The following is a 57671-nucleotide window of genomic DNA, read 5'->3' as shown; positions in this document are numbered from 1 at the left end:
TAGTTGAGTCGTACATTACGTTCATTTTGATGTTACTTGGTAGGTTGCGCTCAAGCTGAGGCAACAGTTCAAGTACGTCTGCTGCAATGTTGATTGGGTTAGCACTTGGCGCTGCGTTGATCGCTGCAACCACAGCTTCTTGACCGTTTGCACTTGCGCGATAAACGTCGTGACTCTTCTCTAGCGTTACTTTAGCGATATCACCTAGGCGGATGACATCCCCTTCACCAGTTTTCACGACTAATGCTTCAAGTTCAGCAACGTTTGATACCTGAGTATCTGCGCTACCGTTATAAAGCACGAACTCACCCGTCGCTTGACCGGTTGCAGATTGGTAGTTGTTGGCGTTAAGAACGCTCATCACATCGGTTGCGGTCAACTTCAAAGCGCCCATTTTGGCAGGATCTAGCCATACGCGCAGTGCGTACTTCATACCACCATACAGGTCAACTTTGGACACACCGTTTACGGTGAACAACTGCGGGTTGATTACACGCTCAAGGTAGTCAGTGATCTGGCTTGAAGATAACTCGTCACTCGTAAAGCCGATGTACAGTACCGCCGTTGTCGAACCTGTCGACATGGTTACGGTTGGGTCTTCGGCTTCTTTTGGTAGCTGTGAACGTACCGAGTTGGTTTTCGCCAGAATGTCAGACAACGCCGCATTTGGGTCAGTATTCAACTTCATGTTGACAGTAATGGTCGATTTACCCAGTACCGATTGCGAAGTCATGTAATCAATATTATCGGCTTGCGCTACCGCTTGCTCCAATGGCTGAGTAATAAAGCCTTGGATCAAGTTGGCACTTGCACCGTAGTAACTGGTGGTCACGGTGACCACCGTATTCGTCATTTCAGGGTATTCACGAACCTGCATTTTGAACACCGCTTGCAAACCAAGCAATGCAATCAAAAAGCTGATCGATACCGCTAAAACTGGACGTTTTATAAAAACATCTGTAAAGCGCATGATGCCTCCAACTTAAAGCATTGGTGTTTCAGCAGGTGGGGTAGTTGCATCGCTTTCGACAATGCTTACTTTCGCATGGTTACTCAAACGGACTTGACCCGATGTCACCACTACATCACCTGGCTTCACGCCTTCTAGAATGTGTGCGATATCTTTAGAGCGTTCGCCAACTTTTACCACATGCTGCTTAACGCGTTTTTCGCCATCTTCTTCTGTTACGATGTAAACATTGTCGCCATACAGCGTAAATGTGATCGCGGTTTGAGGTAGCGTGACCTGATTTTCTAATTTAGGCAGAATGATGTTTGCACGCGCGAACATACCACTACGTAGTTTGCCGTCACTGTTAGGGATATCCGCTTGAACTTGAATCAAACCACTTTGTACGTTTACAGCTGGTTCAATCGCAGAAATAGACCCTTTGAAAGGTTGGTCTGGATAAGCGTCAACAAAGATATCCACTTCTTGATCGATATTGATACGTGAAATATCGGTTTGTGGCACGGTGAAGCGCAAGCGCATCACGCTGGTATCTTCAAGGCGAACAATGTCGGTGCCCGCCTGTAGGTACTGACCGAGGTACACGTTACGAATACCTACCACACCATCAAATGGCGCTTTGATTTCGCGTCGGTCGATGGTCGCTTTCAGGCTTTCAATGTCTGCTTTTAAGGAGAAGTAGTTTGCTTCTGCTTCGTCATACGCTTCTTTAGAAATAGAGCCTTTTTTGAATAGGCCTTGGTAGCGTTTGTATTTCGCTTCTGCCGCTGGCAACTTAGCTTGCGAGCTCTTCAAATTTGCTTTTTCGACTTCAGAATCAAGCAACACTAATGGCTGACCCGATTTAACTTGAGCACCGGAATCAAACGCGATTTTATCGATAACACCGCTGGTCTCATTTGCTACCGTCACGCCTTGGTTTGGCTCGATAAAACCAATTGCTTCGATGACTGGTACCCAATCCACCGCTTGCACTTCTGTCACGGTTACTGGGAACTCAGGTTCAGGACGGTTTGCCATGTATTCAGCGATCTTTTGTTGCTTAAATAAATTGAAACCTATCACGCTGCCGAACAAGAGAACGGCGATAAGTAACATAAAGAAAGTCCACTTTTTCATTCTATTAAGAACTCCAAGTTAGTGTTTAATAATTGCATCCCAACTGGCTTCAATAGCGGCCTCTAATGCCGTCTTATCCAGTTGATAAAATCCCAAAGCGTGTTTCCGAGCAAGTGCAACACTTGCCTCAAAACTCAATCCAGAAAGTACTTCGTTATCGAGAAGCTTGAATACTCCCTCGTCTTTGCCCTGATTGAAAAGAAGATCTACTTGGGCAAACATTTGTCTCTCAAGTTCCCGAGCTTTGCTACTATTTGAACAGGGTAAAGACTCATATTGGACTCGGTTGCTGATCGCACTTAAGTTCGAGCTCGCTAGATTCCAAATATTGAGCCACATGGTTCGATAACGCTGTTTTAAAGGCATCTCTTCACTAACACCTAGTTGCACCGCAGTAGCAACACGCTTAGCAACGTTAAGGCGTAGTTCCTCTAAAAGATGTTCTTTATCTGAGAAATAACGGTAAATCGTCCCTGCTGCGACACCTGCCTCATTGGCGAGCTTTTGCATGGAAAGCCCTTGAAAGCCAGATTCAGCAATGAGTTGTTCAGCAGCGACTAAGATTTGTTCTCGTTTATCTACAGCAGGGTTATCCTTCATAATGTCACCCTTTAGTGAATGAACGTTCATTCATTATAGCTTAAATACCCGCCATTTATGCAACAGAATATTGCACTTAATTGGTGTAAAAATTACAAGAAATCAGCATAGCTTTCACGAGGCCACCCCTTTATCATAGGCGCCACATTCATCACCCGCAGAGAATTTCTATGAAGCTGAACCCTAGTCAAGATGAAGCCGTGAAATACGTGTCTGGTCCATGCCTAGTGCTAGCTGGTGCTGGCTCGGGCAAAACTCGTGTTATTACCAATAAAATCGCTTATCTGGTTCAGCAATGTGGTTACAAAGCGCGTAACATTGCGGCGGTGACGTTTACCAACAAAGCAGCACGTGAAATGAAGGAGCGTGTAGGTCAAACGCTAGGGAAAGGTGAGTCTAAAGGTTTGATGGTATCAACATTCCACACTTTAGGATTGAACATCATCAAGCGTGAGCACAAGCATTTAGGGTTGAAAGCGGGCTTCTCACTGTTTGATGACCAAGACCAGCTAGCTCTGCTCAAAGAGCTTACTGAAAAGCAGCTTGATGGTGATAAAGATCTGCTACGTCAGCTTCTGAGTTGTATTTCCAACTGGAAAAACGACATGTTGACGCCAGAGCAAGCCAAAGCGCGTGCGCAAGGTGAACAGCAACAATTGTTTGCGTTCTGTTTTGATATGTACCAAAAGCAAATGAAAGCCTATAACGCGCTCGATTTTGATGACCTAATTTTGATGCCCGTTTTACTCTTACGTAATCATGAAGATGTTCGTCAGCGTTGGCAGAATCGTATCCGTTACCTACTGGTTGACGAGTATCAAGATACCAACACGAGTCAGTATGAGCTGGTCAAATTAATTGTCGGAGAACGTGGGCGATTGACTGTTGTAGGGGATGACGATCAGTCTATTTATTCATGGCGTGGTGCGAAACCTCAGAACCTCGTGTTGCTGGGTGAAGATTATCCGAATTTGCGTTTGATTAAGCTAGAGCAAAACTACCGTTCAACGAGTCGAATCCTGCGTGCGGCCAACATTTTGATAGCTAACAACCCTCACGTCTATGAGAAGTCCTTGTTCTCTGAAATTCCTGACGGTGAAAAACTCAAAGTGTTGTTGGCTAAAAATGAAGAGCACGAAGCAGAGCGAGTAACGGGTGAACTAATTGCGCATAAGTTCCTAAACCGTACCGAATATAAAGATTATGCGATTCTATATCGTGGTAACCACCAATCACGTTTGATTGAAAAGTCTCTGATGCAAAACCGTGTACCGTATAAAATTTCTGGCGGCACCTCGTTTTTTGCGCGCGCAGAGATTAAAGACATCATGGCGTATTTGCGCGTTTTGGTTAATCCGGATGACGACAATGCATTTTTGCGCATTGTGAACACTCCGCGACGTGAAATTGGCCCAGTAACGTTAGAGAAATTAGGCAGTTATGCCAATATGCGAGGCAAGAGCCTGTTTGAGTCGAGCTTTGAAATGGGGCTCGAACAGCACCTAACGGGACGTGGCCTAGAAAACCTGCGTCGTTTCACCCAATGGCTAGTGGCGATTGCTGATCAAGCTGAGCGTGGTGATACCGTCGAAGCGGTTCGTTCGCTAGTTCGTGATATCCATTATGAAGATTGGCTATACGAAACTTCAGCAAGTCCGAAAGCCGCTGAAATGCGAATGAAGAACGTTTCTGATCTTTATTCATGGATAGTGGCGGACCTAGAGGGTGACAACTACGATCAAGAAGAGAAAACGTTAAAAGAAGTCGTTCAACGTTTGACCTTGCGTGACATGATGGAGCGCGGTGAAGAAGATGAAGACAGTGATGCAGTACAACTGATGACCTTGCACGCATCAAAAGGCCTTGAGTTCCCATATGTATACTTAATTGGGTCCGAAGAAGGTATTTTACCGCACCAAACCAGTATTGATGAAGATAACGTGGAAGAAGAGCGTCGCCTGATGTACGTTGGTATTACTCGCGCGCAACGTGAACTGACTTTCACTATGTGCAAAGAGCGTCGGCAGTTCGGCGAGTTGATCAAACCGACTCAAAGCCGCTTTTTGGATGAGTTGCCATTTGATGACGTTGAATGGGAAGTAAACAAAAAGCCAGTATCAGCAGAAGAGCGTATGGCGAAAGGTCAAGCACACATTGCCAATATTCGAGCAATGTTTAAGAAGTAAAGTAACCTTGTTCTCACTGACTAAAAACAAAAAGGCTTGCCAACTGGCAAGCCTTTTTCGTTGATGTCTTTACTTATAGACCTTCAATCATGTGGTCAATTGCTGCGATGATTTCATCGTCAGAACAGTCCATACAGGTTCCTTTGGCTGGCATCGCATTGAAGCCTTCTAATGCGTGCTTCACTAACGTATCTTTGCCTTGTGCAATACGTGGTGCCCAATCATCGGCATTACCTGTTTTAGGTGCGCCGTTTACACCAGATGCGTGACAAGCAATACAAAAAGTACCATAAACTGTGGCGCCATCACGTGGACCGGTTGGTTCTTCTTTCACTGGCTCAGAACCTGCTAGATAAACATCACCGACAGGTTGGATGCGTTCTGCGATCGCATCGTATTCAGTTTGGCTGATGTCAGAAGCTAAAGCTGCCGTAGAAAACGTTAAGGCAGCGAACAAAACGCTAATCATTTGTCGAGACATATCCATTAAACCCACTTCACATTCCCGAGGTAAGTGACTTACCTATTTATATAGTTAGAGTATTAATGCCGAGCAGAGAAATCATTAAATTCCACTGAATGGCATAGAATGATTAGACAACTTGGTTGCAGCTGTTAAATCAATGTAAATAATGGGTGATTATATCCCGATAACTTGTTGCAATAAACAACAAGTTATCCATGACAGGGCGTGAATCACATCAAAAATCCACTTTAACGGAAGATAACTGTCGAAAAAGAGACCAAACGATAAAAAAAGTAAAAAAAGTACTAGACGGCATAGTGTGATATCCGTATTATTCCACTCCGCCGATAGGGCATGCGCCCGTAGCTCAGTTGGATAGAGCGTTGGCCTCCGGAGCCAAAGGTCGAAGGTTCGAATCCTTTCGGGCGTACCATTGCCTCGGAGGATACATCGGTAAAAATCAGTGGTGGCTATAGCTCAGTTGGTAGAGCCCCGGATTGTGATTCCGGTTGTCGCGAGTTCAAGTCTCGTTAGCCACCCCATTCTTTCTTTTTTAGATTGAATGCGGTAGCATTGCTCCCAATCTTGATTCAATCAAGATAAAACATCGTCGGTGAATAGCGCAGCTTGGTAGCGCATCTGGTTTGGGACCAGAGGGTCGGGGGTTCGAATCCCTCTTCACCGACCACTATTTAGTTTATGGCTCGAATAGAGCGGTAAACAGCAAAAATTGATGGTGGCTATAGCTCAGTTGGTAGAGCCCTGGATTGTGATTCCGGTGGTCGCGAGTTCGAATCTCGTTAGCCACCCCATTAATTAAGGTGACTTCTTAGTTGAAGTGTCCTGTCTGATTTGAGAAAATCAGCAAATACAGTTCGGTGAATAGCGCAGCTTGGTAGCGCATCTGGTTTGGGACCAGAGGGTCGGGGGTTCGAATCCCTCTTCACCGACCACTATTAGAAAGCCTGCTTTTTAGCAGGCTTTCGTCGTTTTAGAGTTTATGATCTCGCTTGGACTGTATTAGTCGGTAATGTATCAATGGATTTGAACCCAAGTGGGGTTCGCCTGAAGTTAGAATTCGGCTCTTCACCGACCGCTATTTAGAGCCTCAGTCGAAAGACTGGGGCTTTTTTGCATCTCTCCTGAAAAGAATCGGCATTCCATTTCAATTTTTCCCAAAAGTGTACAGCTCTAGGGGCTTTTGACCACCTATGATCTAAATGCTTTTCGAGCTGACAAAATAAACCCCAGAGCAGTGTCTGGGGGTTTGTAGTTTTCTAATCCGCTGCTTTTATTGGGCGAGTGTTTTAAGGATTTCTTTTACTTCTACCGTTTTTTGGATTTCAAAACTTGGCGTTATATCCGTTGAGTTACTTGCGCCTGTCGCATTCACCCACACACTCAAAATGCCCATATTGTTAGCGCCAGCAATGTCAGCAGGTAAAGAGTCGCCCACGTGTAGAGCCTCTTCTGGTTTTACTTCGACCAAGTCGAGCGCTTTTTGGAAAATACTTGTAGCAGGTTTCTCTTCTGGCTCTTCTCCTCCCACAATAATATGGTCCACCCAGTTGCTCATTTGTGTCGCGTTTAATTTAGGGTGTTGAGAAAAAATCGGGCCGTTAGTGATCACGACGAGTTTGTAATGTTGACGAAGGTCGCTGAGCATTTCTTTTACACCAGGGAAGAAAGTGAACGCGCCCATACGTGCAGAGTCAAAGTAGTCTTGAGCTTGTTGAGCCTCTTTTGCAGTGATGCTGACGCCTTGCTCCGCCAAGATGTTTTGGATCAGGCCACAACGGAAAGCATTTTCATCGGGTAGCAGAGCCACAAGGTGAGGGAACTCAGCATTCAGCTTTTTGTATACACCCTGCAAGTAGCGCTGCAAAAACGCTTTTGGCTCGGTAACTTGTGGGTAGGTCTTATGAATCCAAGTTGTAAACGCTTGTCCTGCAACTTTATCGGCTTGTGACGTTGCACATAAAGTCTCGTCCATATCAAAAAAAATCGCTTTAAGCACAGGAGCTCCTTTTATTTACGGCTTGGCTTTGACACTGTTCATCTATTATCCCACTCTCAATTGTGTCGTAAAGGGTTAAAATCGGCGAGTTTTCTTATGACGTACGAATGAGGATAGCGGTACTTTCCTTTGCTTAGTCAATAAACCGCTTAAGTGGCGCATAATCTGCGTTGGAGCAGGATTTGTGTGGTTTTGCTGTTTTGTTCACGTTTTGACCGATCCTTTCTCTTCCTAAGTTTGGCTTTTTGTATTTGCCGACTATTTTATTAATAGTTTTTTATGTTGAAAAAACACTTTTTGCATATGATATTGTTTGTTAAATGTTAATAAATGCACATGAATAATATGGTTAATGATCTTGTTTAGCTCATGTTTACTTTTAGAGCATTTTTCTAGTTTTATTGGTGCATGACGCACAAAAATAGTGTGATATGAAAATGGTTAAATACTTGTTAATGCATTTTTATTCGCTAATTGTGCGTTTATTTAATGTTTTTTCGGCGGAATATACTTTAATTGTTGCTTTTTTGTGTGATTTTTGCCAAATTATTTCCGCATTAAGATTTCAGAGTATTATTCTGAATTTGAACGGATTCATTCAGGTGATGAATGGTGCCTTTGGCATGATTCGATACCACAGACAAGGCAGTAGAGGTCTGAAATGTCACTATTAGAAGTGAAAAACCTTCGTATTGAATACCCATCCCGACACGGCGTTCACGCTGCCGTGAAGTCACTTTCTTTTCATATTGAACGTGGTGAAATCGTGGGTGTTGTTGGCGAATCAGGTGCGGGTAAATCCACCGTTGGTAACGCCGTTATTGATTTGCTTAGCCCTCCAGGTCGCGTTGCTAGCGGTGATGTATTCTTGGATGGAGAAAAAATTTCTGGCCTATCACCAGAAGCGATGCGTAAGGTTCGCGGCTCGAAAATAGGTTTTATTTTCCAAGATCCGATGACCTCGCTCAATCCACTTTTTACTGTTGAGCAACAGCTGAAAGAGACGATCCACGCTAACATGAAGGTCTCTGATGAAGAGGCGTATCAGCGCGCGCTTTCTCTTATGCAGCAGGTTGGTATTCCTCAACCAGAAAACCGCTTAAAGCAGTACCCGCACCAATTCTCTGGTGGTATGCGTCAGCGTGTTGTCATTGCCATTGCTTTGGCTGGTGAGCCTGATCTCATCATTGCGGACGAACCAACTACGGCGTTAGACGTTTCTATCCAAGACCAAATCCTCAACTTGATCCGCGAGCTGTGTATCAAGAACAATGTCGGCTGTATGTTGGTTACTCACGATATGGGTGTCGTCTCCAACGTCACCGATCGCGTGGCGGTAATGTATCGTGGTGACTTGGTGGAGTTTGGACCAACAGCCAAAGTATTGGGCGATCCTGATCATTCTTATACTCGCAGTCTAATTTCAGCGGTACCACGTTCAGACAGAAAGCTAGATCGTTTCCCGTTAGTAAGCTATATCGAAGAAGCGGCGGAAATGGAGCCACTCGATATCAAGAACCACTGGTTAGGACAAAGCCAAGATGAGCGTGAGTACACTGGCCCGCTTTTGGACGTGAAGAACGTCAATCTTCGCTTTGTGACCAAAGACTCTTTGTTCGAGAGCCGCCGAGAATACGTGCAAGCATCTAATAATGTGAGCTTTGAAGTGCACGAAGGCGAAACCTTTGGTTTGGTGGGCGAGTCTGGTTCAGGTAAATCGACCATTGCACGTGTGATTGCTGGTTTATACCAACCTAACTCTGGTCAGGTGAAATTCGAGGGCATTGACCTGACCGCTTTAACCTCTGAGAAAGAGCGCCGCCCGATGCGTCGTCAAATGCAGATGGTGTTCCAAAACCCATATACTTCAATGAACCCTCGTATGAAGGTATTCGATATTATTGCTGAGCCAATCCGTTTCCATAAATTGACGAAAAACGAGTCGGAAACTCGCCAAATCGTGAATGACCTATTGGATCATGTTGGTTTGGGTCGAATGGCTGGGCTTAAGTACCCTCATGAATTCTCCGGTGGTCAGCGTCAGCGTATTTCTATTGCGCGTGCGTTGGCGACTCGTCCTCGACTTTTGATTTGTGATGAACCGACCTCAGCACTGGACGTATCGGTACAGGCACAAATTCTAAACTTGCTGAAAGATCTGCAAAGTGAGCTGAACTTGACTATGTTGTTTATCAGCCACGATTTACCTGTTATTCGTCAGATGTGTGACCGAGTAGGTGTGATGCAAATGGGTACACTTTTAGAAGTGGCACCAACAGAACAGTTATTCACGGCACCTCAACACGAATACAGCAAAAAATTGATTTCTCTGATGCCGGAGTTTACTGGCTTGCGAGAAGAGATCGAAACGGCATAAACCAAGCAATTCGCTTGGCTAACCTTTAGTCATAACAAAGACGCAAACACAACAACAAGGGATCCGTATCCCCGCATGAAGGAGTTATGCAAATGAAAACCATGAAAAGCAAATTAGCAGTGGCGCTAATGGCTGCGGGCCTAAGCTTTAACGCAATGGCAGCAGATATCAAAGTTGGCTATGCAGCTGACCCAGTATCGCTTGACCCACATGAGCAGCTATCAGGTGGCACACTGCAAATGTCACACATGGTATTTGATCCGTTGGTTCGCTTTACTCAAAAAATGGATTTCGAGCCTCGCCTAGCGGAAAGCTGGGAACGTATTAACGATACGACTGTTCGTTTCAAACTGCGTGAAGGTGTGAAATTCCATTCTGGCAATACTCTAACGGCTGACGACGTCGTGTGGACGTTCCAGCGTTTACAAAGCTCTCCTGACTTTAAAAACATCTTCGACCCGTACGAAAAAATCGTCAAAGTTGACGACAACACGTTCGATCTTGTAACTAAAGGTCCTTACCCACTAGTGTTGCAAACCGCAACGTACATTTTCCCAATGGACAGCAAGTTCTACACTGGCAAAACTGCGGACGGCAAAGACAAGTCTGAGTTAGTGAAGCACGGTAACTCATTTGCATCGACTAACGTATCTGGCACGGGTCCATTCATTGTGACTTCACGTGAACAGGGCGTAAAAGTGGAATTTGAACGCTTTAAAGATTACTGGGACAAAGAGTCGAAAGGTAATGTTGATAAGCTAACACTTGTGCCAATCAAAGAAGACGCAACTCGTGTAGCAGCGCTGCTTTCTGGCGGTGTAGACATGATTCACCCTGTAGCGCCAAACGACCACAAACGCGTTGAAGATGCTGACGGCATCGACCTCGTCACGCTGCCTGGTACTCGTATCATCACGTTCCAACTAAACCAAAACAGCAACGAAGCATTGAAAGACGTTCGCGTTCGCCAAGCGATTGTTCACGCAATCAATAACGAAGGTATCGTGAAGAAAATCATGAAAGGCTTCGCAACGGCTGCTGGTCAGCAAAGCCCGGCAGGTTACGTAGGTCACGATGACAAGCTAGTACCTCGCTACGATTTGAAGAAAGCGAAAGAACTGATGAAAGAAGCGGGTTACGAAAACGGCCTGACGCTAACGATGATCGCACCAAACAACCGTTACGTGAACGATGCGAAAGTAGCACAAGCGGCGGCGGCAATGTTGTCTAAGATCGGTATCAAGGTTGATCTGAAGACCATGCCAAAAGCGCAGTACTGGCCTGAGTTCGACAAGTGTGCGGCAGACATGCTGATGATCGGTTGGCACTCAGATACAGAAGACTCAGCGAACTTCAACGAGTTCCTAACTATGACTCGTAACGAAGAAACCGGTCGTGGTCAGTACAACTGTGGTTACTACTCAAACCCAGAAATGGACAAAGTGGTTGAAGCTGCGAACGTAGAGACGGACCCTGCGAAACGTGCAGAAATGCTGAAGGGCGTAGAAGCGACACTATACAACGACGCAGCATTCGTACCGCTACACTGGCAAAGTGAAGCATGGGGCGCGAAGTCTAACGTGAAAGCGGCAGATATCGTTAACCCAATGGTAATGCCTTACTTCGGTGACCTAGTGGTTGAATAATCACGGTTAGTCTACTTTGAGGAGGGATGGATTTCCCTCCTCAACTTAAAGCACTCGACTCAATTTTGTTTCAGTCGGATTGAGTTGGTTATTTAGACTGAATTTTCTCTCTAATTTAGAGATCTATGGATAGTTAAGGGGCAAGGAATGTTTTCGTTTCTGGTCAAGCGCCTGTTTCAGGCACTGATAGTGATGTTTGTGATCAGTTTGGTGGCGTTTGCCATTCAGGACAACCTGGGTGATCCGCTGCGTGAGCTTGTAGGTCAGTCGGTTTCGGAATCGGAGCGTCAAGCGCTACGCGACGACTTAGGCCTGAACGATCCCTTTATCACAAAGTATACGCGCTTTGTGGGTAATGCACTGCAAGGTGATTTGGGTACCTCATATTTTTTCAAGCGACCTGCGGTTGAGGTGATTCTCGACAAGCTGGTGGCTACATTAGAGCTCGTGTTTGGCGCGACGCTTATCATCATTGTTTTCTCTATTCCGCTTGGGGTGTACTCTGCGATTCATCCTAAGAGTGTTTTTACCAAATTTGTCATGGCGATGAGCAGTGTCGGTATCTCGATTCCGGTGTTCTTAACCGCAATCATGCTGATGTATGTCTTCTCCATAGAACTCGGTTGGCTGCCTTCCTACGGGCGGGGCGAGACCGCTAATGTGCTCGGTTGGGAATCTGGCTTCTTTACCATTGATGGTATCAAGCACCTCATCCTACCTTGTATTGCGCTAGCGTCTATCATGTTGCCGTTGTTCATCCGCTTGGTGCGTTCAGAAATGCTGGAAGTTCTGAGTTCGGAATACATTAAGTTCGCCAAAGCAAAAGGTTTGAACTTACAAAAGATTTATTACCAACATGCACTTAAGAACACCATGCTACCAGTATTGACAGTAGGTGGTGTGCAGATTGGTACCATGGTGGCCTACACCATTCTTACTGAAACCGTGTTCCAATGGCCGGGCACTGGCTTCCTTTTCCTAGAGGCAATCAACCGTGTAGATACACCGCTGATCACTGCCTACGTTATCTTTGTTGGTCTGATCTTCGTGGTAACCAATACCATCGTTGACTTGCTGTACGGCATCATCAACCCAACTGTGAACCTAACTGGAAAAGGAGCTTAATCATGAGCCAATCAAATTTAACACCAGCTCCTGCTCCATCAGCGTGGCAGCGTTTCAAAGAGTCAGATTTTCTGTATTACTTCAAACGCGACAAAGTGGCGATGGCGAGTTTTACCGTCTTTATGATGTTCTTAGTATTGGCATTGGCTGCACCGATTCTTGCGCCAACAGACCCGTACGATCTGACGTCTATCGACATCATGGATTCTGAGTTGCCACCTTCGTGGATGGAAGATGGCGATGAACGCTTTGTGTTGGGTACTGACGAGCAAGGTCGCGATATTTTATCGACCATTCTTTACGGCTCTCGTCTGTCTCTAACCATCGGCTTCCTGGCGGTTGGTCTTCAGTTGGTACTGGGTATCATCATTGGTTTGTCGGCGGGTTATTTCGGCGGCCGTATCGATAGCTTCTTGATGCGTTTTGCAGACGTACAGTTGTCGTTCTCGACCATGATGGTGGCGATCATCGTGTCAGCTATCTTCAAAGCCAGTTTTGGCAGTGATTTTTACAGCCAATATGCGGTGGTCATGCTGGTGGTGATCATCGGTGTGGCAGAATGGCCGCAATACGCACGGACTATTCGTGCCTCGGTATTGGCAGAGAAGAAGAAAGAATACGTCGAAGCGGCGCGTGTGATGGGCTTTAAAGCTCCGCGAATCATGTTCCGTCACATTCTGCCAAACTGTCTATCGCCAATCTTGGTTATCTCGACGGTACAGGTAGCGAACGCAATCATGTCGGAAGCGGCGCTGTCATTCCTAGGTTTGGGTCTGCCAGTCGATCAGCCGTCACTGGGTGCGCTAATCAGCATCGGCTTTAACTACATCTTCTCTGGTGCATGGTGGATTACTGCTTTCCCAGGCATCGTGCTCGTAACATTGGTTTTGGTTATCAACCTGTTGGGAGACTGGCTACGTGATGTATTCAACCCGAAACTGTACAAAGGATAAGAATTTTCCCACCAAGCGTTGTAAATTCGCTTAATTCCTTCCTAAACTGAGAGCCGGATGCAAATTCCGGCTCTTTTTTTGCTAGTTATTCTTTGTTCACATTTTTTTGGCGCTTTTCCGCCATGATGACCTTACCCACTAATTTAGAGTGAAGTGTATGGATATGAAGAAGGCCCAACGCCCATCTAACGTCTTCCAAGCAAGCCTGGCTTTGGGTTTGTTGCTAGTATGCGCCCAGTTTTCTAATCCAGTTGAGGCGGAGGAGTTCCTTTGCCAAGCCACTCAAGCCAGCGAGAAAGAATTACCGATGCTTGAGAAAACGTGCCCAATTGGTAACGGAGTATGGGGAAAGAAAGTGCCGCAAGGAGGCAACTACCTCTACTGGATTCAATGCGGATTACTACCAAAGCCAATGTCACTCGCGAAAGCAAAGCCGCTTTACAGCAAGATTACGACCGACGTGTGGATGAAGCCTGAATCCAAAGGTTATCGCTGTTTGATTGGGCCTTACAAAGATCTGTCTGATGCGAGGGGAGATTTGCGAGGAGTCAAAACCTTGTCGAATTACAAAGAGGCGTTCATCCGCGTGGTTGGAAAAGAGAATAAACAGTCTACGACACTATCTAAACCCGCTGTGCCGTCGAAATCAGCCGCATCTTCGGTTAAGCCAACACCGACGGTGACCCCGAAACCCGCGCCAGTTCCTGCTGTGCGAGCTGATACCGACGCCTTTAAAGCGCGGGCAGAGAAGCCAGATACCAAGGCAAAAAGTTCGCGTGATAGCTCTTCGTCTAAGCCTGTTGCTAAGACCAAAGCGAAGCCAATTGTCACTGGAAATGATGACATTGAAGTTCGGTTGAGAACTTCAGTACAGGGCAAAACGTACGTGGTCCCATATTTACTCGATCACCATAATCAGTTTTACATGGAACATGGTAAGCCGTGGAACCGCCTCAACTACGAAAACTCGCACAAAGTATGTCAGCAACTGGGTATGAGCTTAGCCAACCCAGCAGAGTTTAAAGCGCTGAGGGCGTCTGGGGTGATGGAAAAAAATCAATGGCCACTGCAACTGCCGTATTGGGGCAAAGATAAGAAAGGTTTGTTCGCCGATCGTGAGCCCAATCAGCTCACCGGGACCTCATTATTGAACGTGGTGTGCGTGAAATAACGACTCAGATATTGTGGTCAAAATATAGAAGAAAGCCCCGAGTTCGGGGCTTTTTTGCGGTCTCAAATATTATCGCTATTTGAGTGGCGTTTCTTTGTGACAGTTAGAGCAGATATACACTTCTTTGATGCCGACCAATCGTTCCCAAAATGTTCTGCGTCTTCTACGCAAATGCACGCTATCACAGCAAGGGTTAACGATGGTTGCTTTAGTCATCATCACCAGGCTCCAAAATCGGTAGTGAACTCGCGATGCTTGTCATGGCTTCTTTGCTGTTAGAGTACAGACCATATTCCGGTGCGGATTCATGACCGTTTTGTTCTTTACTCCAACGAATACCAATATAAAAGTCACCAAAATCGCGGTTGATGTAACGATGACGAGTTTTGTAATCTGACTCTGAGCCTGTTTCTTCTAGAATCAGCAGTTCACGGTCTTCATCATTCTGGATTTCCCAATTACCTGGAGTTTGGAATCCTGTTGGCATGAACGAAGTGTAGTTGTAAGTATCAGTGTCGTATTCGTACGCACCTGACGAGTATTTCAGGACTGTGTCGTCGCCTGTGCCATTACTTTCTACCATCAAGTCATGCTCTACCGTGCCTTGTTTGATGTGTTCTGCAACCGAAAGTGATTCTGCGAATGGGGTATTGCTTGAGTCCATCCAGAACAGCTCATCATCTGAGATTTTAACGATCATTTGAGTGCCGTTATGCTCGGTTTTGTGCTGGTACAACATTTCATACTCGTCGCCGTAGCTGTTGTATAGCTTGCCGTCTTTCAACTCAACGTCGTTACAGTCTTTATTGTTGTATTCTGTGTAACCAGTTTGTTGGTCCAGATCGGCAAGAATGGCGTAAGCATCGTGTTCCCATGTGTCTTTTAGGAAGTCACTGATGTTCGCTTTGTACTCTTGACTCATCTCATCGTGGTTTGAACCCCAGCAGAATAGTAGGCCTTCAGAATCTTGCATCAACATGGCGTAGCCGATTTCACCATCTTTCTGTGCAAAGCTACCCATTTTCCATTCTTGACCGTTGAAGTGCTCGTGAGTGAAGCCCAAAGTCGGTACTACTGGTGGTGGCGTGACGCCTTCGATAACCGTTGGCATGCTGAGCGCAATTTGTACCGCGGTATGACCATCTGTTGCGCTAATCGCAAGTGTTGCTCCAGCTTCACCTGCTTTTGTTGGTGTGCCTTTAATGGTGATAATTGCATTACCATCCTCAGATACTGTTAGACCTTCAATGTCCACATAGTCCGCTGAGTAGTCGGTGATATGACCGTCTTTATCTTGGAACAAGCTAGAAATATCGAGCGTTTGTTCAAACACTTCACCTTGTTGTAGGTACCAACCATCAACGATGGACTGCAGATGCGCTTGTTCTGTTTCTACAACCATTGGTGGTAAGTTTGCCGATTCGATTTCGAACTTAAATACGGTGCTTACCGTACCCAAAACCTTACCTGACGAATCAATGTCTTGCGCCGTTAGAACAATCTCAAAATCACCAGCTTTCTCTACGATTGCAGTTGGTTGTAGAACAATCAGGTTGCCAGTTTGCACAACTTCAATGCCTGTGCCTGCAAAGTTGTGCGTCAGTTTGGTTGTCACAAGGTTTTGGTCTTTGTCTGCAAATAGACCTTCAATGTCTAGCTCTAAGCCATCAAAGTCCACGCCTTGTACGATTTTTGGTAGTTTTTCTAGCTTATCTTTAGCTGCCTTTTCGACGATTTTGTTTACGGTTAGCTTGTTATTAACTGCCGTTTCAGGTGCTAAGGTGTCGCTGTCTGGGGTCGCGTCAGTGATGATTGGACGTAGATTTGGGTCATTGATGTTTTCGCCAGATGCAACAAGACGTTCCACTTCTTGGTTTGCCGCTTGAGCAAACTCCGTGGCTTTTTTCTCGTAGTTCGTTGGGTTTTGTGCTTTCGAGTCGGTCAGAATCTGAGCGGTTTTATGTAGTTCGGCGTTTTTTGTCGCACCTTCAACAAAATCACTGTACAGATCAATTGGTGCTTCTTCTGAGCCTCCTAGCGCTTGGTTTACTTTCGCTTTCGCGTCTTCTTCACTAATGGCTGGATCTTTTGCCATTTCAATCGCAACAAGGTCCGTGATAGGTGAAATCACGTTTGACGATGTTGGTGCACGGAATACGATTTCGTGCGCCATAGCTTGGCCTGGATGATCCATATCAACCGTGTATTTGCCAGCGTACTCTTTCGCATCCAAGGCGATGAGCTGTTTCTGCTTTGAACCGTTTGGTGTGATGGTCTGTAGCGCTAGAGTGCTTTCTGGTTTTGCATCCAATTTCAGTTGACCTTTCTCATCGGTCAGACCAAGGAATGTTTCTTGAGTGTCCCATTGGCCGTTGTTGTTCGTATCTTCAAAAACAACGGCATGCTTGAAGTAGCCGTCAAAACCTGTGATCACAACGCCGTCGTTAGCACTGTTTGAACCACCATCTGAACCGCCACAGCCTGTAAGAGCGATAGCCACTGACGCTGCTAGTAAACTCACCTTATTCATTATTTATTTGTCCTTGTTTCGTTTCCGAATGAGAAAGTCGCTTTTTTTATTATTTTTTTCTTTATATCTCACTAGTGAGATATAAGAGAGTGGTGTCTTTTTAATGACTATTGAGCTTAGGTTCAAGACACGAAAATCCGCACAAAACCCGTAAAATTTATTTCTATTTTTTGTCTATGATGGAAAATTTATAATTTGATCACGGTTCCAGTTTTATTTTGGGAATGATTGTTTTGTTAATATAACCACCGGTAAAAAAGGTTTATTGGGTGTCTCTAAGGACAGGGGCGTGATAAATCATGTTGATCTTAAATTCCTCAACGCGATCAGCAAATTGAGGGTGAGGTTTAAGCACATAACTGTAGACTTCGCCTGGAATGAATATGTCGTAATCTGTGTATTCAAGGTTGTAAAACATAAATGTTCGTTGCCAGTAATTATCTGGCCAGTCAGCACAATGTATTGGTGTCACGTTGTCAAAATCCATTGAGCTAGAGATAATATCGGCAAACTCTCCTCGCCCAGCTACGATAGAGCTGTACCAGTAAAATAAATAATCATGACAAAAGAGGTCATGTTGATTTGATTTCATATTGAGATCAGAGTCCAGTTTGTGCACTGGTTCGTTACCCTGAACACTTCTATCAAATATGTAGTTGCTAGCAGTCCCGTTTATGTAACCTCCTCCTGAAATTGGGAAGAGGTAGTCAAACGACGTTCCTTGATATTCGTACTCGCCAGTGTGGACATTGATGCGCTTTTCCATCGATTGCTTGTTCTTTTGCATGGTGTAGCTTTCGAATTGTTTACCATCAAACACGGTGATGAAGTAGTTCCGAGTATCTTCATGAACCTGAGATGGGTATTCTTTTTTGATGGTCCAAATTTGGCGTACACCTTGGACATAAACGATCAACGAGTCATCACTGATTTTGTACTTGCCCACTTTTTTCAAGTCTCCCTTTTCAGGACACTGGCGTTTGTTGTGTGAGGCGGCATAACTTACTTCGCCCCCCTCAAACTGAAAGGCCTCGCAATACACCACTTCATACGCGTACGCGATACCGGCAAGATTTTGTGTCGTCTCTAGGCGATAAACTACATCGCCAACTAACGGATGTTCTGTGTCATTTTGATCGGGTGTGATAACGGGTAACTCAAAGCGCGTTGTGACCCATGCATGATCGCTATTACCGTGATAATCATCGCGCGCTGCTACCGCCAAATATGTGGTGGTTTTTATTTCCTCAGGCGCTCCTTGCACCATCATTTGTCCTTGGTTGAGGACTCTTAACCCATTGGCGTTTTCAAGCCAAATCTGAGTGGTGAGGAGATCGCCATCTGGGTCTTCAAAAAGCTGGTTAAGGTTGAGCGAATAACTCACCGGAGAGTTTTGTTTCAGCTCCCAAGCATAAATAATGGTTTGTAGCTGCTGTTCCACAGTGAGGTTGATGATGGGTTTATTATTCTCTGATGGGTCCTCTTGTGGTCGGCTGTTCTTATCACCCAATGCTGACTCGTAAAACGTGTTGTCTTCTGTGGTATGAAATGGATTCGTAACAGGGCCTGGTTGTCCTAAAAGGGCGGAGTTAAATGCGTCATCTCCCGCTTTTTTATGAGTGCGATCCAACGCAGAACCTGTCAACGCTTGCTTTACTTCAACTAAAGATGTGCGCTCATATTGACGATGTGCTTGCTGGGTTGACTTGTCGGCGTTGTCTGACGAGTCTTCCACAGATGCCAAATTGTGTTTGTTTGAAATGAAGTAAATACCGAACAAACCGACGCATACTGCGCCGATTATCCAAAGCTTTTTGTTCATGATTACGTGTGCGCCATTCGTGATTGTAGCCAACTGCGAGAGAATTTGAGGTCTTTCTCTATCAGGCTTGCGCTGCATTCGAGTAGCTCACTGATTTCTTGGTTTTTCATGCCCATTAAATACTTGAGTTTGAGTGCGCTCGATTGGCGTGGATAGCGGCTACTGAAACTATCCAGAGCTTTATCCATGATAATCAATTGCTCGAAACGATCTTCTTCATCTCTCATCAATGTAATGTGTTGACGCTTTTGTGCTTGGTGCGAGCGTGCGTTGTCGATCAAAATTTGACGCATCACTTTGGCGGCCATCAAAAAGAAATCGCGCTTTGTTTCAATTTCACTCATGTCGCAGTTGGACATTTTCAGGTAAGCATCATGAATTAATGCCGTGGTGCTGTTGACGCTGTCTGCCAGTACTTTGTTGTCGGTGCCGTACTTTTCTGCATTTCGTTCACGCTCATGTTGGGCGATCTTACGCAACTGTAAATAAGCAAACTGATAGAGCTCGCTCTCAGCTCGTTTATCACCAGATTGCCATTGTTGAATGATTTGTGTCAGTGCTACTGCTGTTGCCATGGTTATACATCCTCGCTCACTTTGACAAATTCAGAAATGGTGTGGGTTTCAATGCGATCGGAACCGTCTTGGTTGCGCAGAACATTTTGTTGATAGCGATATAAAATGCCTTGCTCCCAAGTTGCACCAGCTGGCAAGTATTCCCAGGTGGTGTAATTGATTTCGGATGGGGTTGTTGACCAACGTACCATGACGTTCATTTGCGCGAGTTCGGCTTTGGGATCGCTATTGTTGACCCACCACATGTCGGCAAATTCGCGGGTAACATCTTGGGTGTACAGGCTTGTATCGGTTGGGCAGGTGTCCGTATTTTGCGGCAGTCGCATGACTTGTTGGTGGCGCATCAATAGGCACGATTGTGTCATGGACTGTTGGTGGTATTCGGTTTGCTGCCACACGCCGAGGTAGTCAATGTCGTGTTCGCTAGTATTGGGATACGTAAACCAGAGCATTTCTGTGCGGTTATTGTGTTGGATGTTTTTTTTACGCCCGAGACCTTGTACTTTTTCCATCAATAACTCGGTGCTCGGATCAAAATTGAGGGCAACGGAGCGGTACTTCCAGTCGCCTTCATCATCGAAGTCTTCGAGAGAGAAGCCATTCAAGTCGTTGCGGGTGCACCCTGTGATTGAACAACCAACGATATTAAACCAATCCGCAAACTTGCTTATCGGTTCGACGACATCTTCCGTGATAGGGCGCTTCATCGAGAGGAAGCAGCCTTGAAAATGATCGCCAATGCTTGGGTGTTCAATCAATGAGTCTTTGGTGATGGTGAATCGAGTTTCACCAATAGGAGGACGATATTTGGGATGATGCTGATAGCGTAGATCGTAAGCACAAGCGCGGCCTTGCCAATCCTTCTTTTTGATGACGATGTTTTTGAACGTCATGTCGCGAGGTTCAAAAATGATCTCATCAGAGGAAAAATTTTTTTCAATGTACTGCTGGCTTTCGTTTAGGTGCTCAATCGCCTCATTGACAGATACCCAATCGAGATTGAGGTAGCGTTTAGCGTCATCCAGGTAATTGAGATCAAGGCCTTTGAGCTGGCTTTGAAAGTGAGGATCAGACAGCACACGGTTTGCTAGGACAATTTCCTCACGATTCTCAGGCGTGCTGTCGAGAGAAAGCAGCAGACGCGTCATATTGATGCTGCGGCTAGGTTTGGTTGTCGCCATCGTCGGCGTCAGCACTTCTTGGCTTGATAAGGTCGTCAGCAGATAACCTTTATCATCGTTACCAAGGAAGAAGCTAATTACATCACCGGGTTGGTAATGAAATGCTCCTTGCTGAGTGACGCCAGTGATATTGGAACTGGTTTTGTAATACAGGCCAGTCACTGGGGCGTCGATAAAGTAGCCTTGCTTCAAGGTTGAAGCTGGTGGGTGTGAAGTGGCAGCTGAAACGTCTGCTGCCAACGTGGACGTAGCCGTCAATGCAGACAGCCAAAATACCACTGAACGTGTATACATCTTGTTTTAAGCCTTATTGGTTGGTGCTGTCCTTAGACGCACAATTTGGCTGACAACTCATTGGTGTAGTTAGGTGCTTCTCTGGCACCGGTGTCATCATCGCCAACAACATTTTTTGTTTTATATGTTTGGGGATATCTGGGTTAGAGAGTATCCGCCTTCGTGTTAACTCCATCATGGAGTTCACTGAGAGATGTTCGACATTTTGCCCCTTCGCGTGGAAGATGAGGCGAGTCATTTCGTACATCATATCTTCTGCAATCTTCTTCTCTTGTTGCAGTTGGATATTCTTTTGCATCATGGCGCTGCCAAATAGCACACCTGATAGCACGATGATGCCTGACAATGCAGAAGCAAGAGGGCGCCGTTGCACCAAGCGAAAGGCGCTATACAAAGGCCAGTGTTTTTTCTGCTCGATAGGGCGACGTTCGATAATTCGCTCGATATCAATGCGTAGCGCTCGTACATCTGAGTATCGCACTTGAGTGGCAGGACGCGTTGCGCGTCTTATCACCCAGTAAACATCAGACCAAATTGTTGGTGATGGAAACATCAAAGCGAGAATTTTGCCCAAGGAGTACACGTCGCTTTGCTCTGTTAGAACCAGTCCTGCTTGCTGCTCTGGGCTAGCAAAATTTTGGCTAAACGCAATCAGCGCTGAGGGTGAGTCTTCTCGGTTAGAGTGCGCTTTTTGAGTCAAGTTGAAGTCAAGCAGTTTGGGACGCTTGCTACGATCAATCAGTATATTTTCTGGTTTTAGATCGGCATGCAAAACCTGGTGCTGATGGGCGTGCTCCATCGCCTGACAGATCTGCTTAAACAGCAGCAGCTTCTCCGTTTTTTCTAGCTTATTTTCAGATAGGTACTCATCCAAAGTTTGACCAAACACCCGCTCCATCACGATGTAAACCGAATCTTGATGGAGACCGCCGTCAAACACTTTCGCGATGTAAGGATGGTTTAGACGCGCGAGAAGTTGAGCTTCATCGAAGAGTGCGCGTTGCCCTAACACATTGCTCAAATTGCTTTGAATAAACTTGATAGCCAGATCTTGCTCGAACGTTTCATCTGCACGTAGAGCTGCGTATACGACACCCATGCCACCACGCCCCAACTCATGAGTTAGGCGGTACTTACTGATGATTTCTCCGCTTAGATCGACGTCTTGGTTCGTTGCCTGATGAGCACCAAAATAAAGTAACTGCGTTAGTTGTTCTTCCGGTGTCTCGTTGGCTAAAAGAGGAACGAGTTGTCGATACAGCTCAGGTTGACTTCGTTGCAATGCTTGGAGGTATTGCTGCTTTTGGGAGTCGTCCAGATCAAGCAGGTGGTAGTAAATCTGGGTTTCGCTAGAGCCTAACTGCACTGTGACTAATGTCTTATTCTTTTAGGTACGGCATTTTATAAGAACTTTGATATAAATGTCATTTATTTATTCGGTTTTGATTCACAATCCATGAAACGCAATTTGATGGCTAATGGAGTAATAACGTCATGATTTTGCGAATTATTTTCACTGAGCTTGTCGGCAGAGAGTCTATTCGTCATAATGTTACTTGTAACATTACTGATAAATCACATATTTATGGCTCAACAGAATAAGAAAACTCGTACGACATTGCAGGATGTCGCAGACCAGGTTGGCGTCACGAAGATGACCGTTTCACGCTATATGCGTAACCCTGAATCGGTGGCAGAAAAGACTCGGGCCAAGATTGCGACTGCGATTGAAGAGATGGGTTACATCGAAAACCGTGCACCGGCGATGTTGTCAAAGTCCTCCAGTAAAGCCATTGGTATTTTACTGCCGTCTTTGTCCAACCAAATTTTTGCTTCCTTTGTTCAGGGCATAGAGATGGTGACCAAAGCCAATGGCTATGAGACGCTTTTAGCGCATTTTAGCTACGATGAGCTTGAAGAAGAGCGCAAGATCGCGTCATTACTCTCTTATCAAGTCGATGGGCTTATTCTAACTGAAAGCCATCACACGCCGCGTACATTACAGATGATCAAAAATGCGGGCATTCCGGTGGTCGAAACCATGGAACTGCCATCGGAGCCGATTGATATGGCGGTTGGACTCGATCATGAAGATGCGTCGTACACCGTGGTTAAGCAGATGCTAGATACGGGGAAGCGTACAATCGTCTATTTTGGCGCGCGTCTGGATACGCGAACCAAATTGCGGATGCAAGGTTACGATCGCGCGATGACAGAAGCAGGGCTAGAACCCAAACATGTATTAACTGGTGATCATTCTAGTTTTTCTTTAGCGCATGATTTGCTCGAACGCGCACTGGAAACGCACCCAACGCTCGATGGGGTGTTCTGTACCAACGATGACATCGCAATTGGCACCATGCTGAGTGCGCAGCAACGTGGCATTCAAGTTCCACAGAAATTGGCAGTGGCGGGCTATAACGCGCTGGATATCGGTCAAACCATCAGCCCGAAACTGACCAGCGTTGATACACCGCGTTTCCAAATTGGTGTAAAGAGCGCAGAGCTATTAATTGCGCGCCTGAAAGGCGAAACGCAAGAAGAAAAAGTCTTCGATATGGGGTATCAGATCACGTCGGGAGAGAGTGTTTAACTAATTGTTAACTGCTCTTTGTATTCGCTCATCAATGGTATTGGTAGGTTAGGGTATGGCACATCAGCTGGATGCATTGGATCTCAACTTAATGCGTTTATTAAAAGCCGTGGTGGAAAACCGCAGCATCAAGCTGGCCGCAATGCAGCTTGGCATTTCTCAACCGAGCGCCAGCCGCGGCGTGATGAAGTTGAAGCAAGTGTTTGATGACCCGCTTTTTGTGCGTAAAGCACATGGGGTAGAGCCATCACCCATGGCGATTCGTCTCGCCGCCGAGTTCGACAATATGGTTGCACCACTGGAAAAAGTGGTGCAAGAATTTGAAGTGTTCGACCCACTGCAATACCAAGGGCAGATTGCGATTGTAACTGACCCTTATTTGATGGATGAACAAGGGCAGCGACTGCTCACTGGCTGTCATCGAGCCTTTCCCAAAGCGCACTTTGCTTTTTCCAGCTGGAATACTTACTCGCACGATGAAATGTTAGAAGGCGAGCACGATTACTGCATTCTTGACCAAGAGACCGAGCTGTCGAAAGACATTTACATGCGCCCGTTATTCGTTGAAAAACGAGTGGTTTTGGCGCGCAAAAACCACCCAACGTTGTCGAAAGTCAGCAATGATTGGGACACGGTGTCCAAACTACCACTCGTCTCTTTGCCTGCGCCTGCGTCATATAAACCGCTTTGTACCGTGGAGTCCGAGTATCGACGCATGGGTTATGAGCCAGTAGTGTTACTGAAGTCCTATAATTTGCGTTTGGCTTGCCAAATGTTGCAAGAAACCGACGCGATTATGTATGCCAGTCAAAGCTCGGCATTGTTGATGCCAGAACTCGCCTCTTACGCAATGCCACCCGTTAATCGTGAGTTTAGCCAGTTTGTTGTCTCTGGCGGTTTCCTTCAAACCAACCGCAACCATCCTTTGCACAGACACCTACATAAAGTGGTGCGACAAACCCTCAATACGCCGCTGATTTTTACGCAGTGACGTCACCTGATGGCATCCGCTGAATGAGAGAGCAGATGCTTTAACCTTATCAATATTGTGTGATTACATAGACAACTTACTTCTTAAGATATTCAAAAATGAATATCTCAATTACCTGTCTCTTTTTCCTACCCAGCGCTAACCTTATCTCAAATAGTCAGGAGAAGTGGCTCATTTTTATCTTTTAACTTTTTGAATGTCGATACAGGTACGCGGCATTCACCATTCTCCGTTATGCATTTTTTTAATTTCTGATGGAGGATTAATCATGCTAGTTGCACGTCTATTTTTATTGCTCGCCATCGTTGCCGAAGTGGCTGGCACCAGCACTATGTCTCTTATCGGACAAGGGCACGGGTGGTGGGGCTACATCGTAATGTATGTGCTGATCGCAATCTCTTACTACTTTCTCGCGTTTGCCGCGAAGAAAATATCTATCGGTGTGGCATACGCTGTCTGGGAAGGGTTGGGTATCTCGTTGATCACCGTGGTGTCGATCATCGCCTTTGATGCCAACTTAAACCATCAAGAGTTGTTTGGTTTGATGTTAGCCGTTGTTGGCATTGTGTGTGTGACCTTAGGGGAATCACATGGTCAACCTAACGCCAAGAAAAATGCCGATAAACCGGCAAAAGAACGTTCATTTTCTACTAGTACAAGGTGCGAATCATGAGTCAATTTTTTACGATGTCATTTGGATTTGTCGTGATGGCTGCCTTGGTCGATATCATGGCCAATATGGCGCTGACACGCTCAAAAGGTTTTAAATATAAAGGCTGGGGCATTGCGGCGATTGTGTTGGTACTGACAGCATTCACGCTGTTGGCACAAGCGGTGAAAGAGATCGACTTAGCCATTGCTTATGCCTCTTGGGGTGCGATCGGTATCTTGGGTACCGCAGTGGGTGGAGCCTTGCTGTTTAAGCAGAAACTCAAGCCAATCGGCTGGTTTGGTATCTTTGTGGTGATTGCTGCGGTCGTGGTGATGAAGACCGCTTGATATAATTTACTGAATGCTAGATATCGTCATTCTGAGCAGCAAGAGACGAGCGTGATTCAGGATCTACCAACAAAAAGTGCTGTAGCAGAGGTGTTTTCTCTGGATTCACAGCACGTTGAGAGTAGATTCCTGATCTCGCTTAGGCTCGTCGGAATGACGGATTCATTCGTTTTTAGAAAGAACAGAGGCCAATCCTAAAGTTCGTCATTTTGAACAGCGAGGGACGAGCGTGATTCAGGCTCTACCAACAAAAAAGTGCTGTGGCAGAGGAGTTTTCTCTGGCTTCACAACACGTTGATAGTAGATTCCTGATCTCGCTTAGGCTCGTCGGAATGACGGATTCATTCGTTTTTTAGAAAGAACAGAGGCCAATCCTAAAGTTCGTCATTCTGAACAGCGAGGGACGAGCGTGATTCAGAATCTACCAACAAAAAGTGCTGTGGCAGAGGAGTTTTCTCTGGCTTCACAGCACGTTGATAGTAGATTCCTGATCTCGCCTAGGCTCGTCGGAATGACGGATTCACTTTTTTAGAAAGAGCAGTGACCAATCCTAAAGCTTGCCATTCTGGACAGCGAGGGACGAGCGTGATTCAGAATCTACAAACAAAAAGTGCTGTGGTAGAGGGGGTTTCTCTGGCTTCACAGCACGTTGATAGTGGATTCCTGAGCTCGCCTAGGCTCGTCGGAATGACGGACTCATTCATTTTTAAAAAGAACCGAGGCCAACTCCAAAGCTTGCCATTCTGAATAGCGAGGGACGAGTGTGATTCAGAATCTACCAACACAAAAGTGTTTCGGCAAAGGGGGTTTTCTCTGGCTTCACAGCACGTTGATATTAAATTCCTGATCTTGCTTGGGCTCTTCGGAGCGACGGATTCATTCGTTTTTAGAAAGAACTGAGGCCAATTCCAACGCTCGTCATTCTGAACAGCGAGGGACGGGCGTGATTTAGAATCTACCAACAAAAAGTGCTGTGGCAGAGGTGTTTTCTCTGGCTTCACAGCTCGTTGATATTAGATTCCCGATCTCGCTTAGGCTCGTCGGAATGACGGATTCATTCGTTTTTAGAAAGAGCGGTGGCCAATCCCAAAGCTCGTCATTCTGAACAGCGAAGGACGAGCAAGAGTCAGAATCTACCAACAAAAAGTGCTGTGGCAGAGGAGTTTTCTCTGGCTTCACAGCACGTTGATATTAAATTCCTGATCTTGCTTGGGCTCGTCGGAGCGACGGATTCATTCGTTTTTTAGAAAGAACCGAGGCCAATCCCAACGCTCGTCATTCTGAACTGCGAGGGACGGTCGTGATTCAGAATCTACCAACAAAAAGTGCTGTAGCAGAGGGGTTTTCTCTGGCTTCACAGCACGTTGATATTAGATTCCTGATCTCGCCTAGGCTCGTCGGAATGACGAGGTCTTTCTTCTCGCCTTAAACAATAAAGCTTGCGCCTTCTTCTGCACTCGATACGTTTTGGCGGATCACGCTAAACAAGCCTCGTCCCCAAGTTTGTTGGGTCGATTCGGTATCGAAATGAATCAACTCGCGACCAGTGGTATCGCTTAAGTTGTTCAGTTCGCCCGTTTGGCAATCCAGATGAATCAAATCACCGTTGCGCACCAAACCAATCGCGCCACCACGAATGGCTTCTGGAGAAACGTGAATCGCAGACGGAATTTTACCGGATGCACCAGATAAACGACCGTCCGTCACTAGCGCGACTTTAAAGCCCGCTTTCTGCACGTTGCCGAGGATTGGCATCAGTTTATGCAGTTCAGGCATGCCGTTTGCCGCTGGGCCGTTGTGTGTGACCACAACGATGCAGTCTTTGTTCAGCTCGCCACGTTTGTATGCGGCTTCCACTTCGTGTTGGCATTGGAATACGATCGCTGGTGCCACAATCACGCGTTGCTCTTCTTTCACCGCAGACACTTTCACCACGGCTTTGCCTAAGTTGCCAGTCAATACGCGAGTGCCGCCAGTATTTTGGAATGTGGCGTCTGGTTTGGCGATCACGTCACCGTCTTGGCTGCCTTGGCACGATGTCCAGGTCAGTTGGCCATCGACAAGGCTCGGTAGCGTCATTTGGTCTTCAAATTCACCAAACACGGGTTTCACATCGCGATGCAAAAGCTCGGATTGGTTCAAGCGGTGCAATAACGCTGGCACGCCCCCCGCGTCTTGGAACGCGTTCATATCGGCTGGGCCGTTCGGGTAAACGCGCGCTAATAAAGGAACCACATCCGACAGATCGCTGATGTCTTGCCAGGTGAGCAAGATGCCAGCAGCACGCGCCACGGCGATCATATGAATGGTGTGATTGGTGCTGCCGCCAGATGCAAGTAGAGCGATGATGCCGTTGACCAAGCTCTTTTCTGTGACCACCTCGGCCAGCGGACGGAAGTGTGCAGAACCCGCCGTCATTGAGGCGATTTTCAGAGCCGCGTGATTGGTTAACGCTTTACGCAGTTGGGTATGGGGATGAATGAATGCCGAACCTGGCAGCATCAAGCCCATGGCTTCGAACACCAACTGGTTGGTGTTGGCGGTGCCGTAAAACGTGCATGTACCCGCAGAGTGGTAAGCGCGACACTCCATATCCAGCAGAGCGTCTTTGCCGACTTCACCCGCTGCGTATTTTTGGCGCACGTCGACTTTCTCTTCGTTGCTGATGCCTGTTGCCATCAGACCCGCTGGTACAAACGCAGTCGGCAGGTGCGCGTAAGACAGCGCGCCCATCAGTTGCCCCGGGGCGATTTTGTCACAGATGCCAAGCAGTAATGTGGCATCAAAGACATTGTGGCTCAAAGACAACGCCGTTGATTGCGCAATTAAGTCACGCGAAAACAGCGACATATCCATGCCGGCTTGACCTTGAGTCACCCCATCGCACATCGCTGGCACACAACCTGCGACTTGCGCTGTATGTCCGTAGTCCGCCAGCACTTGTTTGATTTGCGCTGGGTAGTCTTGGTACGGCTGGTGGGCGCTCAACATGTCGTTGTAGGCGCTGATCAGCGCGACATTGGCATGAGTAAAATCGAGAATATTTTTCTTTTCAGAAGAGCAAGATGCGGCGACTGCATGAGCTAAGTTACCACAAGATAAACCAACACGGCCTTTGCCAGCTTCGGCTTGCACTTCGGTGCGAGCAAGAAACGCAGCGCGCGCTTCACGGCTGCGCTCGGTCAAACGTTGTGTGACCTCAAGAACAATAGAGTGAGTCATTACGCCACCTCGATCGCTTGCATTTTGATTAGCTCAGTAGCAGAGCGTTCCACCACGTCGCTGATGTCTCCGTCGATACTGACGATCAGAGTTTGAGGCTCGTTGTCTGGGCGCTCTAGTGTCTCGAATTGGCTCTTCACCATGTTTTCTTTCATGAAGTGGCCTTTGCGCATACGCATGCGATTAAGGATCAACTCCATATCGCCATCAAGGAACAAGAAGGTCACGTTGTTGTTACCTTCGCGGATCTGATCGCGGTAAATCTTTTTCAGTGCTGAACAGACAATAATGCCGTGTTCGTTTTTGCTTTCTAGGCTGTACGCCGCATCACGAATGCGTTCTAGCCATGGCTTGCGATCATCATCGTTCAGAGGCTGGCCCGATGCCATTTTCTGAATGTTCGCTCGTGGATGAAGATCATCACCATCAATGAATTTACGCCCTAGCTTTTTCGCTAGATGCTCACCAATTGTGCTTTTACCACTAGCACAAACGCCCATAACGATGACACTACTACCAGCCATAACTTATCCTCATAACCAAATTTGCGCGTGATCTCAATTTTTGAATTCACTTTAAAATATGGGTTTATCTTATTCATGTTATCGGTAACATGTTACCGGTAACTGAAATAAATGTGAACCATAACACAAACAATAATTCTTAAAGGTGAACCTATGGAGCAATTAACCCTAGCCCCAGATCCTACGTTCCTACTGACGATTGCAGGCCTTGCCATTGCAGCGTTACTCGTTCTGATCATTAAACTGAAAGTCCATGCTTTTGCTTCCCTTACTATGGTGAGTTTAGGCACAGCAATCGCCACTGGCGTTCCTTCTGAGAAAGTCGTATCGACCATGATGGGCGGCTTCGGCGGCACACTGGCTTCCGTGGCATTGCTGGTTGGTCTTGGTGCGATGATCGGTAAAATTCTTGAAGTGACTGGCGGTGCGAAAGTGCTGGCAGACACTTTGATTGGTCGCTTTGGTAAAGAGCGCGCACCATTTGCTTTGGGCGTCGCTTCATTACTGTTTGGCTTCCCAATCTTCTTCGATGCTGGCCTTGTAGTGATGATGCCAATCATCCTAAGTGTGGCGGCTCGTTTTGGTGGCTCACCAATTAAATACGCGTTGCCTGCAGCTGGTGCTTTTGCGGTTATGCACGCGTTTGTTCCACCACACCCAGGTCCGGTTGCAGCGGCAGAATTCCTTGGCGCAAACATCGGTCTGCTATTGGTGGTGGGTATTCTGGTTGCCATTCCAACTTGGTACCTTGGCGCTTATCTATTTGGTTTGTACGCGGGCAAAAAATTCGATATCCCACTATCTAAAGCCTTCTTTAATGGCGAAGCGATGGTGGATGAGCGCAACGCACCAAAATTTGGCACGGTTATGACCATCCTTGTGCTGCCAGTCCTGCTAATCTGTTTGGATACGGTATTGAACACACTGGCGGTTGCAGGTTTGATTGATGGCAAAACGGCACTGGTTGAGTTCCTACGTATGCTAGGTAAAACCCCAGTCGCGTTGCTGATTACTTTGATTGTCTGTCTGGCTGTGTTTGCCAAAGACTACGGCATGGCAAAACTAGAAAAATTGTGTGGTGAGTCATTGGCTCCAATCTGTGGCGTTATCCTTGTAACGGGTGCAGGTGGCATGTTTGGTGGCGTACTGCGCTCAAGCGGCATCGGTGATGCACTGGCTGACGTTCTTACAGACACAGGTATGCCTGTGATTGTGGCGGCGTTTGTGATTTCAACCTGTCTGCGTGTTGCTCAAGGCTCGGCAACGGTAGCGCTAACCACTACGGCGGCTCTTATCGCGCCAGTTGTGGCTGCATCAACAGGTTTGAGTGAACTAGACCTTTGCTTTATCGTAATCGCGATTGCGGGTGGCGCAACGGTACTGTCTCACTTCAATGACTCTGGTTTCTGGTTGGTATCTCGTCTCCTTGAGATGGATGAGAAAACCACGTTAAAAACTTGGACGGTAATGGAAACGTTACTTGGCGGTATCGCGTTTATTATCGTCGCAACATTAAGCTTTATTCTTTAGAGGTTCCCCATGACAACACTTGAACAACGATTAAGAGAAATCAAAATCGTCCCAGTTATCGCAATCAACGACGTAGCACACGCTCTGCCACTGGCAAAAGTGTTGGTAGAAAACGGTTTACCATGTGCGGAAGTGACATTCCGCACCGAAGCTGCGGCGGAGTCGATTCGCATCATGCGTGAAGCGTACCCAGAATTGTTGATTGGCGCGGGCACCGTTTTGACCACAGAACAAGTGGATATCGCCATCGAAGCGGGCGTGGACTTTATCGTTAGCCCAGGCTTCAACCCAACCACAGTGAAATACTGTCAGCAACGTGGCGTGACTATCGTACCGGGTGTAAACAACCCAAGCTTGGTTGAGCAAGCGATGGAAATGGGCTTGCGTACGTTGAAGTTCTTCCCTGCTGAGCCATCAGGCGGCGTAAACATGCTGAAAGCACTGACGGCGGTTTACCCAGTGGAATTCATGCCAACAGGTGGCGTAAGCCCATCCAACGTGGAAGATTACCTAGCGCTGAAATCGGTTGTAGCTTGTGGCGGTACTTGGATGGTGCCAACCGCAATGATGGACAACGGCGATTGGGAAGGCATTGCTGAATTGGTTCGTGCAGTTAAGTAAAACGCACAAACGGCTCCGAAATACCCCAGAACGTTAGAAAACGTGACACAAAAAAGGGTCATCAAGTTACTTGATGACCCTTTTGCTTTTGGGAATGAAACAGCTTTAGAAGTGATGCTTCATAAAGCGCTTAATAAAGCGAATGAAATCGGCTTCGGCTAGCTTCGCGCACTTCAATGTTTGGGCGTGAGACAGTTCTACATCACCCAAACCTTCTGCCATGTTGGTGATCGCACACACTGCCAATACGGGTAAGCCGCAATGCGCCGCAGAAATCACTTCTGGCACGACCGACATGCCCACTACATCACCACCGATGATTTGCATCATGCGGATTTCGGCTGCGGTCTCAAAGTTGGGGCCTGTGTAAGAGACAAACACACCTTCATTCAGGTGAATGCCATTGGCTTTGCCGACTTCAAACGCTTCTGCGCGCAGGTCTTTGTCGTACGCATTGGCGAGGCTGAAGAACCTCGGGCCGTACTCTTCATCATTCGGACCGATCATTGGCGATTCAGGCATGGTGTTGATGTGGTCATGAAATACCACCAGAGAACCGACATCAATACGCTCAGGGCGAAGGGAGCCTGCCGCGTTGGTGACGAGCAGAAACTCACAGCCCAGCTTTTTAAAGGTGCGCACGGGCGTGGTCATGACCTTCATTGAGCCGTGTTCGTAGTAGTGACCGCGACCTTTCATGCACACTACGTCTACGCCGCCCATGGTACCAAGTACCAACTCACCAGAGTGGCCTTGCACGGTGCTAACCGGAAAGCCTTCGAGCTCTTCGTATGGAATGACCACTTTGTCTTGTAGTTCGTCTGCCAATACGCCTAAGCCAGAGCCTAAAATAAACGCCGCTTTAGGTTGGAAGTTTGGTTTGCGTTCGCGAATGGTTTGTAGCGCGCCGATTACTGGATCGTGATTCATGTTAGTCACCTTCTGGTTGTGTGTTGATTCCATTGTGTGACTTTCTGCGCTGGTTATCTTTGCTTTATTCGCTACTATCATCCTTAAAAAGAGGATGATGAAATTCGCTAGGACTCAATGCATGAAGTCAGAACCATTTGAGCGCGTGACGCTGAAGATGCTGCGTTACTTTTACGAGGTCGCACAAACCAAGCATTTCACTAAGGCGGCCGAGAACCTTAATATCACCAATTCGCCGTTGAGCAATCGCATCAAAGAGTTGGAAGAGGTGCTTAACGTCAAACTGTTTGAGCGTGATTCAAGAAACGTCATGCTAACGGAGGCCGGACGATTGTTGGAGTCCAAATGCCAACTGATTTTTCAGACCTTGGATGTCTCACTCAATCAAGTGCAGCAAGTGGGTTTGAACCAGAGAAATATCTTGCGAGTTGGTGTGGTAAGTAGTGCATTTTGGGGCGGATTTGATCGTTTGTTACAGCGCTTCCATGCTGAGCATAGCACTTATCACGCCGACATTTTTGACCTTAACCCAGAGACGCAAAAGAAGCATCTGAGTGAGAAGAAAATCGACGTGGGCATTGTACGTTTTGCCGATGCACTCAACATTTATCCGTATCAGTCGGTGTCTTTGGGCAAAGATGTGTTTGTGGTGGCGGTGTCGGAGCAACATGAGTTAGCCAGCAAATCTTTGCTGCGGCTCCAAGATTTAAAGGCGTGTGAGTTTGCGTTTATGAGTTTGGCGAATTCTGCCTCGGCAAACTTCATCATCAATGCCTGTCTGCAAGAAGGCTTTTCCCCCCATATTGGCAAACAAGTGGTGGAGCCAAGCACCTTGATGGCGTATGTGGCAAACAGCAATACCGTGACGTTGGTGCCGTCGACGTTTTCTCAGCATCATTGGCATGGGATTCGTTTTATCAAGCTGAAAGAGTCACTGCGTGCAGACTTGTGTCTGATTCATGATGGTAAGCAGGAGAGTGCTATTAAAGCCGAGTTTATTCGCACGTTATTGGAGAATGCGAGTTAAGCATGGGCAAACAAAAAAGGTCATCCTAAGATGACCTTTTCAAATGATTCGCTGAAATCAGCAATGCGATTAGCGCGCAATTAACGCATCGTTACGAACTCTTCTGAGCCCGTCGGGTGGATAGCCACAACAGAGTCGAAGTCTGCTTTGGTTGCGCCCATCTTCATTGCTACGCCGAAGCCTTGGATCATTTCATCTACCGTGAAACCGATGCCGTGTAGACCAACAACCGTTTCTTCTTCACCCGCACATACAAGCTTCATCTTACATGGTTGACGGTGCTTAGTAACGGCGGTGTACATCGCAGTAAAGCCAGATGTGTAAACTTTGATGTTGTCTTTGCCGTACTTCTCTTCTGCTTCTTGCGTTGTAAGACCGATAGTGCCGATTGGTGGGTGGCTAAATACCACAGTTGGTACCAAATCGTAGTCCATCTTCGCGTTTGGTTTGTTGTTGAACAAACGCTCAGAAAGTTGACGACCCGCTTTCACTGCTACTGGTGTTAGTTCGATACCGCCTTCCATGATGTCACCCACACAGTAGATGCCTTTCACGTTAGTTTCTTGGTATTCGTCTACCTTGATGTAGCCTTTTTCGTTCGTTGCCACACCGGTTGACGCTAGGTTGATTGCGTCTGTCGCTGGGTGACGACCGATTGCCCAAATCAGTTGGTCAACGTTTTGGCTTTCACCGTTTTCTAGGTGCAGAGTTAGGCTGCCATCGGCTTCTTTTACCACTTCTTTTGGTACAGAGTGGGTGTGCAGTTTTGGACCTTCTGCGTCCATCACTTCAACCAATGTATCGATGATCATTGGATCGAAGCTACGCAGTGGTGACTCTTTACGTACGAACAGGTGCGTTTCTGTACCTAGCGCGTGCAGTACGCCAGCAATTTCAACTGCGATGTAGCCAGCGCCCACAACCGCAACGCGTTTTGGTTGCTCTGCTAGGTCGAAGAAGCCGTTTGAGTCGATGCCGTATTCAGCGCCTGGAATGTTTGGAATAGTAGGACGACCACCAACCGCGATCAGGATGTGATCTGCTGTGTAGTGTTCACCGTTTACTTCGACAGTTTTTTCGTCAACAAACTTAGCAAAGCCTTTAATCACGTTTACTTTATTGTTGCCTAGAACGCGATCGTAAGATTGGTGAATACGACCGATGTATGCCTGACGGCTCTCAACCAGTTTGCTCCAGTCGAAACCTTTCACGTCGACATCAAAACCGTAATCTTCTGCGTACAGGTTCATCGCTTCTGCGATTTGCGCGCCATGCCACATCACTTTTTTCGGTACACAACCTACGTTTACACAGGTACCGCCAAGGTCTTGAGCTTCGATTAGCGCAACTTTCGCGCCGTACATCGCCGCACGGTTTGCAGATGCGATGCCGCCACTGCCGCCACCGATACAGATATAGTCAAAATGAGTCGCCATTACTTTCTCCAAGAGCTTATAAATTTTATCTGGTACATAGATAGATTGGGATGACCTTGTCCGAACTCAATGCCACCGTTATCCCACTATCATAAATCGAATTCGACTAATTCCTAAATGGGAAAAAGCGACAATACTTATGACAAATAGCGATGAGAGGCACAAAAAGAAGAATAAGCACGATTGGAGGGAGAAGGTGAGAGCATAAAAAAGCGCAACGAGAATATCGTTGCGCTTGAAGATAGCAGTACTGAAGTGCTTACTCTGGCACAATCCAGTCCACTTTCCAGTGGCCAGTTGCTGGTGCGATCGCGTCTTGCAGGAATGGCAGAATCTCTTTCATCTGGCTTTCCAGTTTCCATGGCGGGTTAATCACAATCATGCCGGATGCCGTCATGCCGCGCTCGTTGGTATCTGGTGCAACACCTAACTCGATTTGCAGAATTTTACGAATGCCCAGTGCTTCCAAGCCTTCGATCATATCTTCGATGTCATGGCGGTTTACCACTGGGTACCAAATCGCGTAGATACCGGTTGCCCAACGTTTATGGCTCTGATGAATCGCTCGTACCACATCGCGGTACTCTTTCGCGAGTTCGTATGGTGGGTCAATCAGCACCAAACCACGACGCTCTTGTGGCGGTAGGCTTGCTTTGAGGCGTTGGAATCCGTCTTCTTTGAAGATGCTCACTTGGCGATCACGATGGAATTCTTGCTCTAACAATGGGTGATCGGCCGGGTGCAACTCGGTCAGCACCATGCGATCTTGTGGGCGGATTTGCGCGCGCGCCACACGTGGTGAGCCTGGGTAGTAACGCAGCTTCTCGCCGTTGTTGAGCACTTTAATGGCATCGATGTAGCTTTTGATGTCTTCAGGAATGCTTGGGTTATCCCAAATACGTGCGATGCCTTGTTTGTATTCGCCCGTTTTTTCAGACCATTCGTGAGTCAGATCGTAACGGCCCACACCCGAGTGGGTATCGTGATAAACGAATGGCTTATCTTTTTGTTTCAGCGCATCAAGAATGAGGCTTTGAACGATGTGTTTGACCACGTCGGCATGGTTGCCAGCGTGGAAGCTGTGGCGGTAACTTAACAAATTAAACTCTCGAAACACTCTTTGTCTGAGTGTGGTCTGTGATTTTCACTCTATGGCGGTATTATACTCAAGTAACTTAAAGATGTAGAACTTCCAATCAAATCTGTTCCTCTGATAAGGGGACGCTATTGAAATTTCTTTAAGTCACCCACACTTACTATTGGTAATCGAATTGAACTAGGTGAGTTTCTCGCACTCAAAAGGGTGTGAAATCTCATTTAGGTATAACAAGACTCAAGGACAGAGTAGCGCTGGTTGACTATAAGATGGTCATCGCGGCATAGAGAAAGGGAACGGAGCTCCCCCAATCCATGTTGCTGGCTCGTCTGTACATTGAGTTGGCCTATCTACACAAAATAGACAGGCAATCACAGAGTCAAAACACAAAAGGAATTATTCATGTCTAATCCTCTTCTGACGTTTACGGACCTACCTCCGTTTTCTCAAATTAAACCAGAACACATCAAGCCTGCCGTTGAGCAAGCGATTGCTGACTGCCGAGCAAAAATCGATGAAGTTCTACAAGACAACGCTCACCCAACTTGGGACAGTGTGATTGCGCCAATTGAAGAAGCGGATGATCGCTTAAGCCGCATCTGGTCGCCAGTGGGTCACATGAACTCGGTAGTGAACAGCGAAGAGCTACGTGAAGCTTACGAAAGTTGCCTACCAATTTTGTCAGAGTACGGCACTTGGGTTGGTCAGCACAAAGGGTTGTACGAAGCGTACAAAACCATCAAAGCGAGCGAAGAATTTGCAACGTTAACTCGTGCCCAGCAGAAAACCATCACTGATGCACTGCGTGATTTCGAGTTATCAGGCATTGGTTTGCCATCCGATGAGCAGCACCGTTACGGCGAGATCAGCAAACGTATGTCTGAGCTGAGCTCTAAATTCTCTAACAATGTGCTGGATGCCACCATGGGTTGGACCAAGCACATCACAGACGAGAAAGACCTAGCAGGTATGCCAGAATCGGCGCTGGCAGCAGCGAAAGCTGCCGCAGAAGCAAAAGAGTTAGATGGTTACCTCATTACGCTAGATATCCCATCTTACTTACCTGTTATGACGTACTGCGATAACCAAGAGTTGCGTAAAGAAGTGTACGAAGCGTACGTGACGCGCGCTTCTGATCGAGGTCCAAACGCAGGCAAATGGGATAATTCAGAAATCATTACTGAGCAGCTAAAACTGCGCCATGAAATTTCACGTATGCTAGGTTTCAATACTTACAGTGAAAAGTCGTTAGCAACAAAGATGGCTGAAACGCCGGATCAAGTGCTGGGCTTCCTGAATGACCTAGCGACACGAGCGAAACCGCAAGGTGAACGTGAAGTCGAAGAGTTACGTCAGTTTGCGAAAAGTGAGTTTGGTGTTGAAGAGCTGAACGTTTGGGATATCGCTTACTACAGCGAGAAACAAAAGCAGCACCTGTTCCAAATTTCGGATGAAGAACTGCGCCCATACTTCCCAGAGTCAAAAGTCGTGAGCGGTCTGTTTGAAGTGCTAAACCGCGTGTTTGGCATGACCGTTACTGAGCGCGAAGGCGTAGACACTTGGCATGAGTCCGTGCGCTTTTTCGATATCTTTGATGCTGAAGGCACACTCCGTGGCAGCTTCTACCTAGATCTCTACGCTCGTGAACACAAACGTGGCGGCGCGTGGATGGATGATTGTCGTGGTCGTCGCGTTACGCTATCTGGCGAGCTGCAAACGCCGGTTGCGTATCTAACGTGTAACTTCAACCGTCCAGTGGGCGACAAACCAGCACTGTTCACGCACGATGAAGTCGTGACGTTATTCCATGAGTTTGGTCATGGAATCCACCACATGTTGACGCAAGTTGATACAGGTGCTGTTTCAGGTATTAATGGCGTGCCTTGGGATGCGGTTGAGCTACCAAGTCAGTTCCTAGAAAACTGGTGTTGGGAAGAGGACGCGCTGGCGTTCATTTCTGGTCACTATGAGACAGGTGAGCCGCTACCGAAAGCGATGCTAGACAAAATGCTCGCAGCGAAAAACTTCCAATCTGCGATGGGTATTTTGCGTCAGCTAGAATTCGGCTTGTTCGACTTCACGCTTCACACTGAATATGACCCAGAAGTGGGTGCGCGTGTACTGGAAACTTTGGCGAAAGTGAAAGAGAAAGTCGCGGTAGTTCCTGCGGTTGAGTGGGCGCGTTTCTCACACAGCTTCGGCCATATTTTTGCTGGTGGCTACAGTGCGGGTTACTACAGCTACCTATGGGCTGAAGTGCTGTCGTCAGACGCGTATTCTCGCTTTGAAGAAGAAGGCATCTTCAACAAAGAGACGGGTCTAAGCTTCCTGAACAACATCCTAGAAATGGGGGGCAGTGAAGAGCCAATGGAGCTGTTTAAGCGCTTCCGTGGCCGCGAGCCACAAATCGATGCACTGTTGCGCCATTCGGGTATTGCGGCGTAAATTGAGCAAAAAACATCAAGGCCAACCGTTCGGTTGGCCTTTTTTATAAAAAATTTTACGGATTTACGTTGCGGTTGATCGGGTTCTGCAACGATATCAATGTCTCCGTGGACTGAACCTCATCAATGGCTTGCAGCTTGTCGATCAGTACAAATTGCAGCTCTTCAATCGATTTGCACATCAATTTGACGAATATGTTATACGCGCCCGTGGTGTAGTAAGCTTCAACGACTTCGTCGAGCGCGTTGAGTTTTTCTAACGCGGAGTGGTAATCACGAGCTGCATTGAGGTTAATACCAATAAAGCAGCACACATCGTAGCCAAGCTTTTTAGTATTGATGATCACCTCCGTTCCTTCGATGATGTCCGCCGACTTCATCTTCTCGATACGCACATGGATAGTGGCAGGGCTGACATCGAACTGCTTTGCCATTTCTGCGTAGGGCGTTCTGGCGTCAGCCATCAGTGTTTTTAATATTGCGCGGTCAAGGTCGTCGAGTTTCGGCAGGCTCGCATTCATACTATGATTTCCGTTAGGGATAGAGTTTTACCTCCCTTTTATACTCATAGCGGATAGGATTCACAAGGTTTGGCAGGAGTAACTGCGGGTTAACTCCGAGCTATGGAGATAATGTGCAGCGTTTTCTGGTTATTGCCGCGCTATGTTGGAGCGCGTTTGCTACGGCCTCAGATCCGAAGGTGTTGGTCGTGCACTCCTATCATCAGGGTTTTTTCTGGACGGACTCCATACAGCGAGGCATCGAGCAACAGCTGGGCGATCGAGCGCTGGACATGCGTGTGCTCTATCTAGACTCGAAACGTAACCAGAGTGAGCAGTTTTTTGCACAACTAAAATCCTTATATCTTACGAAATTACGCAAAGAGCGATTCGATGCCATTTTAGTGAGCGATAACAATGCACTTGAACTCATGCAGCGTTTAGCCCCAATCATCAAAGACACCCCAGTTATATTTAACGGCATTAATAACTACCATCCTTCTTTACATCGTTCTCTGAATGCAACCGGAGTCATGGAAGATGTCGATTTGGAAGCGAATCTCGCTCTTATTGAGCGCTTACATCCGAACTACACACAAGTTCTCATCGTCAGTGACCACTCGGTGACCGGTGAGGTGTTGCGTTATCAAATCGACAATTTTGTCCTCAAGTTCCCGCAATATCGAGACAAAATCGTACAACTTGTCCCAGACAGCATCATCGATCTAAAACAACAAGTCGCAAAACTGAGTTCCGATAAAGTCGTCTTGTTCTGGACCTATTACCGAGATAAACAAGGTATGGTTGGCAGCGAGCGTGACTGGGTTGGTGTCAACAAAGTCTCAAACGCGCCGCTGTTTATGGTGCATGACATTGGTTTGGGTCATGGCGCAGTTGGAGGGGTTATTCAAAGTGGTTATCGGCATGGTATTGAGAGCGCAGAGATGCTTGAGTTCGTTTTGGATAATCCTGATCAGCCTCTGCCTGCGGTGAAAAAAAGTGATTCTGAAATAAAGCTCGATTACCAAGCGGTAGCGCGTTGGGGATTGGGGGCTGAACAAGAGGTTTCTGCGGTATTTTTTAATAAGCCAATGAAGCTTTCTGAACGTTTTGCCAAGGAAATTCGCCTGTTTGGTAGCCTGTTTGTGGTGATGTCGGTGGTCATTTTGCTGATGGGTTATTATTTACAGCGGATGCGTCGAAGTGAGAGCGCTGCGCGAGAAAGCCAGGCTATTCTAGAATCGATTTTCGATCAGAGCATGCAGTATATGGGCATTTTGGATGCCAACGGTGTGCTTAAATCGGGCAACGATCACCTTCAATCCTTACTTTATCACCAAGGACTGCGCTTAGACCGACCACTTTGGTTTCACCCCAACTGGAGTGAAAAAGCACAAGCGTTGCTTGAGGAGTATTTCCACGCGCCTCACCATCAAGTGTCGACGTTTGAAGCTGAAATTTGGAGTAAAGAACACGGCGCATTGGTGTTAGAAGTTTCGCTCAAGCCTTTTTCTCAGCAAGTAGGGAATCATAAGCAATACTTGTTTGAAGCGCGCGATATTACCAGTCGTAAATTGATGGAGGACAAGCTCTACCAACGTGAGTCAACCCTACGCAACTATTACGAGCAGCAGCCCGTGATGATGGTGACGCTTGATAGTAATAACCGAATTCAAGAAGTGAATCGATTTGCTCAACTACTTCTTGGCTACAAACCGATGGACATGCTCGGACATCGCCTGAGGGAGTTCTATTTTGATGACAAAGTGCTGTTCCCTCGCCAAGTGTTATTGCAACCCAACCAGCAAGTGCATGGTGTTTGGCGACGTGAAGTCGAGTATCGTCATGCAAATGGTCATCGTGTTTGGGTGCGCGAGAATATTCGTCCGCTGAGTGAATCTGAGCAACTGCTGATTGTGGGCGAAGATATTACCGAAACCAAACTGCTCTCCGAGAAATTGGAATACCAAGCTCGCTATGACTTACTGACGGGGACTTACAACAGAAACCATTTTGAACTAGAGCTTAAGACCGCACTGTGCGAAGTGGACAGCCATCGTCGAGTCCACGCCATGTTGTACCTCGACTTAGATCAACTAAAAGTCCTCAATGATACGGTTGGGCATGATGCAGGTGATGCGGCGATTCAATTCTGCGCAAGTATGCTGGAAGGCGTTCTGCCGTACAATTCCATCTTGGCTCGAATGGGAGGCGATGAGTTTGCGGTGTTACTCAAAGACTGTGACGAATATGGCGCCATCAATATTGCCAAACTGATCATCTCGACACTAAGCGAACACCTCTTTATTTGGGAAGACACACGCCTGTTCATCAGTTGCTCAATTGGTATCCGTATCATCGATCATACCGCTGATACGCCACAAATGGTGCACGCTCAAGCAGACTCTGCTTGTCACGCCGCTAAAGAGCAAGGCCGTAACCGCTATAATCTATTCAGCTTAGATAACGAAGAGTTGCAGCGTCGTCAGATGGAAATGCAGAGCGTCAATTTGGTGCATGAGGCATTGTCGAATCAACGTTTAGAACTGTTTGCTCAACCGATAAAAAGCTTACAAAAGCACGAGACTCAAATGTATTTTGAGATTTTGGTGCGTATTCGCAATGGGTACGGTGATTATGTTTCTCCTGCGCTGTTTATTCCTGCTTCCGAGCGCTACAACATTGCCCATTGGATTGATAAGCAGGTTATTACTCAAACGCTAGAGTGGTTTGAACAGCGTCCTGAGGTGATTGAACAGCTTGGTCGCTGTTCGATAAACCTTTCAGGTCAATCTATGGGGAATCAAGAGTTTATTGACTTCTTATTGGAGCGATTGGAAAGTTCGACTCTGCCGTGTGAAAAAATCTGCTTAGAAATCACCGAGACAGCGGCGATGAGCAATCTGGATCAAGCCATTGAGCTGTTTACCAAGCTAAAGTCTTTGGGTTGCATGATTGCATTGGATGATTTCGGATCTGGATTGTCTTCATTTGGTTACTTAAAGAAACTTCCTGTCGATATCGTGAAAATTGATGGTCTTTTCGTGCAAGATATCAACGTAAATGAAATGGACCGCGTGATGGTTCGTTCAATCAATGACTTGGCGAAACAGCTCGGCAAAGTGACGGTGGCGGAGTTTGTCGAAAATGACCAGGTCATGCAGCATTTGATAGACCTCGGTGTGGACTACGGCCAAGGCTACGGTATTGGCCATCCTAAGCCGCTTTCTGAGCTAGTGGAGCAACTGACGGCTGTATAACCTCTGCGTAGCAAGCTCAACCTAGCATTAATAGGTAACTTAGGTATACACTCAGCGCCAGTTACCTCGATTTTTATTGGAGCCTCCTTTTGCAACTGCAATTGATCTGTGAAAACCCGTCTCAACAATCTCATCTTGATGAACTCGCTGCGCGTTGGCAGCTTTCTCACACTGACGATAGCGATTTTGCTTTGGTGCTAACCACCGAGCGTTTGGAGCTACGTAAAGTGGATGAGTCAAAGCTGGGTGCAATCTTTGTGGATTTGATTGGTGGTGCGGTAGGTCATCGTCGCAAGTTCGGTGGTGGTAAAGGCCAAGCAATTGCGAAAGCTGCGGGGTTGAACAAAGGGGCAACGCCAACCGTGTTAGACGGCACGGCAGGTCTTGGTCGTGATGCGTTTGTGCTCGCCTCGCTAGGTTGTAAAGTGCAGATGGTCGAGCGTCATCCAGTCGTAGCGGCTTTGTTAGATGATGGCTTGGATCGAGCGAAACAAGACCCAGAAATCGGCACCTGGGTATCTGAGCGCATGTCGCTAATCCATGCTTCTAGCCATGATGCGCTGGAACAATTGGCGCAAGATAAAGACTTTGTCCAGCCAGATGTAGTGTATCTTGACCCGATGTATCCGCACCCAGAAAATAAAAAGAAGTCGGCGCTCGTGAAAAAAGAAATGCGCGTTTTCCAATCGTTGGTTGGCGCCGATTTGGACGCCGATGGCTTACTAGAACCAGCCATGGCGTTAGCCACAAAGCGTGTAGTAGTTAAACGCCCAGACTATGCTAACTGGCTGAACGAGAAAAAACCGACCATGGCGATTGAAACGAAAAAAAATCGCTTCGATGTCTACGTTAAAGCATCGATGGCATAACTTCCTGACGGCTCAACTTTTCTTGTCACAGTACGGTGTGTCGTGCTGTGACTCAGCCTCTCTTTCCTCGTCTCTATTGATAGTTTTCTCTTGCTAATTCCCTTCCCTGATTGTATATCTAACTAAGAATTATTATTATTTCACTTGTTGTGATGCGGTCGATAACTGGGAAGCTGGAGTAGTAGAATGGCTAAACGTTTATGTAAAATGAGTCGCAAACAGATCGCGGCAGAACTGGGTGATATCCATCGTTTAGTTGTCGCACCAAAATTCGTTTGTCGTTCTTGCGCACGATCTTCATCGGCCAAAGATACCCTTTGTAAGCCAGCCGCAATTCCTCCACAAAAATGCCAAGACAAGCCATTGAGTGAGCAACAAGCATGTGGCTTATTGGTTGAAGCTCTGCCATCACAAGCGATTCCAGTGACCACTAAACAAAGCAACGAAAAAGCCGCGATTGTGAAGCGTGTTGTTGAGCGCGTGAAAGAGAAAAAACAAGCCGAAAAATCTCCGGAGCCAGTAAGAGCCGACGCAGCAGTATGGTTTGATTTAGCGGATAAAAAATCGCTCAAGAAAGCGAAAAAAGCACTGAAAAAGCACTATAAGCAGCAAAAGAAGTTGCTAAAAGTGGCGAAAAAACAACAAAAGTTACTTAAGCGTCAGCGTAAACTGGAAGCGCGTAATGCGAAACTAGAAGTGTTGCTGCCAACGCCACCTAATGCTTTGATGAACGCAATCTCACAAGCCAAAGTGCATTAATCAAATAAAAAAACGCTCTCCAGTCGGAGAGCGTTTTTTATTGTCGAAATGTTTATAGGATTAGCTGCGTTACTTATTGGCGTAGCTCATCTCTACGCGCTTTTTCACCCAGGTTTCGTTAATCCATAGGGATAGCATGATGATCGCACCGCCAATGGCGAGTCGCATGACATCAACATCGCGGTTCCAAATCACAATGTTTACAATCAAGCCCGCCGGAACCAATGCATTGTTCATTACTGCCAGTGCACCTGCGTTCACCATAGTCGCGCCTTTGTTCCAAGCAAAGTAACCAAAACCAGAAGCAATCAACCCAAGGTATGTCAGAATGCCCCATTGTGTTGCAGTGGTAGGTAGTTTGTCGAGGTTACCCATGAGCGCGAAAGCCACGGTTGCTACACAAAGTGCACCTAAGTAGAAGTAGCCAAACACGGTGTGTTGTGGCAAATCGACGGGTTCACTCTCCATGATATATTTGTAGCCCACCTGACCGATGGCAAAGCAGAGGTTTGCTCCTTGTACGACCAAAAAGCCCAGTAGGAAATCTTCATTAATGCCTACAAATTTAATCCAGGCGGCACCAAATACAGCTATTGCTGCGGTAACTAAGTACCAAGGTGAAAAGCGACCTTTCAAGAAGTCATAGATTAGCGTGACGTAAATGGGTGTGAATACGGTGAACAGCAATACTTCTGGCACGGAAAGGAGCAAAAAAGATTGGTAGTAGAAGCAATACATCAAACCGAGCTGGAAGCCACCGACAGTCATCAGTTTCGCGATTAGGGATTTGCTAACGCCACGGAATTTCAAAAAGGGAATGAAAACCAAACTCGCCAGTGCCACGCGCATGAACACCGAGAACCAAGAATCAACCTGACCAGCGAGGTAAACGCCGATCAGGCTAAATGAGAATGCCCAAAGTAGGGTAACTGCGGATAGATAAGCCATGGATGAGAATCTTTATCAACAACAAATGTGCCCGCAGTCTAACCAAGTTTTATCGTTGCGCCAATCAGTCTTTTAGCGGTACGACCAGCATATCGACTGGTGAGCAGTTAATCAGCTGTCGAGTCGAAGATAGAATCTTGCTCCAGAAATCTTGGTGATGACCACAAACCACCAAATCAATGCTGTAGTCTTGAATGGTATCGCACAGCTCATTACTCAAATCGCCACTACCGACTAAAGTATGGGCAATTGGGTATTGCGCATATTCTGCGAAGTTTGCCAATTGTGTGCGCGATGCTTCCATTGCTTGATGTTGCGCTTCTGCCATATTGATATCGATAAGCCCGGTGTAGAGTTCTGCGTAGTTCACGTCGATGTGAATAAAAGAGACTTTCGCATCCAGAGGTTTAGCCAGTGATACGGCTTTCTTAATCAACACTTTACTGTCGTCTGAAAGGTCGACTGCCACAAGTATGTGTTTGTAACTCATATTGCTATCTCCTTGTAAGGTCATAGTTTTAGATTAGCACCAACCCCAAAAAAAATTTGCTGAAGTGATCTCATATCGGTGCCGTAGGTACAAAGTCTTGTCTCAGTAATCATGTTATAGTGGCGTTATACCCAAGTGACTTTGATATGCTGAAATAAGCGTAGTGTTACTGACTAGAGTTGAAGTGAAACTTCGCCGTGTCTGCCAGACCAAGCTATTCTCGCAGCGTCATTTATTTCGAGGTTACTTGGGTATATTGCATGCACAATAATAGGAGTTAACATGCTGTCTCAAACTATGGTCGAACAATTGAATGAGCAAATTAACCTAGAATTTTTCTCATCCAATCTATACTTACAAATGAGTGCTTGGTGTGAAGACAAAGGTTTTGAAGGTGCGGCTGAATTTTTACGCGCTCACGCCGTAGAAGAAATGGAGCACATGCAACGCCTATTCACTTACGTGAGTGAAACTGGCTCAATGCCAATCTTAGGCGCTATTGATGCGCCAAAGCATGACTTTGCGAGCCTAGGTGACGTTTTTCGCGAGACATTTGAACATGAGCAAATGATCACGGAAAAAATCAACAAACTGGCGCACGTTGCATTTACTAGCCAAGACTACTCAACGTTTAACTTCCTACAGTGGTACGTGTCAGAACAGCACGAAGAAGAGAAGTTGTTTAAAGGGATTTTAGATAAGATCGAACTGGTAGGTGAAGACGGTAAAGCGTTGTTCTTCATCGACAAAGATCTAGCACAAATGGCGAAAGAAGGTTCATCTTCAATCATGGATGCTCCAGCTGCGTAAACGCGTTTTGGGACGTTGTAAGTAGCGGGTAAAGACGAAGTGTTGATCGTCTTTTTCTCTTGAGCATTGTTGAAGATGTAGGGAGGAAAAGATGATCAGTGGAGACACAATCTTATTTGCGCTAATGGTGGTAACTGGAGTTAATATGGTCCGGTATCTCACCGCTCTTCGTTCTCTAATTTATATCATGCGTGAAGCGCATCCGCTGTTATATCAGCAAGTTGATGGTAATGGTTTTTTTACCACTCATGGAAATGTCACCAAGCAGGTGAGGTTGTATCACTACATTAAAAGTAAAGAATATCATCATCACCACGATGAAATTTTTACTGGTAAGTGTGAAAGAGTGCGTGAACTGTTTGTTCTATCGACCGCGTTGCTCGGCGTGACGCTACTTGCAGCCTTCATTCTCTAAGAGTCAATAATCTAGATAGTTGTTCTGTCTGAGATTTTGCGGACATACAGAGCGCTTAGAGTTTAAGCGCTTTTCCCTTTCGGTATTTGTCGGTAGAATGTCGCGCCTAGAAAGCAAGGATGTGCAATGTGCACATCCTTTTTTATTTTGATTCGATACCAATCAGTCTAAGAGCTACCGATGAGTAAGAAATTTGATGTTGTTGTAATTGGCGCAGGCGCAGCAGGTTTAATGTGTGCTGCAGAAGCAGGCAAGCGAGGCCGCCGTGTTTTGGTGCTCGATCATGCTAAAAAGCCAGGACGTAAAATCCTTATCTCGGGCGGTGGTCGTTGTAACTTCACTAACTACGACGTTTCAGCTAATCACTATTTGTGTCAAAACCCGCACTTTGTTAAGTCGGCGCTTTCCCAATACACTAACTGGGATTTCATCTCGATGGTGTGTAAACATGGCATTGAGTTCGAAGAGCGTGATCACGGCCAGTTGTTTTGTGTTGATGCATTTACGGCCAAAGATATCGTGAAGATGTTGTTAGCTGAGTGTGACATGCCGAACATCGAGCAGCGTTACCAATGCGATGTTCATTCGATTGAAAAAATTGATGAAGGCTTTCGTTTGCATGCTGGCACTGAGATTGTCGAATGTAAGTCTTTAGTTATCGCAACAGGTGGCTTGTCGATGCCAAAACTGGGGGCGACACCATTTGGTTATAAAGTCGCGGAACAATTTGGTCTTCGAGTTATCCCAACCACGGCAGGGCTTGTACCATTTACTCTGCATAAAGAAGACAAAGAAGACTTTGCTGAGTTATCTGGTATCGCGGTACCTGCGGAAATTACGGCTGAAGATGGCACCATGTTCAAAGAAGCCCTGTTGTTCACACATCGTGGGTTATCTGGTCCAGCAGTGTTACAGATTTCTTCATTTTGGCGGGCCGGACAAAAGGTGTTGATCAATCTTGTGCCAAACGATGATGTTGCTGAGTTATTAGAACGCAGTCGTGAGAAGCATCCAAATCAGTCACTCAAGAATACGCTTGCCAAAGTGCTGCCTAAGCGTCTGGTTGAAGTCTTAATTGAACGTAAAGAGTTAGTCGATAAACCGCTAAAACAGTTCAATCAAAAGGAGCTTGCGGCGATTGTGGAGCGTCTAGAGCATTGGGATATCGCCCCGAATGGCACTGAAGGCTACCGAACTGCGGAAGTGACACTCGGCGGTGTCGATACTGATCACTTATCCTCGAAAACCATGGAATGCAAAGACATTAAAGGGCTTTATTTTATTGGTGAAGTGATGGATGTGACTGGTTGGCTAGGGGGCTACAATTTTCAGTGGTGCTGGTCGAGCGGCTTTGTTGCGGGGCAGTGGGTTTAATCAAACACCAAACGCAGCCTAACTGCATAAAAGATAAGATACAAAAAGAGCACTGAATAAAAGTCAGTGCTCTTTTTGTATTCCCATAGCGAGTTACTCGTCTTGATACTTTTCGAGTTTGTTATAGAGCGTTTTCACGCTAATGCCTAACTCCTGCGCTGATTCCGTTTTATTGCCTTGATTCTCTTCAAGGGTATTGAGAATGGCGGCTTTTTCTAGCTCTTCTAGCGAAACGCCCGCCGGAACAAGGTCTTCGATGCTGGTGCCTGTTTCCAATGGTGGTGTGTCGAAGATAAGGTGTTCATCTCGGATGGTGTCATCAGCCAAAATAAATGCACGCTCGATCGTGTGTTTGAGCTCACGGACATTACCTGGCCAGTCGTGTGCAGCGATTTTTTGGATCGCAGAGTCAAGAATCGTTTTGGTTTTTGCCTCATTGGCGTTGCGGTGCGCAATAAAGTGCTTGGCCAGACCTACGATATCACCGCCTCGTTCTCGCAGTGGCGGTATCGTTAATGGGAAATGCGATAAGCGGAAAAACAGATCTTCACGCAGGAACTGCTCCTCAATGGCGATTTTAGGATCACGGTTTGTAGCAGCAATGATGCGAGTATTAGCGATATGAACTGTATTACTGCCAACTGGGCGATACTCTCCGGTTTCTAGCACCCGCAATAGCTTCACTTGATGCTCGATAGGCATCTCGGTGATTTCATCTAAAAATAGCGTGCCGCCCTCTGCCTGCTTAAATACACCTTGGTGAGTTTTATTTGCTCCGGTAAAAGCGCCTTTCTCATGGCCAAACAGTTCACTATCAACCAATTCAGGGCTAATGGCACCACAGTTAATCGCTATAAAGGGCTGTTGTTTACGCTCACTCGCTAAGTGGATGGTCTGCGCCACCAGTTCTTTGCCTGATCCACTTTCACCGACAATAAGGACGTTGGCTTCTGTTTTAGCAACGCGCCTGATCATACGATAGAGCTGATGCATCGGAGAGGAAGAGCCGACCAAAAGACCAAATTGGTCAAGATCGCTGGTGGACACTTTACGCCCTTGATCTTGTTTGTGTTGATAGTACTGGCTGACTTCGCTCAGGGTGTCCGTCAGAATGGCAATATCAACGGGCTTTCTGTAGTGAAAAATAGCACCCAAGTTCATCAGCTTATCCAAGTTCTCGTTTGGAGCGCCTGAGCTAATGATGATCAAGTCCATATCGTAGATGTCTTCGATATTAGAAAGACGTTGATAATCTGCACTAGTAAAGTGGGCGACTTCAACAATCGCAACTTCCGGTTTGAGTTGTAGGAAATCTTCAATCCATTGGTCTGCGGCATCGATGTCATGCAGACGAAATTTGTTCAGTTCCTGGCAAGAAGCGATGGCATTTTTAAGTGATGGATCTTGTATTCTTAGAAACAGGCTTGGCATCGACATAGAAATGTCCTCTTTACTATGACAGAAACAATGTACGTGGATTATTCTCACTTCACAAGACAAAATATTGTCAGCATAGATTTAAGGATTTGTTCGGTATTTTTATGTTGTTAGCCCCTTTTTGATATATATCGGTGAGAGCCATCAGTAGATATTTCCTTTTGTTCAGATTTTTATTTTTAAAATAATAATTTTGCTATTAATTGATCCTGGAGAAATAGCCTTTCTGTTTTATCAGGTTATTTCTGCACAAGTGGCGGAGGCTTTATCACCGATTAAAAATTACATTTTTTACGTGTAAATAATTCATGCTTATACTTTATTGCTCATCTCATTTTTACCTCTTTCCTTTATTAGTCACTTAAAAACAATGAGTTATAAAGTTGGCACATGGTTTGCTCCTAGGGAAGTGCAACGTCAATAAAGGAGAATTACCATGAATAACATCGCAGCTAAAATTGTACTTACGTCAGTTCTTGCTACTTCATCTACAGCAGTCTTAGCGAGTGATAAATGGGAAAAAGAATCCATGGACGCTTGGCTAGATGGTAAAGCTGAAACCACACTACTGCTAAACAGCAATCTCAACTCTTTTGATATCAATACCGATGTAGAGAATCAGGTCGTTACCCTTTCTGGTTCGGTAAACAATGATCTTGAAAAATCACTTGCCGAAGAGCTTGTTACTGGTCTTGATGGTGTGAAAAAAGTAAACAACGAATTGTCAGTAGTGAATGAAGGCAAGAAAGAAACTGATTCAGAAGCTTTAGCTACACTGACCGATTCTAAAATCACGACTATAGTTAAAACGCGCCTACTAATGGATACCAATGTGAGTGGTACGGATATTGATGTAACGACAGAACGCAAAACGGTAACGTTGGCAGGTAAAGTTAATTCAGATGCGGAGCATGATCTTGCAATTTCAATTGCAAATAACACCAATGACGTAAATAAGGTGATTGATAAGCTAGAAGTGGTTCAATAATAGCGAGCCGAGTGATTTAACCCACTTTTATTAGGAGGTAACACTATGGTTCGTTGGATGTTTATTTTTCTGGCACTGGCACTAATTTCTGCACTATTAGGCTTTACCGGTATTGCAGGAGCTGCTGCCTCTATCGCGCAAGTGATATTTTACCTATTCCTATTGTCATTAATTGTATCAATAGTGATTGTTCTGCTGGGAAGAAAAAACGTAAATAGATAGGAGATTCCATGCGACTTACGTCATTTATTTACCGTATCGCCGCAGTATTCGGTTTGGTGTTTGCGTTGGCAGCTTGTAGTGAAGAAGGGCCAATGGAACAGGCCGGCAAAAAGATAGATGAAGCCGCCGAAGAAACCCAAAATGCGATTGAAGATGAATGTGAAAACATTAAAGAAAACCTAAACGCTGAAGACCAAGATTGTTAGCCGAATCAGGTTAGGTTTTTTACGCATAGCTATGTAAGAGAGGGGCGGTCAATCACCGCCCTTCCTTTTGTCCCAATTGTTTACAATCAGATAAGGAGTCAAAGATGAAAAACATATTTGATGTACTGAAAGAGAGTCATGAAAAGCAGCGCCTTTTACTCGATGCTCTGATGGAAACGTCTGGAGATTCCCCCGCTCGTGAAGAGTTTTACCACAACCTTAAAGAGGAACTCGAACAGCACGCAGCGGCAGAAGAGCGATTTTTCTACGCGCCTTTAATAGATAGCGATAAGACCATTGATCTCACTCGCCATGGCATCGCAGAGCATCATGAAATTGATAAAGTGATTGCACAGCTTGATGCAACCGATATGAGCTCGCCAGCGTGGCTCAACCTAATGAAAACCTTGCGTCACAAAGTGTTGCACCATCTTGAGGAAGAAGAGCAGCGTTTCTTCCAGTTAGCCGGTAAGGTAATGACCGATAAGCAGAAAATGAAACTAGCGGATGGTTATGTTGAAGAGATGGCAAGCTAGGTAGAGTGTTGGACCTTTTCGTGCCATTTCGGCACGGGAAGGCACTCAATCAAGGCGTTTACTCAAGTTCATGTATCCAAGCTCAATCCCCCGCGTATTCTAACTTCCACTAAAAAGTGCACTCGTTGAAGGCAAGGAGAGCGAATGTTTATCATCAAATATTATATTCTTGGCGCTCTGATCAGTTTATTGGCCGCTATCTATACGCCTCAAATTATCGTTAGTTTGCTGTTCTTGTGGATATCTCTTTCTTTAGCGTTGGTCAGCGTAGCCTACGTATTCGACATTCCCTCTATTTTTAGAAAAAACCAAGATGGCAAGATTGTCAGATGGATTCGCTGGGCATTCATCCCATTTTTATTGGGGGCTAGAGCGTATAACGCCTGGGAAAGACGGCGTGATACTGTACCTCCAATCCAAAAAGTCAGCGACAATTTATACCTATCTCGCCGTTTGTTTCAGAGTGACTTAGATTTTCTCGAATCCAATGAGATCTCTTGTATTGTCGATGTCACCGCAGAATTTGCAGGCCTTGAAAGCGCGATGACCGACAAGCAGTTTCATTACCTTTCGATTCCGGTACTCGACCACAAAGCTCCAACGCTAGAGCGCCTGCGCCATGCGATTAACTGGATTGATACTCAAATCTCGTGCTCGCGGGCCGTGGTTGTGCATTGTGCGTTAGGGCGTGGTCGTTCAGTGTTTGTTGTGGCGGCGTATTTACTGAGCAAAGACCCGTCACTGACGGTTGAATCCGTGATGAAAAAAATCAATGACGTACGTAGTACCGCGAGATTGAATAAATTACAGATTAGGACGTTACGAGCGATCAGTGAAAAAGGCGTACTGGGGCTGGATCAATCCACTTGGATGGTGGTTAACCCTGTTGCAGGTGGCGGCAAATGGGAGGAAAACGAACAGCACTTGATTCGTGAGCTAACCAAAAAATATCGCTTGAGTATTCATCAAACCACCACAAACCTCAGCGCCGAGCAGCTAACACAACAGGCAAAAGAAAGTGGAGCTAAGCAAATCATCGTAGCTGGTGGCGATGGCACAGTAACAGAGGTGGCTAGCCAATTGGTGGATACCGACCTAAAACTCGGTATTGTTCCGCTCGGAACTGCCAATGCGTTATGTCATGTGCTCTATGGCGTTGGCGCCAAATTCTCACCGGTCGAAAAAGCGTGTGAAGCGTTGCTTGGCGGACACTGCCAACGTATTGATACTGCGGAATGTAATCAGCGGCTTATTTTGTTGGTCTTAGGCATTGGGCTAGAACAGAAAATGATCGAGCACGCTCAGCGAGAAGAGAAAAATGTTTTTGGACAACTCGCTTACCTCACCGGCTTTTTTAATGCTGTAGTGGCGGAAGAAACGCAAGCTTTAACCGTTTCGTTAGACGCTCCAACTGAAGATGGAAAATACGACAATAATACACAAACGCTTGAAGTCCATAGTTTTGTCGTTGCGAATATCGCTCCATTTAGTACGTTGCTTGCCCAAGGTGGTGATGCGCCGCAGCCTGATGATGGCAAGCTGCATATCACATATTTAGATAACACCGAGTCTTTAGGCGGACGTCTTATCGCATTGTCGGATCTGACATTAACGAGCGTAGGCGCACAGGAAGAATCGACACATTTTCAATACGCGACGGCTCAGAGCGTCACTATTTCTGCGAATAAACCGATTGAGTATGTGATTGATGGTGAACTGTATTCTGATGAGCAACTGGCAATCAAGCTGCGTCCAAAGTCATTGAACGTATTTGTTCCAAGCCAGAGACGTAAATCAGCTTCGCTTTAACACAGATAATCCGCGGATAACGCGCCATTTGCTTCGTATTCTACATGGCGCTTTTTCTGTGTTGTTTGATGATTTGGTGTGCGTCGTAAAAAGGCTATCAAGGTCGCTGCGTAGTAGATGCAGCGGCTTTTTTCTATCTGCACCTTTTACTAGGTTGATTGGGGATGTGGTTTAAACAAAGTGAAAGAAAGAAGGGCGAGTATAATTACTCACCCTGAGGTAAGTGCTTTTCAATTTCATCGTTTTCAACTTGTAAAGCAGCTAACCAATAAGAAACAAGTGCGGTTAAGTTGGTGTCGTCAATGGCTCTAAGCAGGGCTTTTAAATCATCTAACAGTAATTTATTCATAAAATGCATTTCTTTGTAATTGCCTAACTCGGCAACGCCGTATTCGGTGGCATTTTCTGCAATGAATTGTTCACCATCTTGATCGAAGAACAGCTTCGCCATCTTTTTGATCATCACTTTTTCTATTTTCACGAATCGATATGCCGCTCTTGCGAGTGTCATATGTGATTGCGGGTTAACGAGAGGCAAACACGTTTGGCGATGGTGTGTCATTTTTACGAGTAGCTCCCTTACTCGATTGTTATCCAATGTCATAGTGACCTCTTTATTTATGACTATTGTCGTGGGACATTTCTCGTGATGGTTATGTTAATGCGCCTGTGGGCTTGTCAGAAATGGCCAAAGCAAGTTGGCCATTTCTTTGATCAATACCGAGCTTTATTGCAAAGGCGACCACCAAGTTTTAGCTAATAAGGCTGATGCTGCTGAGTTTTTCTTTGCAGCTTTTTATATCGCTACGAACTTTCAGCAGAACCGAGTTATCCGCCTGCTCTGGGTGGGAAGTAATCAAATTCTCAATCTCTTTGAGTACCTTGCTTTCGACACCTTCAAGCTGTTCTAAATACATAGACTCTTTGTCAGAGGACACTTCCTTCATCACGTCGCTGTAGACCTCACGCGCCTTGATGGTGTAGGAAACCGGAGTGTCGTCGGCAGATTCTTCATTGTTACTTGCTAGAGAGTAGGGAGTGAGCTCAATGACTGCACGCTCACGTACTCTGAGCAGTTCTACCAACACATTATTCAAAGAAGTGTTGTCGATGTTCTCGATGGCCTTGTTGTAAATTTCATTTCCGCTTTCGATAAGCTCAATGATTGAGGCGATGTTTTCATTTTTCATATGCCACTCCTTATTTACTGGTGATAGGGGTGTTTGAGCGTATGGAATACAAACACGATGTTTCGTCTTCAGTTGCAGGTTGTATGCCAATGAACTTTAAGTCTTATTAATCAGTGATTTAATATCTTGTTTTGCAATAACTTGCTAACAGTCGGTAAGGCGCTAAGAAAAAATTACAAGAATGGCGGGGAAAGCTTGGAAAGAATTACACGTACAGATACGGTTTTTTATCGAAACAAAAATAAAATAAATAAAAAACAATAACTTAAAATTCTGGCATGGATATGGCTTTGTAGGGAGTAAGTGAGGTCAAACATTGTTTCACTTGATTCACTATTCAACTCATTAATGGAGGCTAGTTATGGCTACTACAAAAGAAAGCACAGTAAAACCTCAAGAGCAGTTAGAAGAAGCATATCACTTAGCGGAACAAGCCACGACGGAAGCCGTTGGCGCGATGAAAGATCAAGCCAAAGAGAAGCTGGATGTCGGTGCACAGCAAGTTCAGCAGGCGACTAAGTCGGCAGAAAATGTAATCAAGGAGCGCCCATTGCTGAGCATAGGCTGTGCCTTCCTTGCTGGTTGGGCGGTTTCGAAGCTGATCAAATAATAGTGGTCACCAAGGATTAAGCCACACAACAGAAAGGCGAGGCTTCACATGAATAACTCAGGGCAAGTTACCAATCAGCAATCAGGCTCGGCGGCTTCAGACAGCGGCCGAGCCCCTGACGGGGCAGAAGAACAGGATATCCAACAAACCATTAATGGTTTGAGCAGCATTCTTGCACAATTGGACCAACTGACGAAATCGCTAAAAGCATGGTCAGGTTCAACGTTGGATTTGTTCCTCTTGGAAATGAAAGTTAACGTGTCCGCAGTGCGTCAGATTTTGCTGTGTACCGTTGTTTTTACCCTATTGTCGGTATTGTTCGTATTCAGTTTGTGCCTTGCCTCTGGGGTGGTGGCTTATCAGTTAACTGCCAACGTGTATGTTGCCGTGGGTGTCTTTATCACATCATTAGGCGTGGCATTATTTGCTTTAGCCTGGTGGCAGAAGCGTTTAGTTGGATTTCTTGGATTCAAAAATACGACAGAACAATTACAGGAGGGGTGGGATGCGCTCGTTACAAAAGCTCAATCGAGCCATGCGGATCAAGCGGATGGAAGGTAAAGCGTCTCTAGAGCAATGCTGTTTGTCGATGGAAATGTTCACGTTTACCACCAAGAAGTTTGTGAGAGAAAACCCTTGGACGACATTAGGCATTAGTGCTGTCGTTGCCGTTACCGCAGCAAAAGCAGGTCGATTGTCTCGACTGACTTCTTCTATTTCGTCAATGGGGCTATTGGTTAGCAGCGTGTCTGATATTACCGATTCGCTCACAAAGCCGGTCGCGGCAGCTTCTCTGGATGAGTCAGGTGCGGAGCAAAATGGAAATGCAGCAACACAAGTAAGCAACGCTGCGACGACAGAGGGCGAACCACTCTAATAGCGGATTTCACCGCAAAATTTTCTTACCGATTCTGAGCTTATTATGACAGCGAAATTGAACATTCCTGCCAACACTGCGATTGGTGCAACGCTTCTCGTCCTGTTACTCGTCCCAGGGCTGTATTTTGCCAAGCCAATATTGTTACCTATTGTGCTTAGCACCTTTATTTCTCTGCTGTGCAGTCCTTTCATTAATTATCTTGAAGACAAAGGCTTACCACGTGCTATTACCGTCGTGTTGACACTGTCATTCCTCGTTGGCGCTTCAATTATTGGTCTTGTCGCCATGTCGGAGCCCGCCAAGCAATGGTGGTCTGAGCTGCCCAGTATCGTGAAAAATGTGTCGCAAGAAGTGAGTGAAGTGACTAAAGCTTCGGCTGATCACCTTAATACTCCATTGAATATCGCCAACGATATGAGTATGGATGAGGTCGGGAACAACACCGTATTTTCTTTGGTAAAAACGCTCGCGACCACTACGCCGACGATTTTGACACAAGCGATGATCGTGCTGTTTATGGTTTACTTTATGCTCAATCATGGACGAAGCTTATTTCGAAAGTCAGTGTCTTACCTACATGGGTTCGCCAAACAGCGCCAAGCGATTGAGTTGGTCAAAGCGCTACAGAAAGACCTATCTCGATACATTGGCACCATCACTTTAGTGAATGCGGGGCTGGGGTTGAGTGTTGGGGCCGTGTTTTTTGTTCTAGGCCTTGAAGATCCATTTCTATGGGGCGCATTTGCAGGCGTGATGAATTTTGCGCCGTACCTCGGCCCTGTCATATCCATGGTGAGCTTTGGCTTTGTTGCTTATCTTCAGTTGGAGTCGGTCAGTTTTATGCTGACGGTGGTGTCTATCTATTTACTGCTCAATTTGATTGAAAGTCAGTTTGTTACACCAACACTATTGGGGAAAAGGTTTAACTTAAACCCGTTAGTGATTTTTGTTTGGCTTGTTTTTTGGGGCTGGCTTTGGGGCGGAATGGGACTATTGATCGGTGTGCCGTTGCTGGTTTGTATCAATATTTTGGTCGATCGTCTAGAGCTATGCCAATCAACCCAAAATCAAGCAAAACAAATCACCTCCGCGGACGTGGCACCGCGAGAGTGACTTGAGGGTCAAGCTGGTTCAACGAAACAGTTTTTCAGCGCTCACTGGCTGACTAAACAAATATCCCTGACCATAAATACAGCCTTTTTCGAATAAATAATCGGCTTGTTCCCGAGTTTCTATCCCTTCCGCGACGACTTTCAACGACAGCGTTTTTCCCATGGCAATAATGGCATTCACAATCGCGTTGCTGTCGCTATTACTTGGGACATCACTGACAAATGAGCGGTCAATTTTCAGTTTGTTGATTGGCAAACCTTTCAAGTAAGACAAAGACGAATAGCCAGTTCCAAAGTCATCCAGAGAAATCTCAATACCCAGTTCTCGTAATTGATTTAACGATGCAATGGCTTGTTGAGGGTCGATCAGTAAAAAGCTCTCTGTGATCTCCAAATCTAACCGTTGGGCAGGGTATCCGGTGTTATCGAGGATAGTACTTAATCGCTGAATGAAATTTGACTGCTGAAGCTGCAACGCAGAAACATTGACGGCGATTTTGCCAAACTCGATGCCTTGGTCCAGCCAAGCATTACCTTGCAAACAAGCTTGTTGTAACACCCACTCACCAATGCTTTGAATCAGCCCTGTTTTTTCTGCAATTGGAATAAAGTCTGCTGGTGGTACAAGGCCAAACTCTGGATGCTGCCAGCGTAATAAAGCTTCCACGCCGACAATCGTATTTTGTTCCAAGTTGTATTGCGGTTGGAACTCTAACCGGAGTTGTTGTTTTTCTATTGCTTGATGCAAAGCGGATTGAATGCGTACATGGGATACGGATTTATCGGTCAAATCCGGTGAGTAAAACGCGTA

General features: G+C 46.2%; 51 protein-coding genes and 5 tRNA genes (2 of these 56 running past the window's edge). 34 read left to right on the top strand and 22 right to left on the bottom strand.

Annotated features, from left to right (window positions below; genetic code table 11):
• The 3 genes in view from vmeD to KI742_RS18910 are tightly spaced (at most 18 nt apart) and all read right to left on the bottom strand, a layout consistent with a single transcriptional unit that may run on beyond the window.
• Nucleotides 1–970: the 5' end (the start) of a multidrug efflux RND transporter permease subunit VmeD gene (gene vmeD, locus KI742_RS18920; protein ID WP_005379100.1), read on the bottom strand. The gene continues 2153 nt to the left of window position 1, outside the view; the window shows 970 of its 3123 coding nt (coding positions 1–970); its start codon is at nucleotides 968–970; its stop codon lies off the left edge, out of view.
• Nucleotides 971–982: 12 nt separating this feature from the next.
• Nucleotides 983–2089: a multidrug efflux RND transporter periplasmic adaptor subunit VmeC gene (gene vmeC, locus KI742_RS18915; RefSeq protein ID WP_158173543.1), complete on the bottom strand. Its 1107-nt coding sequence runs from the start codon at nucleotides 2087–2089 to the stop codon at nucleotides 983–985.
• Nucleotides 2090–2107: 18 nt separating this feature from the next.
• Complete coding sequence (locus KI742_RS18910) at nucleotides 2108–2689, bottom strand: TetR/AcrR family transcriptional regulator (protein ID WP_005384254.1); 582 nt, start codon at nucleotides 2687–2689, stop codon at nucleotides 2108–2110.
• Nucleotides 2690–2859: 170 nt separating this feature from the next.
• Between KI742_RS18910 and rep the strand changes: the two genes are divergently transcribed.
• On the top strand, nucleotides 2860–4875 hold the full coding sequence (gene rep / locus KI742_RS18905; RefSeq protein WP_285385022.1) for a DNA helicase Rep: 2016 nt from the start codon (nucleotides 2860–2862) through the stop codon (nucleotides 4873–4875).
• A gap of 73 nt (nucleotides 4876–4948) precedes the next feature.
• Here rep and KI742_RS18900 read toward each other — a convergent pair whose 3' ends face one another.
• Complete coding sequence (locus KI742_RS18900) at nucleotides 4949–5362, bottom strand: cytochrome c5 family protein (RefSeq protein ID WP_005384252.1); 414 nt, start codon at nucleotides 5360–5362, stop codon at nucleotides 4949–4951.
• Nucleotides 5363–5697: 335 nt separating this feature from the next.
• Here KI742_RS18900 and KI742_RS18895 point away from each other — a divergent pair.
• The 5 genes from KI742_RS18895 (at nucleotide 5698) to KI742_RS18875 (ending at nucleotide 6294) form a co-directional block, all read left to right on the top strand.
• Nucleotides 5698–5774 (top strand) — tRNA-Arg (locus KI742_RS18895).
• Between the two features lie 33 nt (nucleotides 5775–5807).
• A tRNA-His gene (locus tag KI742_RS18890) sits at nucleotides 5808–5883 on the top strand.
• A 69-nt stretch (nucleotides 5884–5952) separates the two neighbouring features.
• A tRNA-Pro gene (locus tag KI742_RS18885) sits at nucleotides 5953–6029 on the top strand.
• Between the two features lie 48 nt (nucleotides 6030–6077).
• A tRNA-His gene (locus KI742_RS18880) sits at nucleotides 6078–6153 on the top strand.
• A gap of 64 nt (nucleotides 6154–6217) precedes the next feature.
• Nucleotides 6218–6294 (top strand) — tRNA-Pro (locus tag KI742_RS18875).
• Nucleotides 6295–6632: 338 nt separating this feature from the next.
• Here KI742_RS18875 and KI742_RS18870 read toward each other — a convergent pair.
• On the bottom strand, nucleotides 6633–7358 hold the full coding sequence (locus KI742_RS18870; RefSeq protein ID WP_033907401.1) for an HAD family hydrolase: 726 nt from the start codon (nucleotides 7356–7358) through the stop codon (nucleotides 6633–6635).
• 661 nt (nucleotides 7359–8019) lie between these two features.
• On the opposite strand from KI742_RS18870, the gene KI742_RS18865 reads away from it, so the two are divergent.
• From KI742_RS18865 to KI742_RS18845, 5 genes are all read left to right on the top strand, one after another.
• Nucleotides 8020–9735 carry an ABC transporter ATP-binding protein gene (locus tag KI742_RS18865; protein ID WP_005379108.1) on the top strand — a complete coding sequence of 572 codons (1716 nt, stop codon included), beginning with the start codon at nucleotides 8020–8022 and terminating at the stop codon, nucleotides 9733–9735.
• A 92-nt stretch (nucleotides 9736–9827) separates the two neighbouring features.
• Complete coding sequence (locus KI742_RS18860) at nucleotides 9828–11381, top strand: ABC transporter substrate-binding protein (protein WP_005379109.1); 1554 nt, start codon at nucleotides 9828–9830, stop codon at nucleotides 11379–11381.
• Nucleotides 11382–11528: 147 nt separating this feature from the next.
• A complete protein-coding gene (locus tag KI742_RS18855) occupies nucleotides 11529–12506 on the top strand; it encodes an ABC transporter permease (RefSeq protein WP_005379110.1) in 978 nt (325 codons plus the stop codon).
• A gap of 2 nt (nucleotides 12507–12508) precedes the next feature.
• The gene (locus KI742_RS18850; protein WP_033907403.1) at nucleotides 12509–13459 is read left to right on the top strand and encodes an ABC transporter permease; all 951 of its coding nucleotides are present in this window, start codon (nucleotides 12509–12511) and stop codon (nucleotides 13457–13459) included.
• 157 nt (nucleotides 13460–13616) lie between these two features.
• Nucleotides 13617–14630, top strand: a complete 1014-nt coding sequence (locus tag KI742_RS18845) for an SPOR domain-containing protein (RefSeq protein ID WP_213968528.1) — start codon at nucleotides 13617–13619, stop codon at nucleotides 14628–14630.
• 208 nt (nucleotides 14631–14838) lie between these two features.
• On the opposite strand, the gene KI742_RS18840 is transcribed toward KI742_RS18845, so the two are convergent.
• From KI742_RS18840 to KI742_RS18820, 5 genes are all read right to left on the bottom strand, one after another.
• Entirely contained in the window at nucleotides 14839–17160 is a 2322-nt protein-coding gene (locus KI742_RS18840) for an acid phosphatase (RefSeq protein WP_262592313.1), read from the bottom strand.
• A gap of 262 nt (nucleotides 17161–17422) precedes the next feature.
• The gene (locus tag KI742_RS18835; RefSeq protein WP_262592314.1) at nucleotides 17423–18982 is read right to left on the bottom strand and encodes a hypothetical protein; all 1560 of its coding nucleotides are present in this window, start codon (nucleotides 18980–18982) and stop codon (nucleotides 17423–17425) included.
• A gap of 2 nt (nucleotides 18983–18984) precedes the next feature.
• Complete coding sequence (locus tag KI742_RS18830; RefSeq protein ID WP_005379118.1) at nucleotides 18985–19557, bottom strand: sigma-70 family RNA polymerase sigma factor; 573 nt, start codon at nucleotides 19555–19557, stop codon at nucleotides 18985–18987.
• 2 nt (nucleotides 19558–19559) lie between these two features.
• Nucleotides 19560–21032 (bottom strand): chromosome partitioning protein ParA, encoded by a 1473-nt coding sequence (locus tag KI742_RS18825; RefSeq protein WP_206225447.1) that lies wholly within the window; start codon nucleotides 21030–21032, stop codon nucleotides 19560–19562.
• Nucleotides 21033–21045: 13 nt separating this feature from the next.
• A complete protein-coding gene (locus KI742_RS18820) occupies nucleotides 21046–22398 on the bottom strand; it encodes a serine/threonine-protein kinase (RefSeq protein ID WP_137281616.1) in 1353 nt (450 codons plus the stop codon).
• A gap of 219 nt (nucleotides 22399–22617) precedes the next feature.
• Between KI742_RS18820 and KI742_RS18815 the strand changes: the two genes are divergently transcribed.
• The 4 genes from KI742_RS18815 to KI742_RS18800 all read left to right on the top strand — a co-directional run bounded on the left by KI742_RS18815 (nucleotide 22618) and on the right by KI742_RS18800 (nucleotide 25615).
• A complete protein-coding gene (locus KI742_RS18815) occupies nucleotides 22618–23625 on the top strand; it encodes a substrate-binding domain-containing protein (RefSeq protein WP_175413419.1) in 1008 nt (335 codons plus the stop codon).
• Nucleotides 23626–23680: 55 nt separating this feature from the next.
• Entirely contained in the window at nucleotides 23681–24616 is a 936-nt protein-coding gene (locus KI742_RS18810; protein WP_285385024.1) for a LysR family transcriptional regulator, read from the top strand.
• Nucleotides 24617–24884: 268 nt separating this feature from the next.
• Nucleotides 24885–25289, top strand: a complete 405-nt coding sequence (locus tag KI742_RS18805) for an SMR family transporter (protein WP_005379135.1) — start codon at nucleotides 24885–24887, stop codon at nucleotides 25287–25289.
• Nucleotides 25286–25615 (top strand): SMR family transporter, encoded by a 330-nt coding sequence (locus KI742_RS18800; RefSeq protein WP_005478614.1) that lies wholly within the window; start codon nucleotides 25286–25288, stop codon nucleotides 25613–25615. The genes KI742_RS18805 and KI742_RS18800 overlap by 4 nt, the downstream gene beginning before the upstream one ends.
• Nucleotides 25616–27040: 1425 nt before the next feature.
• Here KI742_RS18800 and edd read toward each other — a convergent pair.
• Nucleotides 27041–28837, bottom strand: coding sequence for a phosphogluconate dehydratase (gene edd, locus KI742_RS18795; protein ID WP_136976605.1), 1797 nt, complete (start codon nucleotides 28835–28837; stop codon nucleotides 27041–27043).
• Nucleotides 28837–29361: a gluconokinase gene (locus KI742_RS18790; RefSeq protein ID WP_047103696.1), complete on the bottom strand. Its 525-nt coding sequence runs from the start codon at nucleotides 29359–29361 to the stop codon at nucleotides 28837–28839. The genes edd and KI742_RS18790 overlap by 1 nt, the downstream gene beginning before the upstream one ends.
• 153 nt (nucleotides 29362–29514) lie before the next feature.
• On the opposite strand from KI742_RS18790, the gene KI742_RS18785 reads away from it, so the two are divergent.
• Together KI742_RS18785 and KI742_RS18780 are read left to right on the top strand one after the other, a co-directional pair.
• Nucleotides 29515–30891 carry a GntP family permease gene (locus tag KI742_RS18785; protein ID WP_069521743.1) on the top strand — a complete coding sequence of 459 codons (1377 nt, stop codon included), beginning with the start codon at nucleotides 29515–29517 and terminating at the stop codon, nucleotides 30889–30891.
• Between the two features lie 9 nt (nucleotides 30892–30900).
• Nucleotides 30901–31512 (top strand): bifunctional 4-hydroxy-2-oxoglutarate aldolase/2-dehydro-3-deoxy-phosphogluconate aldolase, encoded by a 612-nt coding sequence (locus KI742_RS18780; RefSeq protein ID WP_005394384.1) that lies wholly within the window; start codon nucleotides 30901–30903, stop codon nucleotides 31510–31512.
• Nucleotides 31513–31617: 105 nt separating this feature from the next.
• Here the strand turns inward: KI742_RS18780 and xapA are convergent, their stop codons facing one another.
• Nucleotides 31618–32442, bottom strand: coding sequence for a xanthosine phosphorylase (xapA, locus tag KI742_RS18775; RefSeq protein ID WP_005379149.1), 825 nt, complete (start codon nucleotides 32440–32442; stop codon nucleotides 31618–31620).
• 121 nt (nucleotides 32443–32563) lie between these two features.
• On the opposite strand from xapA, the gene KI742_RS18770 reads away from it, so the two are divergent.
• A complete protein-coding gene (locus tag KI742_RS18770) occupies nucleotides 32564–33469 on the top strand; it encodes a LysR family transcriptional regulator (protein ID WP_025622053.1) in 906 nt (301 codons plus the stop codon).
• An 80-nt stretch (nucleotides 33470–33549) separates the two neighbouring features.
• Here KI742_RS18770 and gorA read toward each other — a convergent pair whose 3' ends face one another.
• Complete coding sequence (gorA, locus tag KI742_RS18765) at nucleotides 33550–34905, bottom strand: glutathione-disulfide reductase (RefSeq protein ID WP_005379157.1); 1356 nt, start codon at nucleotides 34903–34905, stop codon at nucleotides 33550–33552.
• Nucleotides 34906–35164: 259 nt separating this feature from the next.
• Nucleotides 35165–36004 carry a 23S rRNA (adenine(2030)-N(6))-methyltransferase RlmJ gene (locus tag KI742_RS18760; RefSeq protein WP_005379158.1) on the bottom strand — a complete coding sequence of 280 codons (840 nt, stop codon included), beginning with the start codon at nucleotides 36002–36004 and terminating at the stop codon, nucleotides 35165–35167.
• A gap of 399 nt (nucleotides 36005–36403) precedes the next feature.
• On the opposite strand from KI742_RS18760, the gene prlC reads away from it, so the two are divergent.
• Entirely contained in the window at nucleotides 36404–38446 is a 2043-nt protein-coding gene (prlC, locus tag KI742_RS18755; protein WP_017635033.1) for an oligopeptidase A, read from the top strand.
• 55 nt (nucleotides 38447–38501) lie between these two features.
• Here the strand turns inward: prlC and asnC are convergent, their stop codons facing one another.
• On the bottom strand, nucleotides 38502–38966 hold the full coding sequence (gene asnC / locus KI742_RS18750) for a transcriptional regulator AsnC (RefSeq protein WP_005389595.1): 465 nt from the start codon (nucleotides 38964–38966) through the stop codon (nucleotides 38502–38504).
• Nucleotides 38967–39079: 113 nt separating this feature from the next.
• Here asnC and KI742_RS18745 point away from each other — a divergent pair, with 113 nt between their 5' ends.
• The 3 genes from KI742_RS18745 (at nucleotide 39080) to KI742_RS18735 (ending at nucleotide 43833) form a co-directional block, all read left to right on the top strand.
• Entirely contained in the window at nucleotides 39080–42205 is a 3126-nt protein-coding gene (locus KI742_RS18745; RefSeq protein ID WP_285385025.1) for an EAL domain-containing protein, read from the top strand.
• Nucleotides 42206–42294: 89 nt separating this feature from the next.
• On the top strand, nucleotides 42295–43074 hold the full coding sequence (locus tag KI742_RS18740) for a class I SAM-dependent methyltransferase (RefSeq protein ID WP_262645637.1): 780 nt from the start codon (nucleotides 42295–42297) through the stop codon (nucleotides 43072–43074).
• Nucleotides 43075–43260: 186 nt separating this feature from the next.
• Nucleotides 43261–43833 (top strand): hypothetical protein, encoded by a 573-nt coding sequence (locus KI742_RS18735; protein WP_262645638.1) that lies wholly within the window; start codon nucleotides 43261–43263, stop codon nucleotides 43831–43833.
• 69 nt (nucleotides 43834–43902) lie between these two features.
• Here the strand turns inward: KI742_RS18735 and KI742_RS18730 are convergent, their stop codons facing one another.
• On the bottom strand, nucleotides 43903–44781 hold the full coding sequence (locus tag KI742_RS18730) for a DMT family transporter (protein ID WP_285385027.1): 879 nt from the start codon (nucleotides 44779–44781) through the stop codon (nucleotides 43903–43905).
• 64 nt (nucleotides 44782–44845) lie between these two features.
• Nucleotides 44846–45271 carry a universal stress protein UspA gene (gene uspA, locus KI742_RS18725; protein WP_005379165.1) on the bottom strand — a complete coding sequence of 142 codons (426 nt, stop codon included), beginning with the start codon at nucleotides 45269–45271 and terminating at the stop codon, nucleotides 44846–44848.
• A gap of 282 nt (nucleotides 45272–45553) precedes the next feature.
• On the opposite strand from uspA, the gene ftnA reads away from it, so the two are divergent.
• From ftnA to KI742_RS18710, 3 genes are all read left to right on the top strand, one after another.
• Nucleotides 45554–46081: a non-heme ferritin gene (gene ftnA / locus KI742_RS18720; RefSeq protein WP_005379167.1), complete on the top strand. Its 528-nt coding sequence runs from the start codon at nucleotides 45554–45556 to the stop codon at nucleotides 46079–46081.
• 91 nt (nucleotides 46082–46172) lie between these two features.
• Nucleotides 46173–46496 (top strand): universal stress protein UspB, encoded by a 324-nt coding sequence (gene uspB, locus KI742_RS18715; protein ID WP_005379169.1) that lies wholly within the window; start codon nucleotides 46173–46175, stop codon nucleotides 46494–46496.
• 180 nt (nucleotides 46497–46676) lie between these two features.
• Complete coding sequence (locus KI742_RS18710) at nucleotides 46677–47870, top strand: NAD(P)/FAD-dependent oxidoreductase (RefSeq protein ID WP_285385028.1); 1194 nt, start codon at nucleotides 46677–46679, stop codon at nucleotides 47868–47870.
• A 93-nt stretch (nucleotides 47871–47963) separates the two neighbouring features.
• Here KI742_RS18710 and KI742_RS18705 read toward each other — a convergent pair whose 3' ends face one another.
• Entirely contained in the window at nucleotides 47964–49307 is a 1344-nt protein-coding gene (locus KI742_RS18705; protein ID WP_005382945.1) for a sigma-54-dependent Fis family transcriptional regulator, read from the bottom strand.
• 436 nt (nucleotides 49308–49743) lie between these two features.
• Here KI742_RS18705 and KI742_RS18700 point away from each other — a divergent pair, with 436 nt between their 5' ends.
• The 5 genes from KI742_RS18700 to KI742_RS18680 all read left to right on the top strand — a co-directional run bounded on the left by KI742_RS18700 (nucleotide 49744) and on the right by KI742_RS18680 (nucleotide 53068).
• Entirely contained in the window at nucleotides 49744–50295 is a 552-nt protein-coding gene (locus KI742_RS18700; protein WP_005379174.1) for a BON domain-containing protein, read from the top strand.
• 45 nt (nucleotides 50296–50340) lie between these two features.
• Nucleotides 50341–50517 carry a DUF1328 family protein gene (locus KI742_RS18695; RefSeq protein ID WP_005379177.1) on the top strand — a complete coding sequence of 59 codons (177 nt, stop codon included), beginning with the start codon at nucleotides 50341–50343 and terminating at the stop codon, nucleotides 50515–50517.
• 8 nt (nucleotides 50518–50525) lie between these two features.
• On the top strand, nucleotides 50526–50723 hold the full coding sequence (locus KI742_RS18690) for a hypothetical protein (RefSeq protein WP_005379178.1): 198 nt from the start codon (nucleotides 50526–50528) through the stop codon (nucleotides 50721–50723).
• Between the two features lie 104 nt (nucleotides 50724–50827).
• On the top strand, nucleotides 50828–51259 hold the full coding sequence (locus KI742_RS18685) for a hemerythrin domain-containing protein (RefSeq protein WP_005379185.1): 432 nt from the start codon (nucleotides 50828–50830) through the stop codon (nucleotides 51257–51259).
• A gap of 144 nt (nucleotides 51260–51403) precedes the next feature.
• Nucleotides 51404–53068: a diacylglycerol kinase family protein gene (locus KI742_RS18680; protein ID WP_137281623.1), complete on the top strand. Its 1665-nt coding sequence runs from the start codon at nucleotides 51404–51406 to the stop codon at nucleotides 53066–53068.
• 205 nt (nucleotides 53069–53273) lie between these two features.
• Here the strand turns inward: KI742_RS18680 and KI742_RS18675 are convergent, their stop codons facing one another.
• Both KI742_RS18675 and KI742_RS18670 read right to left on the bottom strand, forming a co-directional pair.
• Nucleotides 53274–53672: a hypothetical protein gene (locus KI742_RS18675; RefSeq protein ID WP_005379193.1), complete on the bottom strand. Its 399-nt coding sequence runs from the start codon at nucleotides 53670–53672 to the stop codon at nucleotides 53274–53276.
• A 148-nt stretch (nucleotides 53673–53820) separates the two neighbouring features.
• Nucleotides 53821–54258, bottom strand: a complete 438-nt coding sequence (locus KI742_RS18670; protein ID WP_005379194.1) for a DUF2383 domain-containing protein — start codon at nucleotides 54256–54258, stop codon at nucleotides 53821–53823.
• A 361-nt stretch (nucleotides 54259–54619) separates the two neighbouring features.
• Here KI742_RS18670 and KI742_RS18665 point away from each other — a divergent pair, with 361 nt between their 5' ends.
• The 4 genes from KI742_RS18665 to KI742_RS18650 are packed head-to-tail and all read left to right on the top strand — an operon-like array spanning nucleotide 54620 to nucleotide 56861.
• Nucleotides 54620–54868: a hypothetical protein gene (locus tag KI742_RS18665; RefSeq protein ID WP_005379196.1), complete on the top strand. Its 249-nt coding sequence runs from the start codon at nucleotides 54620–54622 to the stop codon at nucleotides 54866–54868.
• 48 nt (nucleotides 54869–54916) lie between these two features.
• Nucleotides 54917–55429, top strand: coding sequence for a hypothetical protein (locus KI742_RS18660; RefSeq protein ID WP_137281624.1), 513 nt, complete (start codon nucleotides 54917–54919; stop codon nucleotides 55427–55429).
• Nucleotides 55419–55745 carry a hypothetical protein gene (locus tag KI742_RS18655; protein WP_086046426.1) on the top strand — a complete coding sequence of 109 codons (327 nt, stop codon included), beginning with the start codon at nucleotides 55419–55421 and terminating at the stop codon, nucleotides 55743–55745. Before KI742_RS18660 ends, KI742_RS18655 begins: the two co-directional genes overlap by 11 nt.
• Nucleotides 55746–55790: 45 nt before the next feature.
• Nucleotides 55791–56861, top strand: a complete 1071-nt coding sequence (locus tag KI742_RS18650; protein ID WP_137281625.1) for an AI-2E family transporter — start codon at nucleotides 55791–55793, stop codon at nucleotides 56859–56861.
• A gap of 18 nt (nucleotides 56862–56879) precedes the next feature.
• Here KI742_RS18650 and KI742_RS18645 read toward each other — a convergent pair whose 3' ends face one another.
• Nucleotides 56880–57671, bottom strand: the final stretch of a protein-coding gene (locus tag KI742_RS18645) for an EAL domain-containing protein (RefSeq protein WP_158173552.1). The gene runs 1656 nt beyond the window's last position; 792 of the gene's 2448 nt are visible here — the last part of the coding sequence; its start codon lies off the right edge, out of view; the stop codon is at nucleotides 56880–56882.

Origin of the sequence: Vibrio sp. D417a (genome assembly GCF_030248595.1) — a bacterium.
Taxonomy (GTDB): domain Bacteria; phylum Pseudomonadota; class Gammaproteobacteria; order Enterobacterales; family Vibrionaceae; genus Vibrio; species Vibrio alginolyticus.
This window is presented reverse-complemented; position numbering and strand designations above follow the sequence as displayed.

Bases quoted from the DNA above. Each gene is read 5' to 3' on its own strand.
- KI742_RS18785 (WP_069521743.1), top strand. From the start codon at position 29,515: ATGGAGCAATTAACCCTAGCCCCAGATCCTACGTTCCTACTGACGATT.
- KI742_RS18710 (WP_285385028.1), top strand. From the start codon at position 46,677: ATGAGTAAGAAATTTGATGTTGTTGTAATTGGCGCAGGCGCAGCAGGT.
- rep (WP_285385022.1), top strand. From the start codon at position 2,860: ATGAAGCTGAACCCTAGTCAAGATGAAGCCGTGAAATACGTGTCTGGT.
- KI742_RS18650 (WP_137281625.1), top strand. From the start codon at position 55,791: ATGACAGCGAAATTGAACATTCCTGCCAACACTGCGATTGGTGCAACG.
- KI742_RS18855 (WP_005379110.1), top strand. From the start codon at position 11,529: ATGTTTTCGTTTCTGGTCAAGCGCCTGTTTCAGGCACTGATAGTGATG.
- KI742_RS18860 (WP_005379109.1), top strand. From the start codon at position 9,828: ATGAAAACCATGAAAAGCAAATTAGCAGTGGCGCTAATGGCTGCGGGC.
- asnC (WP_005389595.1), bottom strand. From the start codon at position 38,966: ATGAATGCGAGCCTGCCGAAACTCGACGACCTTGACCGCGCAATATTA.
- KI742_RS18695 (WP_005379177.1), top strand. From the start codon at position 50,341: ATGGTTCGTTGGATGTTTATTTTTCTGGCACTGGCACTAATTTCTGCA.
- KI742_RS18675 (WP_005379193.1), bottom strand. From the start codon at position 53,672: ATGACATTGGATAACAATCGAGTAAGGGAGCTACTCGTAAAAATGACA.
- vmeC (WP_158173543.1), bottom strand. From the start codon at position 2,089: ATGAAAAAGTGGACTTTCTTTATGTTACTTATCGCCGTTCTCTTGTTC.
- gorA (WP_005379157.1), bottom strand. From the start codon at position 34,905: ATGGCGACTCATTTTGACTATATCTGTATCGGTGGCGGCAGTGGCGGC.
- KI742_RS18700 (WP_005379174.1), top strand. From the start codon at position 49,744: ATGAATAACATCGCAGCTAAAATTGTACTTACGTCAGTTCTTGCTACT.
- KI742_RS18850 (WP_033907403.1), top strand. From the start codon at position 12,509: ATGAGCCAATCAAATTTAACACCAGCTCCTGCTCCATCAGCGTGGCAG.
- KI742_RS18660 (WP_137281624.1), top strand. From the start codon at position 54,917: ATGAATAACTCAGGGCAAGTTACCAATCAGCAATCAGGCTCGGCGGCT.
- KI742_RS18825 (WP_206225447.1), bottom strand. From the start codon at position 21,032: ATGTATACACGTTCAGTGGTATTTTGGCTGTCTGCATTGACGGCTACG.
- KI742_RS18780 (WP_005394384.1), top strand. From the start codon at position 30,901: ATGACAACACTTGAACAACGATTAAGAGAAATCAAAATCGTCCCAGTT.
- KI742_RS18690 (WP_005379178.1), top strand. From the start codon at position 50,526: ATGCGACTTACGTCATTTATTTACCGTATCGCCGCAGTATTCGGTTTG.
- KI742_RS18655 (WP_086046426.1), top strand. From the start codon at position 55,419: ATGGAAGGTAAAGCGTCTCTAGAGCAATGCTGTTTGTCGATGGAAATG.
- uspB (WP_005379169.1), top strand. From the start codon at position 46,173: ATGATCAGTGGAGACACAATCTTATTTGCGCTAATGGTGGTAACTGGA.
- KI742_RS18840 (WP_262592313.1), bottom strand. From the start codon at position 17,160: ATGAATAAGGTGAGTTTACTAGCAGCGTCAGTGGCTATCGCTCTTACA.
- edd (WP_136976605.1), bottom strand. From the start codon at position 28,837: ATGACTCACTCTATTGTTCTTGAGGTCACACAACGTTTGACCGAGCGC.
- KI742_RS18815 (WP_175413419.1), top strand. From the start codon at position 22,618: ATGGCTCAACAGAATAAGAAAACTCGTACGACATTGCAGGATGTCGCA.
- KI742_RS18800 (WP_005478614.1), top strand. From the start codon at position 25,286: ATGAGTCAATTTTTTACGATGTCATTTGGATTTGTCGTGATGGCTGCC.
- KI742_RS18735 (WP_262645638.1), top strand. From the start codon at position 43,261: ATGGCTAAACGTTTATGTAAAATGAGTCGCAAACAGATCGCGGCAGAA.
- KI742_RS18835 (WP_262592314.1), bottom strand. From the start codon at position 18,982: ATGAACAAAAAGCTTTGGATAATCGGCGCAGTATGCGTCGGTTTGTTC.
- KI742_RS18680 (WP_137281623.1), top strand. From the start codon at position 51,404: ATGTTTATCATCAAATATTATATTCTTGGCGCTCTGATCAGTTTATTG.
- KI742_RS18830 (WP_005379118.1), bottom strand. From the start codon at position 19,557: ATGGCAACAGCAGTAGCACTGACACAAATCATTCAACAATGGCAATCT.
- KI742_RS18865 (WP_005379108.1), top strand. From the start codon at position 8,020: ATGTCACTATTAGAAGTGAAAAACCTTCGTATTGAATACCCATCCCGA.
- KI742_RS18685 (WP_005379185.1), top strand. From the start codon at position 50,828: ATGAAAAACATATTTGATGTACTGAAAGAGAGTCATGAAAAGCAGCGC.
- KI742_RS18670 (WP_005379194.1), bottom strand. From the start codon at position 54,258: ATGAAAAATGAAAACATCGCCTCAATCATTGAGCTTATCGAAAGCGGA.
- KI742_RS18705 (WP_005382945.1), bottom strand. From the start codon at position 49,307: ATGTCGATGCCAAGCCTGTTTCTAAGAATACAAGATCCATCACTTAAA.
- KI742_RS18665 (WP_005379196.1), top strand. From the start codon at position 54,620: ATGGCTACTACAAAAGAAAGCACAGTAAAACCTCAAGAGCAGTTAGAA.
- KI742_RS18810 (WP_285385024.1), top strand. From the start codon at position 23,681: ATGGCACATCAGCTGGATGCATTGGATCTCAACTTAATGCGTTTATTA.
- uspA (WP_005379165.1), bottom strand. From the start codon at position 45,271: ATGAGTTACAAACACATACTTGTGGCAGTCGACCTTTCAGACGACAGT.
- prlC (WP_017635033.1), top strand. From the start codon at position 36,404: ATGTCTAATCCTCTTCTGACGTTTACGGACCTACCTCCGTTTTCTCAA.
- xapA (WP_005379149.1), bottom strand. From the start codon at position 32,442: ATGAATCACGATCCAGTAATCGGCGCGCTACAAACCATTCGCGAACGC.
- KI742_RS18845 (WP_213968528.1), top strand. From the start codon at position 13,617: ATGGATATGAAGAAGGCCCAACGCCCATCTAACGTCTTCCAAGCAAGC.
- ftnA (WP_005379167.1), top strand. From the start codon at position 45,554: ATGCTGTCTCAAACTATGGTCGAACAATTGAATGAGCAAATTAACCTA.
- KI742_RS18805 (WP_005379135.1), top strand. From the start codon at position 24,885: ATGCTAGTTGCACGTCTATTTTTATTGCTCGCCATCGTTGCCGAAGTG.
- KI742_RS18790 (WP_047103696.1), bottom strand. From the start codon at position 29,361: ATGGCTGGTAGTAGTGTCATCGTTATGGGCGTTTGTGCTAGTGGTAAA.
- KI742_RS18910 (WP_005384254.1), bottom strand. From the start codon at position 2,689: ATGAAGGATAACCCTGCTGTAGATAAACGAGAACAAATCTTAGTCGCT.
- KI742_RS18900 (WP_005384252.1), bottom strand. From the start codon at position 5,362: ATGGATATGTCTCGACAAATGATTAGCGTTTTGTTCGCTGCCTTAACG.
- KI742_RS18730 (WP_285385027.1), bottom strand. From the start codon at position 44,781: ATGGCTTATCTATCCGCAGTTACCCTACTTTGGGCATTCTCATTTAGC.
- KI742_RS18770 (WP_025622053.1), top strand. From the start codon at position 32,564: ATGAAGTCAGAACCATTTGAGCGCGTGACGCTGAAGATGCTGCGTTAC.